Origin of the sequence: Pseudomonas sp. SORGH_AS_0211, assembly GCF_031453455.1 — a bacterium.
GTDB lineage: Bacteria > Pseudomonadota > Gammaproteobacteria > Pseudomonadales > Pseudomonadaceae > Chryseomonas > Chryseomonas aestiva.
This window is the reverse complement of the sequence record NZ_JAVIZV010000001.1, coordinates 2,108,238-2,164,590: the sequence shown is the minus strand read 5'-3', so window position 1 is coordinate 2,164,590 and position 56,353 is coordinate 2,108,238. Positions and strand designations below refer to the sequence as shown.

Genomic DNA, 56,353 nt, shown 5'->3' with positions numbered 1-56,353 from the left:
CACGGCCCAGCTCAGGGCCTGGGGGCCGATGCCATCCAGCAACAGCCCGCCGAGGATGCCGCCCCCAGCGATGGCGCTGTTCCAGGTCACCACGTTCATCGCCAGCGCTGCATCGGCACCTCTCCCCGCCGTATCCGCCAGGGCGGTCTGCAGCAGGGTGGCCGCGCCGCCAAAGGTCAGGCCCCAACCAAAGACACCCAGGTACTGCAGCAGCGCCGAGTCACGATTGAGCCCCAGCAGCAGCGCGATCACGGCGAAGCCGGCAAGACTCGCCAGCACGGCCCGCCGCAGGCTGTGATCGACGATCCGCCCGGTGATCCAGATCCCCGCCAGCGAGGCCACCCCGAAGGTCAGCAGCACCCGGTCGACCTGAGCGCCCAGGCCGGCCTGGGCAACGAAGGGCGCGATATAGGTGTAGAGCAGGTTGTGGGCCAGCATCCAGGTAAAGACCACGCCGAGGATGGCGCGAATGCCAGGCGTGGCGAACACCTCGCGCAGTGGCAGGCGCTGGCCCTCGGCTTGCCCAGGATAGTCGGGCACCTTGGCCAGGACCCAGACGATCAGGCCGAGGGTGAGGGCGGACATCCAGGCGAAGGCCAGCCGCCAGCCCAGCAGACCACCGAGCCAGGTCCCCAGGGGCACGCCCAGGGACAGGGCGACCGGTGTGCCGATCATGGCGATGGCCATCGCCCGTCCTTGCAGGCGCGGCACCACCATGCGCCGGGCATAGCCGGCCAGCAGACTCCAGGCCAGGCCGGCCGCGGCCCCGGCGGCGAAGCGGGCGATCAGCGTCAGCGCATAGCTGGAGGAGAGCGCGGTGAGGGTGTTGAACAGCAGAAAGCCCAGGATCGTCGCCAGCAGCACCCGGCGCCGCCGCCAGCGCGCCGTTGCCAAGGTGAGGGGGATGGCGGCGGTCAAAGAGCCGGCGGCATAGGCGGTCACCGTCTGCCCGGCCAGGGCAGGGGAGACCTGGAGTCCCTGGGCGATCTCGGGGAGCAGGCCGGCGGGCAGCGTCTCGGTCATGATGCAGATGAAGCCGGTCATGGCCAGCGCCAGCAGCGCGGCGACTGGCAGGCGTTCAGGATCGGGGGTCGCGGTCACGGGTAAACTCCTTAGATATGTATCGATCGGTATATATCTAAGCAGCAGCTGCTCTGGCTGGTCAATGAATTCTGTATCGTCTAGTATAAAAATCGAATCTGACGAGGAGTACGGCTGTGGCTCAGGTGGGGCGTCCCCGGTCCTTCGACCGGACTCAGGCAATCGATGACGCGCTGCTGCTGTTCTGGCGGTATGGCTATGAGGCGACGTCCCTGAGTCGGCTCAAGGCGGCAATCGGCGGTGGCATCACCGCGCCCAGCTTCTATGCGGCCTTCGGTTCGAAGGAGGCGCTGTTCAAGGAGGTGGTCGCCCGCTACATGGAGACCCATGGCCGGGTGAACGATCCGCTGTTCGACGAGACCCTGGCACCCCGGGAGGCAATCGCCTCGGCCCTGTCGCGCTCTGCGCGGATGCAATGCGATGAGCGCCTGCCCAAGGGCTGCCTGGTGGCGCTCGGCACCCTGGGCTCCTATGCGGAGGAGGACTCCAGCCTGTCGCTGCCCCTGCGCGAGGCCCGCGCCCGGATCCGCGCCGGGCTGCTGGCCTGCGTCAGGCGCGGTATCGTCGGCGGCGACCTCGCGCAAGGCACCGACGCTCAGGCCCTGGCGACGCTGTTCGAAGGCTTTCTGCTGGGCATCTCACCCATGGCGCGGGATGGGGTAGCGTTACCGGTCATCGAGGGCGCCATCGCAATGGCGATGACACTGTGGGACGGCCAGCGGCCCCCTGGTCGCGGCGTCGCCTGAGCCAGGTGTCTTGCGCCGTGATCGCACGGGCGTGTCGTCAGGGCGCCTGTCGTTTACCGGTGGCTGTGGCGGGGGAGGGGTCTGCCAGCGCGATGCGGTCGATGACGTCCTGATAGGGGACGAGATCGAGAAAGGCCTCGACCTGGGTCGCACGTTCCCCGGCCATCTTGAAGATCCAGACGTATTCGTTGCGATAGGGCGCGCCATCACGCGCCGTGGCCGTGCCCTTCCAGCGCACCACGACGTGGTCTTCGCTTGCCCAGATACCCTGGACCCGAGGCACGATGGGCGTGGCCAGGCGCTGCGCGAAGGGGCGTACGGCGCGCTGCAGAAAGTCCTCGCGGCCGTGGTAGGTGCCCGCCGCCTGCCCGCTGCCCTGGATGGTCCAGACCACGTCGGGCGAGAGCAGGTCGTCGAAGAGACTGCCGCGGCCCGCGCGCCAGTTCGCGAAGGCGTCTTCGACCAGGCGCTGGTGGCGTTCAGGGGTGGATTCAGCGGTTGCGACACCGTTCCAGGGACCACTCAGGACGGTGAGCGACAGCAGCACGCTGCCGGTAAGACGCTTGGCTGGATTCATGGCGGAATGCTCGCAGAGGACGGGATGAGGTGGGCGCCGGCGAACGGCACCCGCCTGGAATCCACCTTAGGCCGCTGGCGGCGTCCGCATAACCGGCGCGCGACTGGACACTCCGGTTAGCACGCCTTACCGCCAGAGGTCACGAGCCGGTTCCGGCCGCCAAATGACGCCGGGCGGTCAGCGTCCACACCGTCTCCGCTCAGCCCACCAGCGGCGGCGTCCGCGGCGGTACCTGGCGCTTGGAGCCGGTCGCCTCATAGGCGGCGGCCAGGCGGAGCAGGTGGGTGTCGTCATAGGCGCGACCGGCGAAGGTCAGACCCACCGGCATGCCGATGTCGGCCATCACGCCCATGGGCACGGTGACGGTCGGCACGCCCAGGTGGCGGATGGCGAGGTTGCCGTTGGCGACCCAGACGCCATTGCTCCAGGCGATGTCGGCCGAGGCGGGACTGATCTCGGCATCCGCCGGCGCCACGTCGGCCACGGTGGGAAAGAGCACGGCGTCCAGGCCCTGGGCCTCCAGCCAGTCTTCCAGGTCCAGCTTGCGCGTCCGTTCCAGGCCGCGCAGGCCGTCGGGGAGGCTGGTGATCTGCTCCAGGGTCTTGAGCCCCCGTTCGGCCATGCGCACGTATTCGGCCATGCCGGCGGCCAGGTCGCCTTCCCGATTGGGCAGGGTGCCGGGCTCGTGGGGAAAGATCAGCTCGCCTTCGACGTCCACCAGGCGATTGAGCCTGGGATCGTCGTTGTCGCGCAGAAAGGTGTCGAAGCCCCAGGCGGACAGGTCCCAGAGTTCGTCATGGAGAAACTCTTTGGAGACGATCCCGCGGTTGAACACCGTGGGCGCGCCGGGGCGGTCGCCTTCGCAATTGGAGACCAGCGGGAAGTCCACCTCGATCACGCTGGCACCGGCGGCTTCCAGCGCCGCGCGGGCCTGTTCCCAGAGGGCGATCACCGAGGCGCGGGTCTGGATGCGCTGACCGGTGGGTCCGCCGATGCCGGGATGCTCGCTGGTGCCGGCGTCCGGATCCTGGTTGATGAACATGCGCGGCACGCCCAGGCGCTTGCCGGCGAGGGCATTGGGGCCGGCGGCCAGGGCGGGATAGGACGCCGGGCGTACCGCCGAGGCCAGTGGCAGCGGCACCCAGGGTTGCAGGCGCCAGAGGTCGCCGGAGGTGTCGGGATCGTCCGCCACTACCACGTCGAGCACCTCCAGCAGATCAGCCATGGTGCGGGCATAGGGCACCACCACGTCCATGGTCGGTGTCAGCGGCCAGTTGCCGCGTACCGAGATGACCCCGCGCGAGGGGGTGTAGGCGCACAGGCCGTTGTTGGACGCAGGGCCGCGCCCGCTGGACCAGGTCTCCTCGGCCAGGCCGAAGGCGGCGAAACTGGCCGCGGTGGCGGTGCCGGCGCCATTGGAGGACCCGGAGGCGAAGGGCGCGGTCAGGTAGCCGGCGTTGTAGGGGCTTTCGGCGCGGCCATAGACGCCGCGCTGCATGCCGCCGTTGGCCATGGGCGGCATGTTGGTCTTGCCCAGGCAGATGGCACCGGCGGCGCGCAGCCGTTCGACGGTGAAGGCGTCGCGCTGGGCGACCAGGTCCTTGAAGGCCGGACTGCCGGAGGCGGCGGTGAGGCCCTTGACCAGGTAGCTGTCCTTGGCGGTGTAGGGGATGCCGTCCAGCGGTCCCAGGGTCTCGCCGCGGGCGCGGCGACGGTCGGACGCGGCGGCTTCGGCCAGGGCCTCGGGGTTGCGTACCACCACGGCGTTGAGCGCCGTGGCGCTGGCGGGCGGGTCGTAGGCGTCGATCCGGGCCAGGTAGGCCTCGACCAGTTGCACCGCAGTGGTCTGGCCGGTTTCGAGTGCGCGACGCAACTCGGCGATGGAGCGTTCGGTAACTTCGATCATGGTGGGTCGCCGTTGAGGATTCCGCGGTCCGGGAGCGGCGGTTGCCTGAGATCCCGGGAGAAAAAAAGCACCGGTGCAGTGTACACCCGAAGGCTGCCGGCTTCTGATTGCGTCCGCGCAGCGAAGCCTTGCCGGACTGCCCATGCAGGTTGGCCTGGCGACCTCTATCCTTGGCCTGAATTGAACCTGTTCGCCATGCCTGGCGGCGATCGGTAACCGGAGTCGAGCATGTTGAAACGCCTGAGCAACGAGCGCACGGTGCTGCGCTTTTCCATTGCCGTCACGGTGCTGCTGGCGGTCGTGGGTATCGCCTTCGGGGTGTTGTCCGGCTCCTACGCCATTGTCTTCGACGGCTTCTATTCGCTGACCGACGCCTTCATGAGCGGTGTGGCGCTGCTGGTGGCCATGCTGATCCACCGGCATGCGCAGGAACCGGAGGGCGATCGGCGGCTGGCCGAGCGCTTCAACATGGGTTTCTGGCACCTCGAACCCATGGTCCTGGCCCTCAATGGCAGCGTGCTGTGCATCGTGGCCTGTTATGCGCTGGTCAACTCGATCATCAGCCTGATGAGTGGCGGCAAGGCCCTGGCGTTCGGCATGGCGCTGCTCTATGCGCTGGTCGCGGCCCTGAGCTGCTTTGGTTTTGCCGCCCTCGTGCACCGGCTGAACCGCGACATCCAGTCGGACTTCCTCAGGCTCGACATCAAGAGCTGGATCATGTCGGGCAGCATCTCGGCTGCCCTGGTGGTGGCCTTCCTGGTCGGCGCCCTGGCCCAGGGCACGGCCTACGCCTGGATCACGCCCTACATCGATCCCCTGGTGCTGTCGATCATCTGCGTGCTGATCATTCCCATCCCGCTGAAGCTGGTCTGGCAGGCCTTCAGCGAGATCCTCATGGTGACCCCGCCGGCGCTCAAGCAGCAGGTCGATGAAGTCGCCCGGGGCATGGTCACGCGCTTCGGCTTTCTCGACTATCGCGCCTATGTGGCCAAGGTCGGACGGGCGCGGCAGATCGAGCTGTACTTCATCGTGCCGCTGGGGTGGCCGGCCAAGACCCTGGACGAATGGGACGCCCTCCGCGACCAGATCGGCGAGGCCATCGGCGGCGAGGGTCCGGACCGCTGGCTGACCATCGCCTTCACCACCGATCCGGCCTGGTCGCGCTAGCCACGCACTGCTAGCGCGCCGTGCACAGGCGTTCGACGTCCGCGGCCAATTGCTGGAGGATGACGCGGTCTTCGGCCTGGCCAAGGGCGGCCTCGGCCCGGGCCAATGCCAGGCGCGAATGCCGCAGGCACTCGCGCCTGATCCGCGCATCGCCCTGGACCGCCAGGCGCGCGAGGGATTTCTGCAAGCGCATGCCCACTTCCACCAGCGGCGCCGCATCGCGCCCCACCGGCAGGAAGAAGTCGTCGAACAGATCGTCCAGCGACAGGTCCGGTACCTCGATCCGCGGATAGCGCGGCTCGACCGGCTCGCGTCTTTCGGTGAGGGCGGTCAGCAGCCGTTGCGCGCGACCGAGGATGGCGATGGCGGTACCCGAATCGCTGCGCGAGGGCACCAGCGCCCCGGTGGCGATCTCGCCCAGCACCGTCAGGCCGAAGCGCGGATCCTGGTCGTGTATCCGGCGGGCATCCAGGGTGAAGGCGGTGCGCAGGCGCTCGTCCTTCTCCGGAGGCAGGCCCTCGACCCACAGCAACGGCTGCGCCGGATCGAGGAAGGCCCCGGGCAGGACGGCCAGGCGCAGGCGACCCTGGTCGCCGCAAAGGTCCGCCAGCAGCGGCATGTCCACCCGTTGCAGATAGCCGGTGCGGTCGGCCATGACCGGGCGGCCACGGGCGGGCTCATCGACGGGCGCCGCCGCCCCACCCAGGTAGGGATGGGTCAGCCAGCGCTGCAGGCTGTGTCTGGCGGCGTCTTCGATGCTGTCGCTGGTGGCGTCCAGTTGGCCCAGTCGCGACAGATGGTCGATCCAGCGCAGCAGGGTGAAGACGATCAGCAGGATCACCACCAGGGTCACGGCAAAGAGCACCACCCGGCCGTTGTCGCCGTAGAGGCCGGTGCTCAGGGCGATGATGCCGACCAGGCTGAACAGGAAGGAGCCGAGAAAGGTAGCCAGGGCGTTCTGGGTGGTGCTGTCTTCCAGCAGCAGCGGATAGGCACGGGGCGTCACGCTGCTGGCGGCGGCGTTGTAGGCCGTCACCATGGTGCTCAGGGAAAAGGTGGTCACCGCCAGCATGCTGCTGGCGATGATGGTGAGGATCTTGTCGACGGCATCGGCGCCGACCTTGGCCGGCAGCGTCGCCGGGATATGGTCGCGCAGGAGCAGGGCGAGGAGAGCGGTCGCCACCCCGGCGACCGAGAACAGCGTGGCGCGAAACCACAAACGTCGCTGGAATCCGCGTAGGACCCAGCCCAAGCGGGCCAGCACCGGCCCTCAGCCCATGGCCGGCGGGACAGGGGTGGCGCTCAGCTGGGCCAGGCGCTGGTCGGCCTGTTGCCTGAGCTTGTCGCGCATCTGCCGGGCGGCTTCGCGGGCATCGCCGGATTTCAGGCCGTTGCGATCGGCGTCCACCGTGGTGAGCACCGCGCCCAGGGCGCCATGCACCAGGCGGCCGCCAGCCAGGGTATCGCTGCGCAGCGGTTCGACGGTGAGCGGCGTGGCGATGACGGCGAGATCCAGGGCTTCCAGGCACAGTTGGGCGGTGGCGATGGGGATCTGCACGGCGTTGGCCGCGGCCAGGTTGAGCGCCTGCTGGCGGCGTTCGCCCTCCGCGGTGGCGCCGCTGGCCTGACGATCGGCTTCCAGGTAGTTGGCGAAGGCCTGGACGTCGGCATCGGCGCAGGTGCTCAGCGCTTCCTGCAGGCGCTCGCCCACGGCGATCAGGTCGGCATGGCGGGTCACCGGCTGGCGCTGCTGGCTGAGCTTCAGGCCCTTGAGGATCAGCGCGACACCCAGGCAGGCCGCCACGGTGGCCGCCGCGCCACTGCCCGGCGTGGGCAGGGTGGAGCCGGTACCGTCGCGGAACTGGGCGAGGGTCTGCTGCCAGAGAGTAGAGGTTTCGTTCATGCCAACCGCCTGCGAGCAAAAGGGAAGGGGATTCGGTCACGACCGACCGCAGTTTGGATCGTGGGAAACGGCTGAGGTTCGCACGCTAAGTGCAATAAGGGACAGGCTTTATTTCGATTTGCGTCGTACCTTGGGTGGCGTTTCGTTGAGGTAATCCTGAAACAATAGGTTACAGGTAGCCACCGGTGGATGCTGCCGCGCTCGCCTGGGTCGCCCACGACACACGGCTGATCTTCTGCTGTCTAGCCGCTATCCTGGCCAGCGTCCTGCTCCTTGGCGTCACCCGGCTGCCACCTTTCCTGTCCATCCTCATCGGTGTCTTCATCGCCGGCCTGGGTGCCGGTGGTGGCCGGGCTGGCCCCCAGGCCTCGTTGATCGCCTTGGCCATCGGCGCCGGCTCGGTGTTCCTCTGCCACGTCAATGACGCCGGCTTCTGGATGGTGCGCGAATACTTCGGCCTGGAGCTCAAGCAGACCCTCGTTTCCGTCACCGGCCTTGCAGGTACGCTATTGTTGTCGCTCTGGATCTGACGAACACCTGCCCATGGATAACGACTCCCCCTCGAACCGGCCGCGGCGCCGCGATCTATTTCTTGGCTTCTTCGGCCTGGGCATCACGGCCTTCGGTGGGGTGCTGCCACTGGCGCGACGCTACCTGGTGGAGAAGCGGCGCTGGCTGTCGGCGGAGGAGTTCACCGAATTGCTCGGCCTCTGCCAGTTCCTGCCGGGCGGCAACATCATCAATCTCTCAGTGGCGGTGGGCATGAGATTTGCCGGCTGGAGCGGCGCCCTGGCCGCTGCCGCCGGGCTGCTGGTGGGGCCGACCCTGGTGGTGGTCGGCCTGGGCGTGCTCTACGACCGCTACCATGACGATCCCCTGGTGGGTCGCGCCTTCGCCGGGCTCGCCGCGGCGGCGGCCGGGCTGCTGGTGGCCATGGCGGTCAAGCTCGTCCAGCCCCTGCGCGGGCGCTGGCTGGCCCTGGGCATCGCCTGCCTGGCCTTTCTGGCCCTGGCGCTGCTCAAGCTGCCACTGCTCTGGACCATGCTGGTGCTCACTCCCATCAGCGTGCTGCTCAGCTATCGGCAGGGCCTATGAGTACGACCCTGCTGGCGCTGGCGCTGATCTTCACCCAGCTGTCGCTGCTGGCCTTCGGCGGTGGCAACTCGGTGCTGCCGGAGATGCAGCGCCAGGTGGTGACCGTGCATGGCTGGATGAGCGCCGCCGACTTCGCCGCGCTGTTCGCCCTGGCCCAGGCCGCGCCCGGTCCCAATCTGATGATCGTACCGCTGATCGGCTGGCATGTGGCCGGCTGGCCAGGGCTGCTGGTGACCTCCCTGGCCAAGTTCGTGCCGTCCTCGCTGTTGACCCTGGGCGTGCTGCACCTCTGGCAGCGCTTCGCCGATCGCCCCTGGCGCCGTCACCTGCAGGCCGGCCTGGTGCCGGTCACCGTCGGCCTGGTGGCGGCCAGCGCCTGGCTGGTGGGCGCGAGCGTGGCCACCGCGCCGCTGTGGGTGCTGATCCTGGCGGCCGGCGCCCTGGGCTCGCTGTTCACGCGCTGGCACCCGCTGTGGCTGCTGGCCGGCGGAGCGCTGGTCGGGGTGCTGTTCGGACCCTGACCCGCCGGGGGGGCCGGCACTGTCGCGCGCGGGCGGCGTCGAAGCCAGAACTTCACGCGAGAGTACCCCTGTGATCACCCGTCCCCAGAATCCCTCGCTGCGCGAATTGCTGTTCACGGTGCGCGGCTCCATCGTCCAGGCGATCTGGCCCAAGCTGCTCTATGTGATGCTGCTGAGCCTGGCGGTGACCCTGAGCCATGGTTTCGTCCTGCGCTTCGACTTCGGCCTCACCACCACGCCCCTGACCCTCTGGGGCCTGACCCTGGCGATCTTCCTCGGCTTTCGCAACACCACCGCCTACCAGCGCTTCTGGGGGGCGCGCGGCCTGTGGGGCGAGCTGCTGATCGCCGGACGCAATCTGGCGCGCCAGGTCGAGACCCTGCTACCCGGGCTGAACGCGGCCGAGCGCCGCCAGTTGCTGACCCCGCTGCTGGCCTTCGGTTATGCGCTGCGTGACCACCTGCGCCGTGAGGCGCCGTCTGCCGATCTGCAACGGGTGCTGGCGGGAGAGGAGAGCCTGCTCGCCGCGCCTCACCGACCCAGTGCGCTGATCCGCCGGCTTGGCACGACGCTGGTTGCCCGGGCACGGCAGGAAGGGCTCGGCGATCCACTGATCGCCAACGTCGATAACCAGCTGGACCGGCTGACCGCGGTGCTCAGCGGCTGCGAGCGCATCCGCCAGACGCCCATTCCCTATCCGTACATCCTGATGCTGCACCGGGTGGTGCACGTCTATTGCTTCCTGCTGCCGTTCTGCCTGGTGGACAGCCTGGGCTGGTTCACGCCGCTGGCGGTGCTGGTGCTGGCTTACACCTTCTTCGGCCTGGACGCCCTGGGCGACCAGATCGCCGACCCTTTCGGCACCCAGCCCAACCACCTGCCGCTGGACGCCCTGAGTCGTGGCCTGGAGATCGCCGTGCTGGATCTGCTGGGCGAGCCTACGCCGGAGCCGATCCGCGCGGAGGCGGGGTTGCTGCGGTAAGGGCGATGGTTTTGGCGCGAGCCCATCGCGGCCGTGACGGCTATAGACGTAGGTTGGGTTGAGACGGCTCTATCGTCGAAGCCCAACGTCGCCGACCTCGGGCACCTGATGGGCTTCGCTGTGCTCAACCCAACCTGCGGCGGCCGGCAGGAGCGACCCATGGCGGCAATTCAAGCCACCTGGTCCTTGTGTACCCGCCGCGGCCGTCTTACCAACTCCCCCTGGCAATTCGGACAGCGCCGCTGCAACGGCCCCGCAGCGCACGCTGCGCAAAAGGTGCACTCATAGGAGCAGATCACCGCCTCCTCGCTCTCCATCGGCAAGGCCTTGGCACAGTGTTCGCACGAGGTCCGCATGTCCAGCATGGCTGTCTCTCCCTGATCAGGCGCCAAAGCGCGCCGCGTAGTCCTGGGGGCTGACCGCCAGGTGCTTGTGAAAGGTACGCCGGAGATTTTCCGGATGGCCGAAGCCGCACAGGCGCGAGACCGTGGCGATGGAGGCCTGGCCGTCCTGCAGGAGCACCCGCGCCGTCTCCAGGCGGACCTGCTCGACATAGCGGCCCGGGCCCATGCCGACCTCGCGGTTGAACAGGCGCGACAGGGTGCGCGGTGCCATATGGGCACGCTCGGCCAGGCGCTCTAGCCCCAGGTCTTCCCCCAGGTGACCGGGAATCCAGTCGAGCAGGGCGGCCAGCCGTGGCGTCCGTCCCGGATCGGGCGCCAGACAGGCGCTGAATTGCGCCTGGCCGCCGGGACGGCGCAGGAACATCACCAGCCGGCGCGCCACCGCCAGCGCCAGCGGACGTCCGAGATCGGCTTCCACCAGTGCCAGGGCCAGGTCGATGCCGGCGGTGACGCCAGCCGAGGTAAAGACATGGGGATCGCCATCGCGCCCCAGGGGGTCGTAGGTATGCAGGCGATCGCCCTGGACCTCGATGGCCGGAAAGGCCGCCAGTTCGTCGACATAGGCCCAGTGAGTGGTGGCGCGGCGACCGTTCAGCAGACCGGCGCTGGCCAGCAGCAGGGCACCGGAACACACCGAGCCGACCCGTCGCACCCGGGGTTCCAGATCGCGCAGCCAGGCCTGCAGGCCGGCATCCTGGCCTAGCGTCTCGATGCCTATGCCGCCGGGGATCAACAGGGTATCCACCTCGCCCACGTCGAGGTCGTACCAGCTCTGTTCGGCCTGGATACTGATACCGGCCGAAGTCCTGACCAGCCCCTCGGCGGCGCCCAGCAGGCGCAACTGATAGCAGGCGGGCAGGCCCTGGCGTTCCCGTTCCAGATTGGCCGAGGCGAATACCTGCAGCGGGCCGGTGACGTCCAGACTCATGACGTCGGGGTATAGCAGGGCAGCGATCAGCGGCATGGATGGCTCTCCGTAGCGATCTGCCGAGGATGCCCTGGCCACCAGTCTGGCGACAAGGTCAAAGACCCCACGGATCTCGCCATCCGGTGGCCGGTTGGATTTGGCGTGACCCGCGCCCGGCCGTATCATCGCCGCCCATGAACTACACCGATCCCAAGCAACTGGCGCCCCTGCTGGAAGCCATCCTGCTCGCCGCTGGCAGGCCCCTGACCCTGGAACGCCTGGCCGAACTCTTCGAAGAGTACGAACGCCCCGAGCCCGCGCATCTGCGGGCGGGGCTCGCCGTGCTCGGCGGGTCCTGCCGCAAGCGCGGCTTCGAACTCAAGGAAGTGGCCTCCGGCTATCGCCTGCAGGTGCGCGAAAAGTACGCACCCTGGGTCGGGCGACTTTGGGAGGAGCGTCCGCCGCGCTATTCCCGTGCCATGCTGGAGACCCTGGCGCTGATCGCCTATCGCCAGCCGATCACCCGCGGTGAGATCGAGGAGGTGCGCGGGGTGGCGGTCAACAGCCAGATCGTCAAGACGCTGCTGGAGCGCGACTGGATCCGCGTGGTCGGCTATCGCGACGTGCCCGGCCGCCCGGCAATGTTCGCCACCACCAGGACCTTTCTCGACTACTTCGACCTGCGCAGCCTCGACCAGCTGCCGCCCCTGGCCGAGGTGCGCCAGCTGGAACCCGAACCGGCCTCGGTGCTGGAGGACCCCGAGCTGAGCCTGGCGGCGCTGGAGGTAGGGGAGCCGACGGAAGAGGAGGGCACGCTGGTGATTCCGGAGCGCACCAGCTTCCGTACCCTGCTCACCGAGCTGGACGCCATGGAAACCGGCCTCAAGACCGATTTCGACGACCTGCGCCAGGCGGCGGACGAGGAGGATGAGGGTTGAGTCAGGCCTGTTGGGCTTCGCGCTGCTCAACTCAAGCTACCCGCGGAACCGCCCTTTCCAGCCGGAAGACGACCCCTCGCTCGATCAACCCCCTCTCCCTGTGGGAGAGGGCTTGGGTGAGGGCAGGGCTTACGGGGCATGCCCGAGCGGAAAAGGCTGCGCCGTTTTCCACGCTTCGGGTTCCTACGTTTCCACGCTCTCGTAGGTTGGCGCCGAGCGCAGCGAGGCCCGACAGGCCTGCGCAAAACTAAAAAAGCGCCCGAAGGCGCTTTTTCTGCACGACCTGAAGGCCTCAGGCAGGCGCGTTGACCAGCGCCTTGCAGGTATCGAGCATACGGTTGGAGAAGCCCCACTCGTTGTCGTACCAGGCCATGATCTTCACCAGCTTGCCGCTCACCTTGGTGTGGTTGGCGTCGAAGATCGACGACAGGCGGTTGTGGTTGAAGTCGATGGAGACCAGCGGCTTGTCGTTGTAGCCCAGTACCGGCGAGGCTTCCGCCGCAGCCTTCATGAAGGCGTTGATGGTCTTGGCGTCGGTTTCCTTGGCGGTCAGGATGGTCAAATCGACCAGCGACACGTTGATGGTCGGCACCCGCACCGCCATGCCGCTAAACTTGCCTTGCAGCTCCGGCAGAACCAGGCCCACGGCTTCGGCGGCACCGGTCTTGGTCGGGATCATCGACTGGGTGGCCGAACGCGCCCGGAAGGGGTCGGAGTGGTAGACGTCCGACAGGTTCTGGTCGTTGGTGTAGGCATGGATGGTGGTCATCAGACCGTTCTCGATACCCAGTTCGCGCTGCAGCACCTGGGCGACCGGCGCCAGGCAGTTGGTGGTGCAGGAGGCGTTGGAGATGATCTGGTGCGACTGGCGCAGGATGTTGTCGTTGACGCCATAGACGATGGTGGCGTCCACGTCCTTGCCCGGTGCCGAGATGATCACCTTGGAGGCGCCGGCTTCCAGGTGGGCAGCGGCCTTGTCGCGGCTGGTGAAGAGGCCGGTGCATTCGAACACCACGTCGACCTTCAGGTCCTTCCACGGCAGCTCGGCCGGGTTGCGGATGGCCGTCACGGCGATGCGGTCGCCATTGACCACCAGCTTGTCGCCCTCGACGGACACCTCGGCAGGGAAGCGGTCATGAACGCTGTCATACTGTAGGAGATGCGCATTGATGGCGGCGTCGCCGAGGTCGTTGATCGCGACGACCTCCAGGTCCTGGCGATAGCCCTCGGTATACAGCGCCCGCAGCACGTTGCGGCCGATGCGTCCAAAACCATTGATGGCAATACGAATACTCATTGAGAGAAACCTCGCGATAGCTGGGTTTTGTTGTAAAAAACATTACACATGACGCGTGCTAAGCGGAATAATAGCGCCAATTTGGCTGTGAATGTTTGAAATAACAACAAATTTAGCCCGGTGGAGAATCGAAACCATGCATCCTCGCGTCCTCGAAGTCACACAGCGGTTGGTGGAACGCAGTCGTCCGACCCGTGAGCGTTACCTCGCTATGATCCGGGCCGCCGCCAGCGACGGTCCGCAGCGCGGCAAGCTGCAATGCGCCAATTTCGCCCATGGCGTCGCCGGGTGTGGATCCTCGACGGATAAGCAGCGCCTCCGTTTGATGGACCAGGCCAACGTCGCCATCGTTTCCAGCTACAACGACATGTTGTCGGCTCACCAGCCCTATGAGCACTATCCGGAGCTGATCAAGCAGGCGCTGCGCGAGATCGGCTCCGTCGGTCAGTTCGCCGGTGGCGTGCCGGCCATGTGCGACGGCGTGACCCAGGGCGAGGCCGGCATGGAGCTCAGCCTGGCGAGTCGTGAAGTCATCGCCATGTCCACCGCCGTGGCCCTGTCGCACAACATGTTCGACGCCGCGCTGCTGCTGGGCATCTGCGACAAGATCATCCCCGGCCTGATGATCGGCGCGCTGCGCTTCGGCCATCTGCCGATGATCTTCGTCCCGGGCGGCCCCATGCCATCGGGCATCTCCAACAAGGAGAAGGCGCGCGTGCGCCAGGCCTTCGCCGAGGGCAAGGCGACTCGCGAAGAGTTGCTTGAATCCGAGATGAAGTCCTACCACAGCCCTGGCACCTGCACCTTCTATGGCACCGCCAACACCAATCAGGTGGTGATGGAGGTCATGGGCCTGCACCTGCCGGGTTCCTCCTTCGTCAATCCCTACACCCCGCTGCGTGACGAACTCACCCGCGAGGCCGCGCGCCAGGTGACCCGCATCACCCATCAGGGCGGTAACTTCATGCCGCTGGGCGAGATCGTCGACGAGAAGTCCATCGTCAACTCGGTGGTAGCCCTGAGCGCCACCGGTGGCTCGACCAACCACACCCTGCACATCCCGGCCATCGCCCAGGCCGCCGGTATCCAGCTGACCTGGGACGACATGGCCGAGATCTCTGCGGTCACCCCGACCCTGGCCCAGGTCTATCCCAACGGCAAGGCCGACGTGAACCACTTCCATGCCGCCGGCGGCGTCAACTTCATGGTGCACACCCTGCTCGAAGCCGGACTGCTGCACGAAGACGTCAACACCATCATGGGCCGTGGCCTGTCGCGCTATCTGCAGGAACCCTTCCTGGTGGACGGCAAGCTGGAGTGGCGCACCGGCCGGGCCGAAAGCCTGGACGAGGACATCCTGCGTCCGGCCAGCCGGCCGTTCAACGAGGAGGGCGGCCTGCGCGTCATGCAGGGCAACCTCGGGCGTGGCGTGATGAAGGTGTCGGCGGTGGCGCCCAAGCACCAGGTGGTGGAGGCCCAGGCGCGGGTCTTCCATGACCAGAGCGAAATGGCGGCTGCCTTCAAGGCCGGTGAGCTGGAACGCGACTTCGTCGCGGTGGTACGTTTCCAGGGGCCCAAGGCCCTGGGCATGCCCGAGTTGCACAAGCTCACCCCCTACCTCGGCGTGCTGCAGGATCGCGGCTTCAAGGTGGCGCTGGTCACCGACGGCCGCATGTCCGGTGCCTCGGGCAAGGTCCCGGCGGCGATCCACGTCTGCCCGGAAGCCATCGATGGCGGTCCGCTGGCCAAGGTCTGTGACGGCGATCTCATCCGCGTCGATGGGCGTACCGGAGAGCTGAAGATTCTGGTCCCGGCGGACGAATGGATGGCCCGCGAGGCGGTCGAAGCGCCCCAGGGCACCGGGGTAGGCTGTGGTCGTGAGTTGTTCGCCTTCATGCGCGGCGCCATGAGCACGGCTGAATCGGGTGCCAGTGCATTCACTTCCAGCCTGGAGGCGCTGAAATGAGTTTGGCTTTGGTTGGCGACATCGGGGGCACCAATGCCCGCTTCGCCCTGTGGCGCGACGGTCGCCTGGAGGCCATCGAGGTCTTCGCCTGTGCGGATTACGCCTGTCCGGAAGACGCCGTGCGCAAGTACCTGGCGCAGAGCGGCGTGGCGCTGGATGACATCACCGCCGTGTGCCTCGCCTGTGCGGGCCCGGTGGGCGAGGGTGACTTCCGCTTCACCAACAATCACTGGGTGATCAAGCGCGAGCAGTTCTGCCGCGAGCTGGGCCTGACCCATCTGCTGCTGATCAACGACTTCACCTCCATGGCCTGGGCGATCGCCCGCCTGGATCCGGCGGACTCCGTCCAGGTGCGCGATGGCATCGCCTTGCCGACCCGCCCGCGCCTGGTGATCGGGCCGGGCACCGGCCTGGGTCTCGCCAGCCTGGTACCGAGTGGCAAGGATCGCTGGATCGTGCTGCCGAGCGAGGGCGGTCACGTCGACCTGCCGATCAACACCCAGCGCGAATTCGATATCTGGAAGATCCTCAAGCGCCAGTTCGGCAATCACGTCTCCGCGGAGCGCGTGGTGTCCGGCAGCGGCCTGGTCAACCTCTATCACGCCAGTTGCGAACTGGACGGCCGGACCGCCGCCCTGCACAGCGCGGCGGACATCTGCGAGCTGGCGCTCAAGGGTGACCCCTATGCCGACGCCGTGCTGGAGCAGTTCTTCATCTGGCTGGCGCGGGTCGCCGGCAACGCGGCCCTGACCCTGGGCGCCCTGGGTGGCGTCTACATCGCCGGCGGCATCCTGCCGCGCTTCGTCGAGCGCTTCCAGAGCGGGGCCTTCGCCCATGCCTTCGCCGACAAGGGCAAGACCAGCAGCGCCTACCTCAAGGACATCCCGGCCTGGCTGGTGACCGCCGAGTATCCGGGCCTGTTCGGTGCCGGCGTCGCCCTGGACCAGACCATCGCCGAGGCGCGTCAGGTCTGATCCGCTGGGGCCGGGCGACTACTCAAGGTCGCCCGGCCCCGGTATGCTGCCGGCACTACCGGTAGCTGGCCCCTGGCCAGAACAACAAGAGCGAACATCGCCATGTCCACCCTGGGCAAATCCCTCCTGGTCGTCGACGACGACGGGGAAATCCGTGAGCTGCTCGACGCCTACCTCACCCGTGCCGGCTATCTGGTGCGCGCCGTCGGCGATGGCCGCGAATTGCGCCGGGCGCTGGGCGACTTCGTCCCCGATCTGCTGATCCTCGACGTCATGCTCCCCGGCGAAGACGGCTTCGCCCTCTGCCGCTGGATGCGCGAGCAGTCCAGTTGCCGCCAGGTCCCCATCATCATGCTCACCGCCAGTTCCGACGAGGCGGATCGGGTCATCGGCCTGGAACTGGGCGCCGACGACTACCTAGGCAAGCCCTTCAGCCCGCGCGAACTGCTGGCGCGCATCAAGGCGCTGCTGCGCCGTGCCGGCTTCGGCGAGACGCGCCCGGCGGCCACCGGTCTGCTGACCTTCGACGACTGGCGCCTGGATCCGGTCAGTCACCGGCTGTTCCATCGCGATGGCGAGGAAGTGATCCTCTCCGGCGCCGATTTCACCCTGCTCAAGCTGTTTCTCGACCATCCCCAGCAGATCCTCGATCGCGACACCATCGCCAATGCCACCCGCGGCCGCGAGGTGCTGCCGCTGGAGCGCATCGTCGACATGGCGGTCAGTCGCCTGCGTCAACGGCTGAGAGACACCGGCAAGTCGCCGCGGCTGATCCGCACCGTGCGCGGTTCCGGCTACCTGCTCGCCGCCGAGGTCTGCGGACTGGTCGCCGATGCGGTGTAGCGGTCCGCTCGTGCGGCTGGTGCCACGCTCCCTGCTGGCGCGGATGCTGCTGCTGACCCTGCTGGCGGTGCTCCTGGCCCAGGGCGCCTCGGCGCTGTTCTGGTCGGCGTCCCTGCGCAGCGACCGCAACCAGGGCCTGCAGACCGCCGCCCGCAGCCTGGGCTATTCCATCGCCGCCAGCGTGCGCTATTTCAGCCTGCTGCCGCCGGCCTATCGGCCACTGGTGCTGGAGCAGTTGCGCAACATGGGCGGCACGCGCTTCTTCGTCTCACTCAACGAAAAACCGCTGACGATGCAGGCGCTGCCGGACACCCCCGGCCGCCGGGCGGTGCTCCAGGGGGTCGAGGCGGTGCTGCGCGAGCGCCTGGGCGCGGCCATGCCCATGTATGTGGAATTCATCGGTCCCCAGCAGCTGCGGCTGTTCAACGGCGCCGTGGCGCTCGACGAACTGCCGCGCTCCTGGGCGCACTATGCCCTGAGTCTGGAGCCGCTGGAGCCGCCGGTGCTGGTGACCCAGATCCGCATCGGCGAAGGGGAGTGGGTGTACCTGGCCACGCTGATGCCAGCGCCTTACTACAGCCTGGACGAGTCCTGGCTGCCCTTGCAGCAGCTGCTGTTCATGGTCTTCAGCAGCGCCTTCCTGCTGCTGTTCATCGGCCTGCTGATCCGCTGGCAGAGTCGTCCGCTCAAACGGCTGTCGCGTGCCGCGCGGGAGCTTTCGCTGGAGGTCCATACGCCGCCGGTGCGCGAGGAGGGCGCCCAGGAGATCCGCGAGGTCACCCGCGCCTTCAATGCCATGCGCGAACGCATCGCCCGCTACCTGGACGAGCGCGCCCAGCTGTTCAGCGCCATCTCCCACGATCTGCGTACCCCCATCACCCGGCTGCGCCTGCGCGCCGAGCTGGTGGACGACGAGGTGATGCAGGCCAAGCTGGTGCGCGATCTCGACGAGCTGGATCTGCTGGTCAAGGGTGCCCTGCAGTGCGTCAAGGACACCGACATCCACGAGAACCTGGAACCGGTCGACCTGCAGGCACTGCTGGAACAGCTGGTGGAGCCCTTCACCCAGGAGCAGCCCCCGCGGGTGCGCCTCACCGGAGAAGCCCGGGGTACCCTGCTGGGCAAGCCACTGGCGCTCAAGCGCTGCATCGGCAATCTGCTGGACAACGCCCTCAAGTATGGCTATCGCGCCCACCTGCAGGTGGAAGACGACGGCCATGCCTTCGTCCTGCACGTCGACGACGAAGGGCCGGGGGTGCCGGAGCAGGAACTGGAGCAGGTGTTCCAGCCCCATGTCCGCCTGGCCACCGACCGCCATGGCTACGGCCTGGGCCTGGGCATCGCCCGCAACCTGGCTCACGCCCATGGTGGCGAAGTGGAGCTGCGCAATCGCCGCGAGGGCGGTCTGCGGGTCACCCTGACCCTGCCGCGCAGCTAGGCGTCTGGCTTCCGCTATGTCACCAGTCCGTGACAAAACTCCTTCCCTTCGTTACCCACGGCCGCAGTCGTCTGACTAGACTTGGCCCAGCTCCAATAAAAAAACAACAAGGAACGACCCTCTCATGAATGCGTTGAATCGTCTCGCTCTCGCCGTTTCCCTTTCCTGCGCCGCGCTCGCCGCCCCCCTGACCGCCCATGCCGGTGAGGTCGAGGTGCTGCACTGGTGGACCTCCGGTGGCGAGGCTCGCGCCGTCGATGTCCTCAAGCAACTGATGCAGAAGCAGGGCGATACCTGGAAGGACTTCGCCGTGGCCGGTGGCGCCGGCGAGGCCGCCATGACCGTGCTCAAGACCCGCGCCGTCTCCGGCAATCCGCCATCCGCCGCCCAGCTGAAAGGCCCCGACATCCAGGAATGGGCCAGCATGGGCTTCCTGGCTGACATCAGCGACATCGCCAAGCAGGGCAACTGGGACACCATCCTGCCCAAGCGCGTGGCCCAGACCATGCAGCACGATGGCGAGTACGTCGCCGTGCCGGCCGGCATCCACCGCATCAACTGGCTGTGGATCAACCCCGCCGTCTTCAAGAAGGCCGGCGCCAAGGTCCCCACCACCCTGGACGAATTCTTCGAGGCCGCCGACAAGCTCAAGGCCGCCGGCGTCGTGCCCCTGGCCCATGGTGGCCAGAACTGGCAGGACGGCACCATCTTCGAATCCCTGGTCATGGCTATCATGGGTCCGGAAGGCTACGACAAGGTCTTCGTGCAGACCGATGCCGACACCATCCGCAGCGACAAGATGGTCGAGGTGTTCAAGACCTTCAAGCGCATCAAGGGCTATGTCGATCCCAATGCCGCCGGTCGCGACTGGAACCTGGCCACCGCCATGGTCATCGAGGGCAAGGCGGGCATGCAGATCATGGGCGACTGGGCCAAGGCCGAATTCACCGCCGCCGGCAAGAAGCCGGGCGTCGACTACGAGTGCGTGGTGATGCCGGGCACCCAGGGCGACTTCATCTACAACATCGACTCCCTGGCCATGTTCAAGATCAAGAACAAGGACAACCAGAAGGCCCAGGACGACCTGGTGCGCACCGTCATCGACAAGCCCTTCCAGGAGGTATTCAACCTCAACAAGGGCTCCATCCCGGTGCGTAACGACATCGACCTGGCCAAGTTCGACAGCTGCGCCCAGCAGTCCGCCAAGGACTTCCAGGCGGCCAATGCCGATGGCAAGGCCGAGCCGAGCATGGCGCACAGCATGGCCAACACCAGCTATGTGCAGGGTGCGATCTTCGACGTGGTGACCAACTTCTTCAACGACGCCAACGCCGATCCGAAGAAGGCCACCGAGCAACTGGTCGCTGCCATCCAGGCCGCCAAGTAAGGTCAATCGCGACCATGGCGGTCCGCCGCTGCGGCCGCTCCTGCAGACGCCTGATCGAGCTGTAGGAGCGGCCCATGGCCGCGATCATCCAGCTACCTGACGCCAAGATAATACCACCCCTTGGGAGCGCCCCATGGCTCTTACCGAAACCCTTCCCGTCGCGACCGTCAGTCGACGCCCGGACCGGCTGCAGCGCCTGCTGCCCAAGCTGGTGCTGGCGCCCACGGCCATCGCCATGGTTGTCTGCCTCTATGGCTACATGCTCTGGACGGCGGTGATCTCCTTTACCAACTCGCGCTTCCTGCCCAGCTACAACTTCGCCGGCTTCGCCCAGTACGCGCGACTCATGGAAAACGATCGCTGGCTGGTGGCCTGCAAGAACCTGGCGATCTTCGGTGGCCTGTTCATCCTGTTGAGCCTGGCCATCGGAGTCTTCTTCGCCATCCTGCTGGACCAGCGCATCCGCCGCGAAGGCTTCATCCGCACCATCTACCTCTATCCCATGGCGCTGTCGATGATCGTCACCGGCACCGCCTGGAAATGGCTGCTCAACCCCGGCATGGGGCTGGACAAGCTGTTGCGCGACTGGGGCTGGGAAGGCTTTCGCTTCGACTGGCTGGTGGATCCCGACCGGGTCATCTACTGCCTGCTGATCGCCGCCCTCTGGCAGGCCTCGGGCTTCGTCATGGCCATGTTCCTCGCCGGTCTGCGCGGCGTGGATTCCTCCATTCTGAGAGCCGCCCAGGTCGACGGGGCAGGGCTGCCGACCATCTACCTGCGCATCGTCCTGCCCAGCCTGCGGCCGGTGTTCTTCAGCGCGGTGATGATCCTCGCCCACATCGCCATCAAGAGCTTCGACCTAGTCATGGCCATGACCGCGGGCGGTCCCGGCTACGCCTCGGACCTGCCGGCGGTGTTCATGTACCAGCACACCTTCACCCGCGGCCAGATGGGCCTGGGTTCGGCCAGTGCGGTGCTGATGCTCGGCGCGGTGCTGGCGGTGCTGGTGCCCTACCTCTACTCGGAATTGCGGAGCAAGCGAAATGGCTAAGGCTCTGAACGTCAATCGCGTGGCCATCCACGCTACCCTGATCATCGCCTGCGCGGTCTATCTGGTGCCGCTGCTGGTGATGCTGCTGACCAGCTTCAAGACCCCGGACGACGTCCGCACCGGCAACCTGCTGAGCCTGCCCCTGGACTGGACGATCATCGGCTGGCTCAAGGCCTGGGACGTGGTGCACAGCTACTTCTGGAACTCCTTCATGATCACCGTCCCGGCGGTGCTCATCTCCACCTTCATCGGCGCGCTCAACGGCTACGCCCTGTCGAAGTGGCAGTTCCGCGGTTCGAATCTGCTGTTCAGCCTGCTGCTGTTCGGCTGCTTCATTCCCTTCCAGGTGATCCTGCTGCCGATGTCCTTCACCCTCGGCCAGCTGGGCCTGGCCAACACCACCGCCGGCCTAGTGCTGGTGCACGTGATCTACGGCCTGGCCTTCACCACGCTGTTCTTCCGCAACTACTACGTGGGCATCCCCGATGCCCTGATCAAGGCGGCGCGGTTGGACGGGGCGGGCTTCTTCACCATCTTCTTCAAGATCCTGCTGCCGCTGTCCACGCCGATCGTGATGGTCAGCCTGATCTGGCAGTTCACCCAGGTATGGAACGACTTCCTGTTCGGCGTGGTGTTCGCCAGCGGCTCGTCGCAGCCCATCACCGTGGCCCTGAACAACCTGGTCAACACCAGCACCGGCGCGAAGGAATACAACGTCGACATGGCCGCCGCCATGATCGCCGCGCTGCCGACGCTGCTGGTCTACATCTTCGCTGGCAAGTATTTCGTCCGGGGCCTGACCTCGGGCGTGGTCAAAGGATAAGGAAGGCCACCATGGCAGCTCTCGAACTCAAAAGCGTACGCAAGACCTACGGCAACGCCGCCCAGGAAGCCCTCAAGGGCATCGACATCCGCATCGACGCGGGTCAGTTCCTCATCCTGGTGGGCCCCTCCGGCTGTGGCAAATCCACCCTGATGAACGCCATCGCTGGCCTGGAAGACATCAGCAGCGGCGCCATCTGCCTGGACGGCGAGGACGTCACCCAGGTCGAGCCCAAGGACCGGGACATCGCCATGGTGTTCCAGTCCTACGCCCTGTATCCGACCATGACCGTGCGCGAGAACATCGCCTTCGGCCTGAAGATCCGCAAGACGCCCAGGGAGCAGATCGACGCCGAGGTGGCGCGGGTCAGCAAGCTGCTGCAGATCGAGCACCTGCTCGAGCGCAAGCCGGCGCAGCTCTCCGGTGGCCAGCAGCAGCGGGTGGCCATGGGTCGCGCCCTGGCGCGCCGGCCCAAGCTCTATCTGTTCGACGAGCCGCTGTCCAACCTCGACGCCAAGCTGCGGGTGGAGATGCGCACCGAGATCAAGCTGATGCACCAGCGCCTGCAGACCACCACCGTCTACGTTACCCACGACCAGATCGAAGCCATGACCCTGGGCGATCGGGTCGCGGTGATGAAGGATGGCGAGGTGCAGCAGTTCGGTACTCCGGAGGAGATCTACAACGATCCGGCCAATCTCTTCGTCGCCAGCTTCATCGGCTCGCCGCCGATGAACTTCGTGCCGGTGCGTCTGGAAGCGCGCGAGGGCAGGGTGGTCGCCCGCGTCACCGGCGATACCGGCGACAGCCAGGTGGATTTGCCCGATCTGGATCCGGCGCTCGCGGGCCGAGAGGCTATCCTTGGGGTGCGTCCGGAGCAGATCCAGTCGGCGCATCCGGCGGACAACGCGGTGCCAGGCATCCTGACGCGGGTCCAGGTGGTCGAGCCGACCGGTCCCGACACCCTGCTGTATGCCGAATGGAACGGCACCAAGGTCTGCTGCCGGGTCGCTCCGGGCGAAGCGCCGCGGGCCGGCGACCAGGTGCTGTGGCGGATCGATTCGCGACGGGCGGTGCTGTTCGATCCTGCGAGCGGTCGCCGACTTTCTTGAACGTAGCTCATGGCTGAAACGTTACAGCAATGGTAAGGTCCGCCCGCCGCCGCGCCTGACGTCGGGTCGCGGCCCTACCAGAGGCCAGGAGTGCATCTCCGGCCGCCGTGACAGACAGGAGAACAACAATGGCACTACCCCGCGTCGTGGTCTTTGGCGAAGCCCTCACCGACATCGTCCAGGGTAATCCTGGCGAATGGCGGGGTTATCCGGGCGGTGCTCCCTGGAACGTGGCGCGTGGCCTGGCACGGCTGGGCGTGGCAAGCGCCTTCGGCGGCGCCATCAGCCAGGACGGTCTGGGTGACGAGATCGCCTGGCAGTCGGAAACCGCCGGCCTCGATACCCGCTTCCTGCAGCGCGTCGCCGCCGATCCGCTGGTGGCCATCGTGCCGTCGAGCCGTCCGCCGCGCTATTTCTTCGCCGGCGAAGCCGATCTCCAGTTCGACCCGGCGCTGCTGCCCGAAGGCTGGCTGGAGGCCGCCGAGGTCTGCCATTTCAGCTGCATCAGCCTGGCTCGTTATCCGCTGGCCGACACCCTGCTGGACCTGGCCCGCCAGGCCAAGGCCGCTGGCAAGCGCCTGAGCTACGATCCCAACTGGCGCAACCTGATGGACGATCGCTATCGCCAGCAGACCTTCCCTGAGCTGGTGCGCCTGGCCGACGACATCAAGCTGTCCGACGAAGACATCCGCCAGATCTATCCGGGCCTGGACGAGCGCGCCGCGCTGGACGAATTGCGCGCCCTCAATCCCCATGCCCGCATCCTCTTCACCCGCGGCGAGCACGGCCTGGTGCTCTATACGCCGGAAGGCGAGTGGCAACAGGCCGCCATCGCCGTGGACGTGGCCGACACCGTGGGTGCCGGTGACGCCTGCATGGCCGGCTGGCTGGCCGCCGGCCTGCTGGGCCTGACCGATCTGCAGCAGCGCCTGAGATTCGCCGCGGCCAGTGCCTCGGTGTCCTGCCGCCATGCCGGCGCCTATGCGCCGACCCGTGCCGATGTCGAAGCCCTGCTGCAGGTGAGTCCCCACTAGAGCGCTTTCCCACAACAACAATAGACGCCAAGGAAACCCGATGGACTTCCCCGATTTTCGTCGTCGCGACACCCTGCTGGAGCACGTCCGCCACACCCTGGCGTTCTACCATCCCCGCTGTGTCGATCCGCAGGGCGGCTTCTATCATTTCTTCAAGGACGACGGCACGGTCTACGATCGCCAGACCCGCCACCTGGTCTCCAGCACCCGCTTCGTCTTCGATTTCGCCATGGCCTACCGTCACTATGGCGATCCGGCCTTTCTGGAAGCGACCCGCCATGGCCTGAGATACCTGCGCGAGCGGCATCGCCAGGCCAACGGTGGCTATGCCTGGCTGCTCGACGGCGACAAAGTGGTGGATGGCACCAATCACTGCTATGGCTTGGCCTTCGTGGTGCTGGCCTACGCCCACGGCCTGCAGGCGGGCATCCAGGAAGCGCGCAACTGGCTGAGCGAAGCCTGGGAATCCCTGGAGACCCATTTCTGGCGTGAAGCCGATGGCCTCTATGTCGACGAGATCAGCGCCGACTGGCAGACCGTGGCGCCGTATCGCGGCCAGAACGCCAACATGCACGCCTGCGAAGCCTTGCTGGCCGCCTTCGAAGCCAGCGGCGAGGTGCGCTACCTGGATCGCGCCGAGACCCTGGCGCGCAACATGACCCAGCGTCAGGCGGCGCTGACCCAGGGGCAGGGCGGGGTGGCCGACGAGGTCCCCGGTGGCCTGGTCTGGGAGCACTACCACAGCGACTGGTCCATCGACTGGGACTACAACCGCGACGATCCGGCCAACCTGTTCCGGCCCTGGGGTTTCCAGCCGGGGCACCAGATCGAATGGGCCAAGCTGCTGCTGATCCTCGAGCGCCATCGCCCCCAGCCCTGGTTGCTGCCGCGGGCCCAGGCGCTGTTCGATGTCTCCTGGCGCCTGAGCTGGGATGGCGAGCACGGCGGTCTCTACTACGGCTTCGCCCCGGATGGCTCACCCTGCGATCCGGACAAGTACTTCTGGGTGCAGGCCGAGGCCCTGGCCGCCGCCGCGTTGCTCGCGGAGCGCAGTGGCAACGCCCGCTACTGGGAACACTATGAGGCGCTCTGGCGCTACAGCTGGACGCATTTCATCGATCACGAGCACGGTGCGTGGTGGCGCCTGCTCGACCGTCGGAACCACAAGTACTCCGACGACAAGAGTCCGGCCGGCAAGGTCGACTACCACACCATGGGTGCCTGTTACGAAGTCCTCAACGTCCTGCCGTAAGTATTAGAGACGCGGGTTTCGGGCCCTGGGTGTCATCACTTCAATAAAAAGGGATCTCAGTAATGAACAAGCAAAACCACAAGAATCGTCCGGGGCGCGCACTGCCCCTCGTGTCGCTGCTGGCCCTGGCGGTCGCCGCGGGTGCCCAGGCGGCGCCCCAGGCCAACCCGGGTGGCAACTTCAGTGGCGTCAACAACACCGAGGCCGCCTTCGAGCCGCTGGGCAACACCATGACCGGTGACTGGGGTGGCGTGCGCAAGGACCTGCGCGACAAGGGCTGGGACATCAAGCTCGAATACGTCGGCGAAGGCGCGACCAACCTGCGTGGCGGCTACGACGACGATCGCACCGGGCGCTGGAGCTCCCAGTACATGTTCGGCCTCTGGGGCGACATGAACAAGATTGCCGGCTGGGAAAACTCGGTGTTCAAGCTGGCCATCACCTCCCGTGACGGCCGCAACCTGACCGACGACCGCATCACCGATCCGCGCGTCGGCGGCTACTCCTCGGTGCAGGAAGTCTATGGCCGTGGCCAGACCTGGCGTCTGACCCAACTGTGGCTGTCCAAGGGCTTCTTTGATGGCCGTCTGGACATCAAGGCCGGTCGCTTCGGCGAAGGCGAGGACTTCAACTCCTTCGAGTGCGACTTCCAGAACCTGGCGTTCTGCGGTTCCCAGGTCGGTAACTGGGAAGGCGTCTGGTACAACTGGCCGGTCAGCCAGTGGGCCCTGCGCGTCAAGTACAGCCTGACCCCCGAGCTGTTCGTCCAGGTCGGTGCCTACGAGCAGAATCCGTCGCTGCTGGAAACCGGCAACGGCTTCAAGCTCAACGGCAGCGGTACCAAGGGTGCGGTCCTGCCGGTGGAAATGGTCTGGTCGCCCAAGGTCAACGGCCTGCCGGGCGAATACCGCGTCGGCTACTACTACAGCACCGCCGATGCCAACGACGTCTACGAAGACGTCAACGGCAACTCCGCCGCCCTCACCGGGCTGGATTACAAGGAGCACTCCAGCAAGCACGGCTACTGGGTCGTGGCGCGTCAACAGATCACCGCGCACAACGATGATCCGAGCCGCGGCCTGTCGGTGTTCGCCAACTTCACCGCCCATGCCAAGGACGTCAACAAGGTCAGCAACTACGTCCAGGCCGGCCTGGTGTACAAGGGCCCCTTCGATGGCCGTCCCAAGGACGACATCGGCTTCGGCGTCGCGCGCATCAGCACCAACAGCGACTTCCGCGACAACCAGCGCGCCCTCAACCAGGCCGCCGGTGCCACCGACTACGATGATCCGGCCTACACGCCCCTGCAGCACAACGAGTACGACGCCGAGCTCTACTACGGCGTGCACGTGACCAACTGGCTGACCGTGCGCCCCAACCTCCAGTACATCAAGAGTCCGGGTGGCGTGCGTGAAGTTGACAATGCCGTGGTGGGCGGCCTGAAGGTTCAAGCGGTTTTCTAAATCGCCCCCATAGCCCGCCATCCTGCCGGATGGCGCTGGACAGGGCCCTGCAGTGGTTATACTGCAGGGCCTTTTTCATTTCCGAGGTTGCCGTGGGTAAGGTCGAAAGTCCCTGCATCAGCCAGTGCAAGATCAAGGACGAAGTCTGCCAGGGATGTGGCCGCAAACGCTCAGAGATCAAGGGCTGGAAGGAGCTGAAGGACCGCGAGCGCAAGGAAGTCATCGACAAGTCGAAGAAGCGCCTGAAAAAGCTCAAGAAGGGATAGGGCTGCCGTCGAACATCGTTATCGCGGCCATGGCCGCGATAACGATGTCGGAAACGCCTGCCTAATCAACAGGCATACCCCGAACCCGCTACTCCCGCTCCACCTCATCCAGCAATCCCATGAACGCCTGCGCCGCATTCGAATGGGTGCGCTCGGTATGCAGGATGTACCCCAGGCGCCGCTCCAACTGAATCCCCGGCAGCGGCAGCCGGCGTACCTGATCGTCCAGCAGGGTCCGCGGCAGCACGCTCCAGGCCAGGCCGATGGACACCAGCATCTTGATGGTCTCCAGGTAGTTGGTGCTCATGGCGATATTGGGTATCAGCCCCTGGGCATCGAACAATCCATGCACGATCAGCCGGGTAAAGGTATTGCCGCCGGGAAACACCGCCGGATGCCGCGCCACATCGGCCAGGGTGACCTCCGCCTGGTTCGCCAGCGGATGTTCGGGCGCCGCCACGAAATCCAGCGGATCGCTCCACACCGGCACCGCCTTGATCGGCGCCGCGGTCTGGGGCGCCAGGGTGATGATGGCCAGCTCCACCCGCCCATGCAGGATTTCGTCGTAGGCGGCTTCCGAATCGAGAAAGCGGATATCCAGGGCGACGTCGGGATAGTCCCGGGTGAAGCGCCTGAGGATCGGCGGCAACCGGTGCAGGCCGATGTGGTGACTGGTCGCCAGCGTCAGCCGGCCACCGATGGCACCATTGAGATTGGTCAGCGCCCGCCGGGTGTCATCGATCACGTCTAGAATCTGATAGGCGCGGGGGAGCAGGGCGCGTCCCGCCTCGGTCAGGCTGACCTCGCGCCCGATGCGATCGAACAGTCGCAGCCCCAGCTGCAGCTCCAGGGCCGCGATGCGCTTGCTCACCGCCGGCTGGGTCAGGTGCAGGCGCTCGCCAGCGTCGGAGAAGCCGCCGGTTTCGGCCACCGCGACAAAGGCGTTCAGATTGGCGAGGTCCAAGACGTCGAATTCCTGTTTGTTATGCGCTTCATGAAAAAGATGAATTTGTTTCATGCGAGCCTAGCGCGGTATCTTTGACCCCACAAGCACCAAGGGCATGCAAAGGCCCGTGCCGTTCCACGCCTGATGAGGAATCCACCCATGGCTGGCAAGACGCTCTACGACAAACTCTGGGATATGCATCTGGTCAAGCAGCGCGACGACGGTTCCGCGCTGCTCTACATCGACCGCCACATCATCCACGAAGTGACCTCGCCCCAGGCCTTCGAAGGCCTGCGTCTGGCCGGCCGCAAGCCCTGGCGTCTGGACGCCAACTTGGCAACGCCCGATCACAACGTGCCGACCACCCCCGATCGCAAGGAAGGCCTCGATTCCATCAAGGACGAGATCTCGCGCATCCAGGTCCGCACCCTGGACGAGAACTGCGACGACTTCGGCGTCACCCAGTTCAAGATGAACGACGTCCGCCAGGGCATCGTCCACGTGATCGGCCCGGAGCAGGGCGCCGTGCTGCCCGGCATGACCGTGGTCTGCGGTGACTCCCACACCTCCACCAACGGCGCCTTCGGTGCCCTGGCCCATGGCATCGGCACCTCCGAGGTCGAGCACGTGCTCGCCACCCAGTGCCTGGTGGCCAAGAAGATGAAGAACATGTTGGTGAAGGTGAAGGGTGAGTTGCCCTTCGGCGTCACCGCCAAGGACATCGTCCTCGCGGTGATCGGCAAGATCGGCACCGCCGGCGGTAACGGCCATGCCATCGAATTCGCCGGCAGCGCCATCCGCGCCCTGTCCATGGAAGGCCGCATGACCATCTGCAACATGTCCATCGAAGCCGGTGCCCGGGTCGGCATGGTGGCGGTGGACCAGACCACCATCGACTACGTCGAGGGTCGTCCCTTCGCGCCCACCGGTGCCGTCTGGGAGGCCGCGGTTGCCCAGTGGCGCGGCCTGGTGTCCGATGCCGACGCCCAATTCGACACCGTGGTCGAACTCGACGCCACCCAGCTCAAGCCGCAGGTCAGCTGGGGCACCTCGCCGGAGATGGTCCTGGCCGTCGACCAGCAGGTGCCGGACCCGGCTCGCGAAGCCGATCCGGTCAAGCGCGGCTCCATCGAGCGCGCCCTGAAGTACATGGGCCTGAAGGCCAACCAGCCGATCACCGACATCGTGCTGGACCGCGTCTTCATCGGCTCCTGCACCAACTCCCGCATCGAGGACCTGCGCGCCGCCGCCGCCGTGGCCAAGGGCCGCAAGGTCGCCGCCACCCTCAAGCAGGCACTGGTGGTGCCGGGCTCCGGCCTGGTCAAGGCGCAAGCCGAGCGCGAAGGCCTGGACAAGGTGTTCATCGAAGCCGGTTTCGAATGGCGTGAGCCGGGCTGCTCCATGTGCCTGGCGATGAACGCCGACCGCCTGGAGAGTGGCGAGCATTGCGCCTCCACCTCCAACCGCAACTTCGAGGGCCGCCAGGGTGCCGGTGGCCGTACCCACCTGGTGAGCCCGGCGATGGCCGCCGCTGCCGCCATCGCCGGTCGTTTCGTCGACGTCCGCGACTTCGCCAACGCCTGAGGAGCCTGACCATGCAAGCCTTTACCCAGCACACCGGTTTGGTCGCACCCCTGGATCGCGCCAACGTCGACACCGACCAGATCATTCCCAAGCAATTCCTCAAGTCGATCAAGCGCACCGGCTTCGGCCCGAACCTGTTCGACGAATGGCGCTACCTGGACGTCGGCCAGCCTGGCCAGGACAACAGCAAGCGTCCGCTGAACCCCGAGTTCGTGCTCAACCAGCCGCGCTACCAGGGCGCCAGCATCCTCCTGGCGCGCGAGAACTTCGGCTGCGGTTCCAGCCGCGAACACGCGCCCTGGGCCCTGGATGGCTACGGCTTCCGCTCGGTGATCGCGCCGAGCTTCGCCGACATCTTCTTCAACAACAGCTTCAAGAACGGTCTGTTGCCGATCATCCTCAGCGATGCGGACGTCGACGAGCTGTTCCGCCAGGTCGAAGCCGCCGAGGGCTACCAGCTGGTGGTCGATCTCGAGAGCCAGACCGTGCGCCGTCCCGATGGCGTGGCGCTGTCCTTCGAGATCGATGCCTTCCGCAAGCACTGCCTGCTCAACGGCCTGGACGACATCGGCCTGACCCTGCAGGATGCCGACGCCATCGGGAGTTTCGAAGCCCGCTATCGCCAGAGCAGTCCCTGGATGTTCCCCAGCGCCTGAACCCAGTCGCCGGCCCGCGAGGCCGGCGCTCTTTCCGGAGGCTCCATGAGCGGTGACCACGAGCAACACGTACAGCAGCAATTCGGCGCCACCGCCGAGGCCTATCTGACCAGCGCCGTCCATGCCCAGGGCGCCGAGCTCGCCGAACTGCGCGACGCCGTGGCCCAGCGGGAAGGCGCCAAGGTGCTGGATCTCGGTTGCGGTGGCGGTCACGTCAGCTACAACGTGGCGCCGGTGGCCGGGCAGGTGATCGCCCTGGATCTGGCCGAGGAAATGCTCTCGGTGGTCAAGCGCAGCGCGGCCGAGCAGGGCCTGGACAACATCAGCGTCCAGCCCGGCATGGCCGAGCACCTGCCCTTCGGTGATGCCAGCTTCGACTTCGTCTTCAGCCGCTATTCGGCGCACCACTGGCGCGACATCGGCGCGGCCCTGCGCGAAGTGCGCCGGGTGCTGCGCCATGGCGGCGAGATGGCCATCATCGACGTGATCTCGCCGGCCAATCCGCGTCTGGATACCTATCTGCAGACGGTGGAGATCCTGCGCGACATCAGCCACGTGCGTGACTATTCCTTCGCCGAGTGGCATCGCCTGCTGGACATGGCGCGTCTGGGCGTGACCCGCTGCCGCCGCCAGCGCCTGCGCCTGGACTTCGCCAGCTGGACCGCGCGCATGCGTACCCCCGAGCCCCAGTGCCAGGCCATCCGCAGCCTGCAGAGCAAGATCGGCCAGGAAGTGCGGCAGTATTTCGAAATCGACCGCGACGGCTCCTTCACCGTCGACGTCATGGTTCTCTGGGCCCAGCCCATCTGATTTGAGACAGGAAAAGACAATGAGCAAGCAGATCTTCATCCTGCCGGGCGACGGCATCGGTCCGGAAATCATGGCCGAGGCGGTCAAGGTGCTGGAAGCGGTCAACCGCGACCATGACCTCGGCTTCGAACTGGTCCATGACGACCTGGGTGGCGCCGCCATCGACCGCTATGGCGTGCCCCTGGCCGATGAGACCCTGGAGCGTGCCCGTGCCGCCGACGCCGTGCTGCTGGGCGCCGTGGGTGGTCCCAAGTGGGACAGGCTCGAGCGCGACATCCGTCCCGAGCGCGGTCTGCTGAAGATCCGTTCCGCCCTGGGGCTGTTCGGCAACCTGCGTCCGGCCATCCTCTATCCGCAACTGGCCGAGGCCTCGACCCTCAAGCCGGAAGTGGTCTCCGGCCTAGACATCCTCATCGTCCGCGAACTGACCGGCGGCATCTACTTCGGCTCGCCGCGCGAGACCCGGGTGCTGGAGAACGGCGAGCGCCTGGCCTTCGATACCCTGCCGTACAGCGAAGGCGAGATCCGTCGCATCGCTCGCGTCGGCTTCGACATGGCCCGTCTGCGTGGCCGCAAGCTGTGCTCGGTGGACAAGGCCAACGTCCTCGAGTCCAGCCGCCTGTGGCGCGAGGTGGTGGAGGAGGTGGCCAAGGACTATCCGGACATCGAACTCAGCCACATGTACGTCGACAACGCCGCCATGCAGCTGGTCCGCGCACCCAAGCAGTTCGATGTCATCGTCACCGACAACATGTTCGGCGACATCCTCTCCGACGAAGCTTCGATGCTGACCGGTTCCATCGGCATGCTGCCCTCGGCGTCCCTGGATGCCCACAACAAGGGCATGTACGAACCCTGCCACGGCTCGGCACCCGACATCGCCGGCCAGGGCGTGGCCAATCCCCTCGCGACCATCCTCTCGGTGGCCATGATGCTCAGGTACACCTTTGGCGCTGCCGCGGCGGCCGAGGCCATCGAGGCGGCGGTGGGCCAGGTGCTGGACCGGGGCCTGCGGACCGGCGACATCTGGTCGGAAGGCAAGCAGCGGGTCGGTACCCGCGAGATGGGCGAAGCAGTGGTCGCCGCCCTCGCAAGGCGTTAATCTGATCGGCCGCCGGGGGAGGCGGCCGTCCTCAAGACAATAAAGGTGCAGTAGCGATGAAACGTGTAGGTCTGATCGGTTGGCGTGGCATGGTGGGCTCCGTGCTCATGCAGCGCATGCTCGAAGAACGGGATTTCGACTTGATCGAGCCCGTTTTCTTCACCACCTCCAACGTTGGCGGCGAAGGCCCGGCCATCGGCAAGGGCGTGGCGCCGCTCAAGGATGCCTACAGCATCGACGAGCTCAAGACCCTCGACGTCATCCTCACCTGCCAGGGCGGCGACTACACCAGCGAGGTGTTCCCCAAGCTGCGCCAGGCCGGCTGGAAAGGCTACTGGATCGACGCGGCCTCCAGCCTGCGCATGCAGGATGACGCCGTCATCGTGCTGGACCCGGTCAATCGCCGCGTCATCGACCAGGCCCTGGCCGATGGCCGCAAGGACTTCATCGGCGGCAACTGCACCGTCAGCCTGATGCTGATGGCCCTGGGCGGGCTGTTCGAAGCCGGCCTGGTGGACTGGATGAGCGCCATGACCTACCAGGCCGCCTCCGGCGCCGGTGCCCAGAACATGCGCGAGCTGATCCGCCAGATGGGTGCGACCCACGCCGCCGTGGCCGACAGCCTGGCCGATCCCGCCAGCGCCATCCTCGACATCGACCGCCAGGTCGCCGAGACCCTGCGCAGCGAAGCCTTCCCCACCGAGCAGTTCGGCGTCCCCCTGGCCGGCAGCCTGATCCCCTGGATCGACAAGGAACTGCCCAACGGCCAGAGCCGCGAGGAGTGGAAGGCCCAGGCCGAGACCAACAAGATCCTCGGTCGCTTCAAGAATCCCATCCCGGTGGATGGCATCTGCGTGCGCATCGGCGCCATGCGCTGCCACAGCCAGGCGCTGACCATCAAGCTGAACAAGGACGTGCCGCTGTCCGACATCCACGGTCTGATCAGCCAGCACAATCCCTGGGTCAAGCTGGTGCCGAACAACCGCGAGGTCAGCATGCGCGACCTGACCCCGGCTGCCGTCACCGGCACCCTGAGCGTACCGGTCGGCCGGCTGCGCAAGCTGAACATGGGTTCCCAGTACCTGGGCGCCTTCACCGTGGGCGACCAGCTGCTGTGGGGCGCCGCGGAGCCGCTGCGCCGCATGCTGCGGATCCTGCTGGAGCAGTGAGCCGACGGCTAAACGTTTGCCTATAGAGGAGGGCCGCCAGTAAAGTGCGGCCCTCTTTCGTTGCGGACCGTCCTATCATGACTGCCAGAGATATCGCCCTCGTCGGTGCCACCAGTGCCTACGGCGAAGCCATTCGCGAACTCCTCGACGAACGCGACGTGCCCCTCGGGCGCCTGCACCTGCTCGCCAGCGGTGAGTCGGCGGGGCAGAATCTGCCCTTCCGAGGCAGCAATCTGCGCGTCACCGGCCTCGACAGCTTCGATTTCGCCCAGGTCGGCATCGTCATCCTGGCCGCGCCGGCCGCCGTGGTCGAGACCCTGCGGCCGCAACTGGTCGCTGCCGGTTGCGCCGTGCTCGATCTCAGCGGCGCCTCGGCCGCGCTGTCGGTGCTGCCACGCATCAATGGCGACTGCCTCGACCAGCTCCCGGCCGCCGCCTGGCTCGGTGTTCCCCTGGCAGCCGCCCAGGCGGCCGCCAGCGTGGCAGCCGTGCTCGCTCGCTTGAATACACTCCATGATGCTTCCCTGACGGCGTGCCTGGCCGCCTCCGGCGCCGGCCGTGGTGGCGTCGAGGAATTGGCGCGGCAGGCCACTGAATTGCTCAACGGTCGACCGGTCGAGGCGCGGCTGTTCGAAGGACAGCTGGCCTTCAATCTGCTCGGTCGCACCGGCGCAGCGACAGCGGATGGCTATACTGCCCAGGAACATCGTTTGCTGGACGAATGTCAGCAGGTGCTGGGAGCGCGCTTGCCGGTGCTGGACGTCACTGCCGTGCAGGCGCCAGTGTTCTTTGGCGACAGCCTGGCGCTCAGCCTGAGGGCCCAGGCGCCCTGGCAGCTGGAGCAGGTGCGGGAGGCCCTGGGTGACGAGCCGGGCCTGGCGCTCGACGAAGAACTCGATTGCCCGTCTGCCGTGGGTGATGCCCTGGGCCGGGAAGAGGTGCTGGTGGGACGGGTGAGGCTGCATCCGCGGGATGCCCGACGGCTGGAATGCTGGCTGGTGGCGGACAATGTCAGATTATCGGCACTGACGGCCGTTCAGCTGGCCGAATTGTTGCTTAAACAGTCGGCCTAAAAGATACTTCGTGAAATGCTTCGCTCTTTTGGCTTGAGCAAAAGGGCAGTGGACGTGGCACGCAGCGATGGACACAGGCGCCCGCACGGTGGCGCGATCGACAGCTTCTAAAAAGGGACGGTCATGGTTCGAGTTCAGAAACTGGTGCGGGCAATTGCAGCGGCGAGCGCCTTGATGTCTGGCGCGGCCCAGGCCCTCAGCCTGGGGGAGATCCACCTCAATTCGGCCCTCAATCAGCCCTTCGATGCCACCATCGATCTGTCGGACCTGCGTGACCTCGGTACCGCCGAGTTGCGCCCCAATCTGGCGTCCGTCGAGGATTTCGGCAAGGCCGGTGTCGACCGTGCCTTCTTTCTCAACGATCTCAAGTTCACCCCGGAGGTGCGCAACGGGCGCACCGTCATCCGCGTGACCTCGGCGCGTCCGGTGCGCGAGCCCTATCTCAACTTCCTGCTGGAAGTGAACTGGCCGAGTGGCCGGATCCTGCGCGAGTACACCGTGCTGCTGGATCCGCCGCTCTATACCCCGCAGGCTGCGGCAGCGCCGTTCGCGCCCCAGGTGCCGGCCACGCCGCGAGCGCGCGCCAACACGCCGAGCGCACCGCGTCCGGCCACGCCGCCTGCCGCGCCAGCACCGAGCGCGACCCAGACACCGGGCACCTACACCACCGAGCGGCGCGATACCCTCTGGGAAGTGGCGGCGCGCAATCGCCCGGCCGCCAGCGTCACCGTCGACCAGACCATGCTGGCGATCCAGGATCTGAATCCCGACGCCTTCATTGATCGCAACATCAACCTGATGAAGAGCGGCCAGGTGCTGCGCCTGCCCGATCAGGCCCAGGCCGGAACGCGTCCCCAGCGCGAGGCGGTGGCCGAGATCGCCCGCCAGACCCGTGCCTGGAAGCAGGGTGGCACCGACGCACCCGCCGGTACGCCGCGCCGGCAGGTGGACGCCTCCGCCCAGTCGAGCGGCAACGAGGCGCCGGCACCCGCCGCACCCAAGGACAATCTCAAGCTACTCTCCGGTCAGCCTGCCGGCCGCGCGGGCGAATCCGCCGGTGGCAAGGGTGGTGATCAGTCCCTGGCCGATCGCCTGGCGGTGACCCAGGAAAGCCTGGACACCACCCGCCGCGAGAACGAAGAACTCAAGAGTCGTCTGGGCGATCTGCAATCGCAGCTCGACAAGCTGCAGAAGATCATGCAGCTCAAGGACGCCCAGCTGGCGCGGATGCAGGCCAACATGGCCAATCCTCAGGCCGCGGGTCAGCCGGCCCAGCCGCCGGCGACGCCCGAAGCGGCGGCTCCGGTGACGCCTGCGCCGGCCGAGAACACCCCCGCGCCTACGCCCCAGGAAGCGACCGCCGCCGCGCCGGTCCCGCCGGTCGACGCCTCTGCACCCACCACCCCGTCGCCGGCCAGTGAAGCGGGTACCGGCTCGGCGCCGCCCGCGGCCAGCGAGCCCAAGGTCATCCCGGTCACGCCGAGCACCCCGGCGACCGAGCCGACCGAGGCCACCAACAGTTTCCTCGACGAGATCCTCAGCAATCCCCTCTGGCTCGGCATCATCGGCGGCAGCGCCCTGCTGGCGCTGCTGGTCCTGCTGATGATCAACTCGCGCCGCAATGCGGTGAAGGAGGCCGAGCGTGAGCGCGACGCCGAAGCCGCGCGCACCGATACCGTGTTCGACGCCGATCCCGAGCTCGGCGATCACCACGCCCTCGCCGGGCTGGAACTGAACCAGGGCGGTCAGGATGCGGCGCGTGACGCCGACGCCCAGGACGATGCCCTGGGTCAGGCCGACATCTACATGGCCTATGGCCGCTTCAGCCAGGCGGCCGAGGTGCTCAAGAAGGCCAGCGACCAGGAGCCCCATCGCGCCGATCTGCGCCTCAAGCTCATGGAAGTCTATGCCGAGATGGGCGACAAGGACGGCTTCCAGCGTGAAGAGCGCGAACTCAAGGAGATCGGCGGCGCCCAGCCGGCGGTGGAGCACCTGAAGTCGCGCTATCCGGCCATGGCCACCGTCGCGGTCGCCTCGGCTGCGGTCGGGGCCGCCGCGCTGGCCGCCGCCCACGAACTGAGCGAGGAGCAATCCCGCAACCAGGGCTTCACGGCTACCGAGGACAGCCAGGACTTCGACCTGTCCCTGGATGACTTCGGCACCGAGGACACCCAGGGCCATCAGCCTGCCGGTCCGGCGGAGGAGCCCTTGTTCGGCGAAGCCTTCGCCGATGCCCAGGCCAAGGCTGCCGACCCGCGCGACGATTTCGACTTCGATCTCAATTTCGATGCCGAACCTGCTGCCACGCCTGCGCCGACTCCGGCTGGCAAGGACGATGACTTCGCCCTGGACTTCAGCGAATTCGAGCGGCAGGGCGACCTGGCGCACGACGAGCCGGTCGCGGGTTCCAGTGCGGCTTCGGCCTTCGACGAGCCACTGGATGCGCCCACGCCGCCGGCGGCCGACACCGAGCTGCCCGCGAGTTTCGATCTGTCCGACTTCGACGACGAGCAACCGGCGCCCAAGCGCGAAAGCGACGAGGAATTCGCCGCCCGCCTGCAGGAGGCCTCGCGCCAGTTCGATGCGGAGACCACCAGTGGCACGGCGGGTGGCGACGGTCTGGACGACTTCGACTTCCTGTCCGGCGAAGATGAAACCGCCACCAAGCTGGATCTGGCGCGCGCCTACATCGACATGGGCGATCCGGAAGGTGCCCGGGACATCCTCGACGAAGTGATTGCCGAGGGGAATGCCGGGCAGCAGCAGGAAGCCCGGGAGATCATCGCCCAGCTCAGCTGACCGCGGCCGGACTTGGCAGAGGAGGGGAGGCGCTATAAGCTGCCTCCCCTTTTTTTTGCCTGGCCGTCGTCTTGGATTTTCTAGACCCCACGATCATCGTTCCACCGCAGCGCATCGCCCTGGGCGTCGAGTACAAGGGCGCCCGCTATCGCGGCTGGCAGCGCCAGCAGCCGGGTGTGCGCTCCGTGCAGGAGACCCTGGAAGACGCCCTGTCCGAGGTTGCCGCGGCGCCCATCGCGCTGCATTGCGCCGGGCGTACCGATTGCGGGGTGCACGCCACCGGCCAGGTGGTGCATTTCGAGTCACCCGTCGCACGGCCGCTCAAGGCCTGGGTGATGGGCACCAATGCCAATCTGCCGTCGGATATCAGCGTGACCTGGGTCAAGCCGGTCAGCAACGAATTCCATGCCCGCTTCAGCGCCATGGCGCGGCGCTACCGCTATGTGATCTACAACGATCCCATCCGACCCGCGCACCTGGCGGAGGAGGTCACCTGGAATCACCGTCCGCTGCGGATCGAGCCGATGCGCGAGGCGGCCCAGGTGCTGCTCGGTACCCATGATTTCACCTCCTTCCGGGCCAAGGCCTGCCAGGCGAAGTCGGCGATCAAGACCATCCATCATCTGCGTCTCTGGCAGAGCGGACGGCTGATCGTCCTCGACATCCGCGCCAACGCCTTCCTGCACCACATGGTGCGCAACATCGCCGGGGTGCTGATGGCGGTGGGCTGTGGCGAGCGGCCGGTGGAGTGGGTGAGCGAAGTCCTCGCCGCGCGAGAGCGACGGCTGGGGGGCGTCACCGCCCATCCCTATGGCCTCTACCTGGTGGACGCCGAGTATCCCGAGAGCACACCTGTGCCGAAGCGGCCGCTGGGTCCGCTGTTCCTGGGGCATATCCCCGAGCTGGATGACCCCCAAGGCTGACGCTGCGCGGGTGGTCTGCTAACATCCATCGATTTGGAACGAGGTCATTCCGGTTTGGCTAACGTTCGAGTGAAGATCTGCGGGATCACCCGGGTCGAGGATGCACGGGCCGCGGCGGCTGCCGGCGCCGATGCCATCGGCCTGGTGTTCTATGCGCGCAGCCCGCGGGCGGTCAGCGCTGCCCAGGCCCGCCAGATCGTGGCGGCCCTGCCACCCTTCGTGACCAGTGTCGGGCTGTTCGTCGACGCCTCGCCCTGCGAGATCGAGGAGACACTCGACGCCGTGCCCCTGGATCTCCTGCAATTCCATGGCGACGAGTCGCCGGCGCAGTGCGCCCGTTACCGCCGTCCCTATATCAAGGCCCTGCGCATGCGCGAGGACATCGACCTCGCCGCCATCGCGCGGGACTATGCCGGCGCCCGCGGGCTGTTGCTCGACACCTATGTGGCCGGCGTGCCCGGGGGCACCGGTCAGGCCTTCGACTGGACCCGGGTGCCGCGGGATCTGTCGCTGCCACTGATCGTGGCGGGTGGACTCGAGGCGGATAACGTGGCCACGGCCATCGCCGCGTCCCGGCCCTATGGGGTGGACGTGAGTGGCGGCGTGGAGCAGGCCAAGGGCATCAAGGATGCCGCCGAGATCGCCCGTTTCGTGGCGGCCGTGCGGGGTGCGCCGATCGCCTGATGTGACCCTCGTCGGGTGGTTGCCGTCCACACCTGCGACATATTCAAGCAGACCCGCCCTGGGTGGGTCTGACGTCCGGCTCCCCGGGGGCCGGCATGCGACAAGAGGGTAGTGGCCCGGGATACAGCGGGCGCTGCCGAACCTATTACAGATGCTCAAGGAAGGCGTGGCCCAGGCCACGCTGGGAGCCCATGCAAGTGGAGAGAGATGCATGAGCAATTGGCTGGTCGACAAACTGATTCCTTCCATCATGCGGTCCGAGGTGAAGCGCAGTTCGGTGCCGGAAGGTCTTTGGCACAAGTGTCCGGCCTGCGAAGCGGTCCTCTACCGTCCGGAGCTGGAAAAGAATCTGGACGTGTGCCTCAAGTGCGGTCACCACATGCGCATCAACGCGCGGCGCCGCCTGGACATCTTCCTCGACGCCGAGGGTCGTGAAGAGCTGGGTACCGAGCTGGAGCCGGTGGATCGCCTGAAATTCCGCGACAGCAAGAAATACAAGGACCGTTTCACCGCGGCGCAAAAGGAAACCGGCGAAAAGGACGCGCTGATCTCCATGCGCGGCACCCTCAAGGGCATGCCGGTGGCGGTCTGCGCCTTCGAATTCTCCTTCATGGGCGGCTCCATGGGTGCCGTGGTCGGCGAGCGTTTCGTCCGCGCGGCCAACGTGGCCCTGGAAGAGCGCTGCCCGCTGGTCTGCTTCTCCGCCTCGGGCGGTGCGCGGATGCAGGAAGCCCTGATCTCCCTGATGCAGATGGCCAAGACCTCCGCGGTGCTGGCGCGTCTGCGTGAAGAGGGCATCCCCTTCATCTCGGTGCTGACCGATCCGGTCTATGGTGGGGTCTCCGCCAGTCTGGCGATGCTGGGCGACGTCATCGTCGCCGAGCCCAAGGCGCTGATCGGCTTCGCCGGTCCGCGCGTGATCGAACAGACCGTGCGCGAAAAGCTGCCGGAAGGCTTCCAGCGCAGCGAGTTCCTGCTGGATCACGGCGCCGTCGACCTCATCGTCTCGCGCAAGGAATTGCGTGATCGCCTGGCGCGTCTGCTGGCGACCTTCCAGCACCAGCCGGTCCCGGCGGCCTGATGGCTTCGCGCAGCCTCGCGCAATGGTTGGCCTATCTCGAGCAGCTGCATCCGTCGGCGATCGACATGGGCCTGGACCGGGTGCGCGAGGTCGCGCAGCGGCTGGGCCTGACCCGGCCGGCGCCGCGGGTGGTGACCGTGACCGGCACCAACGGCAAGGGCTCCACCTGCGCCTTTCTCGCCAGCCTGCTGCGCGCCAGCGGGCAGCGGGTGGGCGTCTATGCCTCGCCGCACCTGGTGCGCTACAACGAGCGCGTCGACGTGGACGGCACCCTCGCCAGCGATAGCGATCTCTGCACCGCCTTCGCCGCGGTGGAAGCCGCCCGTGGCGAGATCAGCCTGACCTATTTCGAAGTGGGTACCCTGGCCGCCTTCTGGCTGTTCGAGCGTGCCCGGCTGGATGTCGCCGTCCTTGAGGTCGGTCTGGGCGGACGCCTGGATGCGGTCAACCTGATCGATGCCGATCTGGCGCTGGTCACCAGCATCGGCCTGGATCATGCCGAATGGCTGGGCGATACCCGCGACAGCGTCGCCGTGGAAAAGGCCGGAATCTTCCGCGCCGGCAAGCCGGCCCTCTGTGGCGATCTGGAGCCACCCGCGCCGCTGACCGACGCCGCCGAGCGCCTGGGCGCGCCCTTGCTGCTGCGCGGCGAAGCCTTCGATCTGCGCATCGAGAGTGCCGGCTGGTTCTGGCGTGGGCGTGATGCCCAGGGCAACGACCTGGCGCTGCCGGGCCTGCCGCTGCTCGATCTGCCCATGGAAAATGCCGCCCTGGCCTTGCAGGCCTACGCGTTACTCGAACAACCCTGGCTGCCGCAGCAGATCGCGGCGGCGCTCCAGGCCACGCGTATGACCGGCCGGCTCGATCGCCGTCAGGTCGAGCGGGCAGGGCAGAGGCGCAGCGTCCTGCTGGACGTGGCCCATAATCCCCATGCCGCCGAATACCTGGCCCGCCGCCTGGCGATGAAACCGGTCGCCGGCGTACGGCGCGCGGTGTTCGGCGTCCTGGCCGACAAGGACCTGGACGGCATCCTGGCGCCCCTGGAAAGCCTGTTCGCCAGCTGGGCAGTGGCGAGCCTGCCGACCCCGCGCAGTCGCGAAGGTGCCGAGGTGGCCGCTCTCCTGGCGGCGCGCGGTGCGCGCGCCGAGGCCCATGCCTCGCTGCTGGCCGCCTTCGAGGCGCAACTGGCCGCCAGTGCGGCTGACGACGAGGTGGTGGTGTTCGGCTCCTTCTACAGTGTCGCCGAGGTCCTCGCGCAGCTCTCTTCCCCATCCGAATCCGCGGAGGCATAACCCATGCTCAAGCAAAGAGTCATCGGTGCGCTGGTGCTGCTGGCGCTGATCATCATCTTCGTCCCCATGCTCTTCAATCGCCAGGACGATGCCCGCAAGGTGGCGGTCGAGGCGCCGGCCCAGCCGGCCGCACCCACGATGCCCAGTACCGAGGTGCAGCCGGTGCAGACACCCGAGGCGCCGCCGGTGGTAGTGGTGCCGGACGAGCCGGCCAAGCCCCTCGGCAAACCTCAGACGCCGATCGCCGGCACCTCCGGCCAGGCGCCGACGCAGAATGCGCCGGTGAGCCCCGCGCCGGCGCCATCCCAGCCTGCCGCGCCGGTCGCCAAGGCGCCTGCCGCCAGCGCACCGGTCGCCAGCGCTCCGGCGGCACCTGCGGCTGCCCCGGCACCCGCGGCCAAGCCGGATTCGCGCCTGGGCGCAGCCAATCTGCCCAACAGCTGGTCGGTCCAGCTCGCCAGCCTGTCGTCCCGCCCCAGCGCCGATGCGCTCCAGGCCAAGCTGCGCAGCCAGGGCTACAACGCCTATATACGGACCGCCGACGGCATGAATCGCGTCTTCGTCGGGCCGGTGATAGAGCGCAGCGAGGCGGATCGCCTGCGCGACCAGCTCAACAAGCAGAATGGCGTCAAGGGCTTCGTCGTCCGCTTTCAGCCGGAGCGCGGTTAACCCGGTCACAAGGCTCTGCTAGAATGCAGGGCCTTTTTGTAAGTGGACCTTGCCGTGGGCTTCACCTGGGTGGACTGGGCGATCGTCGCCGTTGTCATTGTTTCCTGCCTGATCAGTCTCAGGCGCGGCTTCGTCAAGGAAGCGTTGTCATTGGCCACCTGGATCGTGGCTGGTGGCGTGGCCTGGGTCTTCGGCGGGGCACTGTCCAATTACCTGGTCGACTATATTCAGGTGCCGTCCGGGCGGGTGATCGCCGCCTGTGTCATTCTCTTCGTGCTGACACTGCTCGTCGGCGCCCTGGTGAGCTTCTTGCTTGGCGAATTGATCCGCGTCACCGGATTGTCGGGCACTGATCGCTTTCTCGGCATGGCCTTTGGCGCCGCCCGTGGTGCGTTGCTGATCACCGTGGCGGTAGGGCTGCTGAGCCTGGGGCCGGTCCAGCAGGACGGCTGGTGGCAGCAGTCTGTGCTGGTTCCACATTTTCTCCTGGTGGCCGATTGGTCGAAGAATCTGCTGCTGGGCTTTGCCGGCCAATGGCTGGGCGCGACGCCCATGCCCAGTCTGCAACTGCTGCCACAGCTGGGGCCCAAGGCTCCTTGAACGGTTTTCCAGGCCTCGCACTGCCGGGGTCATCCTGCGATGGTTCGCCGTCGCATCACTTGAAACAGTGGGGTCGCGTCGCATGTGTGGCATCGTAGGTATCGTGGGCAAGACTAACGTCAACCAGTCGTTGTACGACGCGCTCACCGTCCTTCAACATCGCGGTCAGGATGCCGCCGGTATCGTCACCAGCCTGGACGGTAAACTCTTCCTGCGCAAAGACAACGGCCTGGTCCGCGACGTCTTCCAGCAGCGTCACATGCAGCACCTGGTCGGCCGCATGGGCATCGGCCATGTGCGCTACCCCACGGCCGGCAGCTCCAGCTCCGCCGAGGCGCAGCCGTTCTATGTCAACTCGCCCTATGGCATCACCCTCGCGCACAACGGCAACCTGACCAACGTCGAGCAGCTGTCCCGCGAGATCTACGAATCCGATCTGCGTCACGTCAACACCAACTCGGATTCCGAGGTGCTGCTCAACGTCTTCGCCCACGAGCTGGCGGTGCGCAACAAGCTGCAGCCGACCGAGGACGATGTCTTCGCCGCCGTCTCCGAAGTCCATGAGCGCTGCCGGGGTGGCTATGCCGTGGTGGCCATGGTGACGGGTTACGGCATCGTCGGCTTCCGCGATCCCAATGCCATCCGTCCCATCGTCTTCGGCCAGCGTCACACCGAATACGGCGTGGAATACATGATCGCCTCCGAGAGCGTCGCCCTCGACGTGCTCGGCTTCACCCTGATCCGTGACCTGGAGCCGGGCGAGGCGGTGTACATCACCGAAGACGGACGGCTCTACACCCGCCAGTGCGCGCAGAATCCGCACTACGCGCCCTGCATCTTCGAGCACGTCTACCTGGCCCGTCCGGATTCCATCATCGACGGCATCTCGGTCTACAAGGCCCGCCTGCGCATGGGCGAGAAGCTCGCCGAGAAGATCCAGCGCGAGCGGCCCGAGCACGACATCGACGTGGTCATCCCGATTCCGGATACCAGCCGCACCGCGGCGCTGGAGCTGGCCAACCACCTGGGCGTCAAGTTCCGCGAGGGCTTCGTCAAGAATCGCTACATCGGCCGGACCTTCATCATGCCCGGCCAGGCCGCGCGCAAGAAGTCGGTACGCCAGAAGCTCAACGCCATCGAACTGGAATTCCGCGGCAAGAACGTGATGCTGGTGGACGACTCCATCGTCCGCGGCACCACCTGCAAGCAGATCATCCAGATGGCGCGCGAAGCCGGCGCCAAGAAGGTCTATTTCTGCTCGGCGGCGCCGGCGGTGCGCTTCCCCAACGTCTACGGCATCGACATGCCCAGCGTGCACGAGCTGATCGCCCACGGCCGCACCACCGAGGAAGTCGGCGAGCTGATCGGCGCCGATTGGCTGATCTACCAGGACCTGCAGGACCTGCAGGAAGCCGTGCGCACCCGCAAGGCGCCCAAGGTCGAGCAGTTCGACTGCGCGGTGTTCGATGGCGAGTACATCACCGGCGACGTCGATGCTGCCTATCTGAATCGGATCGAGCAGGCGCGCAACGACGCGGCCAAGGTCAAGCACAAGGCGGTCAGCGCCATCATCGATCTGTACAACGACTAAGGAGCTGCACATGAGCCAAGACTGGGATGCCGGACGCCTGGACAGTGATCTCGAGGGCGCGGCCTTCGAGACCTTGGCGGTGCGGGCAGGGCAGCAGCGCTCGCCGGAAGGCGAGCATGGCGAGGCTCTGTTCCTGACCAGCAGCTACGTGTTCCGGACCGCCGCGGATGCCGCGGCGCGCTTCGCCGGCGAGGTGCCGGGCAACGTCTATTCACGCTACACCAACCCCACGGTGCGGACCTTCGAGACCCGCATCGCGGCCCTCGAAGGGGCCGAGCAGGCGGTGGCCACCGCCTCGGGCATGTCGGCCATCCTGGCCATGGTCATGAGTCTGTGCAGCGCCGGCGACCACGTGCTGGTCTCGCGCAGCGTGTTCGGCTCGACCATCAGCCTGTTCGAGAAGTACTTCAAACGCTTCGGCATCGAGGTGGACTACCCGCCGCTGGCCGATCTGGACGCCTGGCAGGCGGCCTGCAAGTCCAATACCCGGCTGTTCTTCGTCGAGTCGCCGTCCAATCCCCTGGCCGAGCTGGTGGACATCGCCGCCCTGGCCGAGATCGCCCATGCCCGGGGCGCGCTGCTGGCGGTCGACAACTGCTTCTGCACCCCGGCGCTGCAGAAGCCGCTGGCGCTGGGTGCCGATATCGTCATCCATTCGGCGACCAAGTACATCGATGGCCAGGGCCGGGGCATGGGCGGCGTGGTCGCCGGCCGTGCCGAGCAGATGAAGGAAGTGGTGGGTTTCCTGCGTACCGCCGGTCCGACCCTGAGTCCCTTCAATGCCTGGCTATTCCTCAAGGGCCTGGAGACGCTGAAGATCCGCATGCAGGCGCACAGCCAGACTGCGCTGGAGCTCGCGCGCTGGCTGGAAAGCCAGCCCGGCGTCGAGCGGGTCCACTACGCCGGCCTGGAAAGCCATCCGCAACATGGGCTGGCGTGCCGCCAGCAGAGCGCCTTCGGTGCCGTGGTGAGCTTCGAGGTCGCCGGTGGGCGTGACGCCGCCTGGCGCTTCATCGATGCCACCCGGATGATCTCCATCACCACCAACCTGGGTGACACCAAGACCACCATCGCCCACCCGGCGACGACCTCGCACGGGCGGCTGTCGCCGGCCGAGCGCGCCAACGCCGGGATCCGCGACAGCCTGATCCGTATCGCCGTGGGTCTCGAAGACCTGGGCGATCTGCGTCAGGACCTGGCCCGCGGACTGGCGGCCCTATGAGTCTGACGTTCGCACCGGTGGAACTGCGCGTCGCCCTGGTCACCGGCGCGGCGCGTGGAATCGGCCTCGGCATCGCGGCCTGGCTGGTGGCCGAGGGCTGGCGGGTAGTGGTGGCCGACATCGAGCAGGAGCGCGGCGCCAAGGTAGCCGCCGCCCTTGGTGACCGCGCCTGGTTCGTCGCCCTGGACGTGGCTGACGAGACTCAGGTGGAGTCCGCCGTCGCCCAGGTGATCGGCCAGTTCGGGCGGCTGGATGCCCTGGTCAACAATGCCGGTCTCGCCACTGCCCAGGGCCAGCCGCTGGAAAGCCTGGCACTGGCCGAATGGCGCAGGGTGCTCGGGGTGAATCTGGACGGTCCCATGCTGCTGGCCAAGCATTGCGCACCCTATCTGCGCGAGCAGCAGGGCGCCATCGTCAACATCGCCTCGACCCGTGCCCAGCAGTCCGAGCCCCATGGCGAGGCCTATGCCGCAAGCAAGGGCGGGCTGCTGGCCCTGACCCACGCCCTGGCCATCAGCCTGGGTCCGGAAGTGCGGGTGAATGCGCTTTCTCCGGGCTGGATCGATGCGCGCGATGCCCATGTGCGCGAGGCCGAGCCGCTGTCCGCCGCTGACCATGAGCAGCATCCGGTCGGGCGGGTAGGGACGGTGGAAGACGTGGCGGCCTGCGTGGCCTGGCTGCTGAGCGGCAACGCCGGTTTCATCAGTGGCGAGGCGATCACCCTTGACGGCGGCATGACCCGCAAGATGATCTACCGGGAATAGCGCCTCGTAGAAAATAAAATTAGAAAATTCCTTGACGGATCAAGGGGCTACGAGGAGAATGCGCGTCACCCGAAGGGGATGGCTGATTAGCTCAGCTGGGAGAGCACCTGCATCACACGCAGGGGGTCGGCGGTTCGATCCCGTCATCAGCCACCAAACTCTTCGGGAAGTGTTCCGCAAGGTTCACGCAATGCGCGGCGGTAGTTCAGTCGGTTAGAATACCGGCCTGTCACGCCGGGGGTCGCGGGTTCGAGTCCCGTCCGCCGCGCCACATAAGTTGTTCCGGGTCCTCTGAACTGCCCGAACGACGCAAGAGAAGCTGCCCTAGGGCAGCTTTTTTTGTGCCTGAAGATCAGGCCTGTCGATCGTTCGCGTGCTGGCGTCCTGTTCCCGGATCGATCGGCGGCTCCGTTCAGATCACGAATTCCGCCACCACCTGCCGGAGACCGGCCGCCAGGCGCGACACCTCGTTGCTGGCGCTGGAGGTCTGGCTGGCGCCTGCGGCGGTCTGGTCGGACAGGTCCTTGATGCTGATCAGGCCACGGTCGATGTCCTTGGCCACCAGGGCCTGTTGTTCGGCGGCCGTGGCGATCAGCGCCGTGCGCTCGTCGATGCCGCCCATGGCGCCGGCGATGGCCCGCAGGGCCCCGTTGGCTTCCCGGGCGACGGAAAGGGATAGCTCGGCGGTCTGGCTGCTCTGCCGCATGGCCTTTACCGCATCCGTCGAATCGTGCTGGATGGTGCCGATCATGGCTTCGATTTCCCGCGTCGACTGCTGGGTACGATGGGCCAGGGCGCGGACTTCATCCGCGACCACGGCGAAGCCGCGGCCCTGATCACCGGCGCGTGCTGCCTCGATGGCGGCGTTGAGCGCCAGCAGATTGGTCTGCTCGGCAATGGCGCGGATGACGTCGACGACGTTGCTGATTTCCTGGGCGCGACCCGACAGCGTCTGGATCTGGCCGCTGCTCTGGTCGACCTGGGTGGCCAGGCGTTCGATGGCCGTCAGGGTCGCGGCCACGTGCTCCAGGCCGGCCCGGGTGAGGGCGCTGCCCCGTTGCGAGGCGCCGGCACTTTCCTCGGCGTGGCGGGCCACCTCGTCCACCGCGGCGCTCATCTCCGTCACCGCGGTGGCGACCTGGCCGATCTCGTCGTGCTGCCTGAGCAGGCCGCGGTTGCCGTCGTCGATCACTGCGGTCATCTCCTCGGCGGCGGCGGCGAGTTGACTGGAGCTGTCCGCCAGATGGGCCACGGTGGCGCGCAGGTTGGCCTGCATGCCGGCCAGGGCGGTCAGCAGGCCGGCGGCCTCGTCGCTGCCCGCCACCTGGATGTCTTCGGCAAGGTCCTTGTTGGCGATCCGCTGGGCGATGCGCAGGGCTTCGCCGATGGGCACGGTGATGCTGCGCGTCAGCAGGATGGCCAGGGTGACGGTGGCCAGCAGGGTGGCGAGGATCAGGCCGACGACCCAGGCCAGGCCGTGCTCGTAGATCCGGCCCGCCGCGATGCCCGAAGCGACCGCACCGCGGTCGTTCAGCGCGGCCAGGCTTTCGATCTGCGCTTGCACCTGGTCGGCGGCGCTCCGCATGTCGCCGTTGGCGAGAGCCGCGGCGCCCGACAGGTCACCGCCGCGATAGAGGGTCGCGAAATGGTCCAGCAGACCCAGGTAGCCCGCGGCACCGTCCTGCACGGCCAGGTAGAGCTGCTGCTCCGCATCGCTGGATACCAGCGGCGCATAGTCCTTTACCACGGTGGCGAAGCGGCTGCGCAGATCGACCAGCGCGCTGGCCATTTCCGACCTGCGCGCTGAATCCTGCATACCCAGGCTTCTCAGGCTTTCGAGACGCAATCGAAGCAGTGCCGCGGTCATCTGCCCGGCCTGGCGGACGCTGGGCATCCAGTCCGTTTCCACCTCGATTTCCGACTGCCTGAGCTGCCGCATCTGGCTCAGGGCGATGACCCCGAGCGCGATGACGATTGCTACGATAATAGAGAAGGCCAAGGCCGACCGGCGACCCACCTTGAGTGTGCGCATCATCATGACAGTCACCATGAGGGAGGCCCGGCAGGACACCGGGCTGGATGTGTGATGTGCGTCACACGCTATAGCGGGTGGCTTAGCGGCGGCTTAAGGCCGAGGCGTCCAGCGGGCCATTGGTCTGCCTATGGCTGTGCACCCTGAACTGGGGCCTCGTGGGCCGGAGCACCCATCTGCGCCGAGATGCGCGCCGTGGTGGCGAGCATCTGCTCCACGTATTCGGCCTTGAGGTCTTCACGGAAGCGGAAGCAGGGAAAGGACACGCTCAAGCCGGCCACGACCTGGCCGAAGCGATCGCGGATCGGTGCCGCGAGGCACCTCATGTTGGCCTCGAATTCCTCGTGGTCTTCGGCGAAACCCAGCTCGCGGACCCGCGCCAGCTCCGCCAGATAGGCGGCCAGGCTGTCGAGGGTGTTGGGCGTGCGGCGGACAAAGGTCTCCTGGGCGAGGATCTGCCGTACCTCGGCTTCCGCTCGCCAGGCCATCAGCACCTTGCCGATCCCGGTGCAGTACAGCGGCGCCCTCCGACCGATGCGCGAATACATGCGCAGGGTGTAGCGCGAGTCGAGCTTGTGCACATAGACGATGGCGCCCTCGTCGAAGATGCCGAGGTGGACGGTCTCGCCAGTGAGGTCGTTGAGCAGGCGCATGCCCGGTTCGGCTTCGCGGACCAACTCCAGCTGGGGCAGGGCGCGAGCACCCAGTTCGAACAGCTTGACACTCAGGCGGTAGCGGTCCTCGGCATCCTGGACCACATAGCCCAGCGCCTTGAGCGTCTGCAGGAAGCGGTGGACGGTGCTCTTCGACAGGTCCAGTTGCTGCGCCAGTTCCGAGACACCGCAGTCGTCCTCGCGCTCGCCGAGGGCTTCGAGCACCGCCAGGGTACGCCCGACGGCGCTGACCATGTCATTGCCGAGATTTTGATTCTTTTCCATGGAACCGCCGGTCGCCTGATTGCCTGAACACTGTTCCATTCTGATTGACGGATGCAGGAAAGGCCAGCAACACTGTCTTCCAGCGAATGGAACAACGTTCCAAAGCTTTTCGCGCGTAAGGGTCTCTTTCCACCGCTGACGGTCGTCAGGGGTGCGAACAAAAACAACAACGGAACCTGCGACGATGAAATCCATGACCAAAGTCCCGGGCGCCCTGGCGCCTGCCGCTCGTACCCCTGGCTGGTTGCCCCGTGCCCACCCGGTGTCCTGGCAGATGCTGGGCATCACCACCCTGGCAATGCTGATGATCTCGGTGGATCGCCAGCTGCTGCCGACCGTGTTGCCGGCGATCATGCAGGAATTCGGACTGGACGCCGCCCAGGGCGGCTGGCTCAGTTCGCTGAGTTTCGTCGGCACCCTGATCGGCGCCCTGGTGGTGGGGGTGCTGGCCGACAGCGTCGGTACCGGCCACCGGCGTGCCTGGAGCTGGGTGGGGGCCTGCGCCCTGACCATAGGCTCGGCCTTCGCCACCGTCTATGCGCGTTCGCTGGGCGCCCTGCAGGTGCTGAGATTCACCATGGGCCTGGGCACCGGCGCCATGGAGCCGGTCAACATCGCCGTGGCCAGCGAATTCTGGCAAAAGGAAAATCGCGGCTTCGCCTTGGGCGTCCATCACACCGGCATGCCCCTGGGGCAATTCGTCGGCCCGGTCCTGATGGGGCTGATCCTGGCCACTGGCGACTGGCGCGCCACCTTTCTCTGGATCCCGCTGATCGGCCTGCCGATCATCCTGCTGCAGCTGTACCTGGGGCGCCGGCGCAACGAGGAGCAGGTCTATGCCTGGATCCGCGAGGAGGGGCTGACCGTTCCGGTCGACACCGCGGCGCCCGTCTCGCGCAATCCGCTGACCAACCTGCGCCAGGCCTTCGCCGAGCGCAACGTGCGCCTCTGCCTGGTGATGAATTTCCTGTTTCTCTGGACCGAAATGGGCGTGGCCACCTTTCTGACCTACCAGCTCACCAGCCAGCTGGGGCTGAGCCTGGCCGAGGCCGCGGTGATCTCGGGCGCCTCGGGGCTGGTGGGCTGGGCGGGACAGATCTTCTGGGGGACCCTGAGCGACCACCGGGGTCGCAAGTTCGCCCTGGGGATCCTGACCATCGGCTTCTCGATTTGCGTCGCCCTGTGCATGTTCATCGACAGCCGCGCCATGGCCTGGACCCTGCTGCTGGCCTGGGGCCTGTTCCGCAATTCGCCCTATGTGGTGCTCTATTCGCTGGCGGTGGATTCCTCACCGCGCGCGGCGGGCAGCGGCCTGGGGCTGCTCATCGGCGTGGGGCTGGGCCTGGCGGGCTTTCTGGTAGGGCCGGTGGCCGGTTACGTGATCGAGCACTTCGGCTGGCACTGGAGCTACGCCATGCTCGCCCTGAGCTGCCTGCTGGCGCTGATACCGCTGCGCTTCGTGGAGGAGACCCGCCATGGCGCCGCCTGAGTGCCTGTTCGACCATTGCGATGAGTTGGGCGAAGGCCCGGTCTGGGATGCCCGGGAGGAGCGGCTGCTGTGGGTGGATATCCTCGCCGGACGGCTGCTGCGTGCGGCGCCGCACCCGGCGGCTCCGGTCGAGGCACTGGGCTTCGGACGGCCGCTGGGCTGCGCCGTCCCCCACGTCGACGGCTCCACCTGGCTGGCCCTGAGCGACGGTGTCTGGCGCCTGGCCGCCGGTGCCTCCCAGCCGACGCCGGTCGCGCGGCCGCCCCAGGCGGTCCATGGATCGCAGCACCGCTTCAATGACGGCAAGTGCGATGCGCTCGGTCGTTTCTGGCTGGGTACCACCCTGCTCGACGAGGCACCCGGCGGCGGCCGGCTGTATCGCCTGGACCTGGATGGCCAGCTGCAGCCGATGCTCGACGGCATCACCGTGTCCAACGGCCTGGGCTGGAGCCCGGACAACCGGACCTTCTACTACATAGATTCGCCCACCCGCCGGGTGCAGGCCTTCGATTTCGATCTCGCCAGCGGCGCGCTCGGCCGCGGGCGTACCCTCATCGACTTCGGCGAGCAGCCTGGCGTGCCCGATGGCCTGGCCGTGGATAGCGAGGGGGCGCTGTGGATCGCCCACTGGGACGGCTACCGCCTGAGTCGCTGGAGCACCGAGGGCGAATTGCTCGCCTGGGTGGAGCTGCCAGTGGCGCGGGTGACCTCCTGTGCCTTCTACGGCGAGCGCCTGGAGCAGCTGCTCATCACCACCGCCCGGGTGGGCCTCGACGATTCCGCCCGCCAGGCGCAACCCCTGGCCGGGCGCACCTTTCGCCTCGATCCCGGCGTGACCGGCCTGGCGGTGTCCGCCTGCCGCGTGCGGGTTCCGGCACACCTTCAGGAGTCTGCATGACGCTACCCCTCGTTTCGTCCCCGCTGACCCGCATCGGCCTCATCGGCGAATGCATGGTCGAGTTGCGCAGTCAGGGGGATGGCCAGCTGGGCCAGGCCTTTAGCGGCGATACCCTCAATGCCGCCGTCTATCTGCGGCGGCTGCTCGGGGATGACCCGGTGCAGGTCGATTACCTCACCGCGGTGGGCGACGACAGCCTGAGCCAGGCCATGCGCGCCCGCTGGCGCGAGGAGGGGTTGAGTGACGCGCGGGTGCGGGTGCTGCCCGGGCGTCTGCCGGGACTCTATCTGATCCAGACCGATGCCGCCGGCGAGCGGCGCTTTCTCTATTGGCGCGGAGAGGCGGCGGCGCGGGAGTGTTTCGACGGCGCCGAGGCCCAGCCGCTGCTGGCGGCCCTGGCCGAGTACCAGGTGCTCTATCTCAGTGGCATCAGCCTCGCGGTGCTGACCGACACCGGTCGCGAGCGGCTGCTGGAGGCGCTGCGCCAGGCGCGCGCCGCCGGCACCCGCATCGTCTTCGACAACAACTACCGGCCGCGGCTGTGGCCGAACCTGCAGGCGGCACGCACGGCCTATCACCGGCTGTTGCACCTCACCGATGTGGCGCTGGTGACCTGGGAAGACGACGCCGCGCTGTTCGGCTTCGCCGACGAGGCGGCGCTGTTCGCCCAGTACGCCGAATGGGGCGTGGCCGAGGTGGCGCTCAAGCGCGGTGCGCGCAGCTGCCTGCTGCAGCATCGCCAGGGGCGCCAGGAGGTGGCCGGCGAAGCCGTGGCCCGGGTGGTGGACACCACCGCCGCCGGGGATTCCTTCAGCGCCGCCTACCTGGCCTGCCGCCTCCAGGGCGGGGCCCCAGAGGCGGCCGCCGCCTGGGGTCATCGCCTGGCGGCTACGGTCATCCAGCATCCCGGGGCGCTCATTCCGCGCGCGGTCATGCCGGCGCTGCCGCCCCTGATTCCCGCTCTCACTGCCCAGGCCTGAAGCCATGAAGATCACCGAAGCCCGCGTCATCGTCACCTGTCCCGGTCGTAACCTGGTCACCCTCAAGATCGTCACCGACGAAGGGCTTTATGGCCTCGGCGACGCCACCCTCAATGGCCGCGAGCTGGCGGTGGTGGCCTATCTGGAAGAGCACGTGCTGCCAGCGCTGATCGGTCGCGATGCCCATCGCATCGAAGATATCTGGCAATACCTTTACCGGGGCGCCTACTGGCGCCGCGGACCGGTCACCATGACCGCCATCGCCGCGGTGGACGTGGCGCTCTGGGACCTCAAGGCCAAGGCCGCTGGTATGCCGCTGTACCAGTTGCTCGGCGGCAAGAGTCGCGAGCGGGTGATGGTCTATGGCCACGCCACCGGCAAGGACATCGAGAGCTGCCTGGACGAGGTTGCCCGCCATGTGGAGCAGGGCTATCGCGCGGTGCGAGTGCAGTGCGGGGTGCCGGGCATTCCCACCACCTATGGCGTGGCCAAGCGCGAAGGCGAGCGCTACGAGCCGGCCGACAGCGATCTGCCGGCCGAGCACGTCTGGGACACCGCCAAGTACCTCAATCACGTACCCAAGCTGTTCGCCGCGGTGCGCGAGCGCTTCGGCGACGACCTGCACCTGCTGCACGACGTGCACCACCGGCTGACGCCCATCGAGGCGGGGCGGCTGGGCAAGAGGGTCGAGGAATACAACCTGTTCTGGCTGGAGGACTGCACCCCGGCGGAAAATCAGGAGGCCTTCCGCCTGATCCGCCAGCACACCACCACGCCGCTGGCGGTGGGCGAGGTGTTCAACTCCATCCACGACTGCCGCGAGCTGATCCAGGCGCAGTTGATCGACTATATCCGCGCCACCCTGGTGCATGCCGGGGGCATCACCCACATGAGGCGCATCGCCGACCTGGCGGCGCTCTACCAGGTGCGCACCGGCTTCCATGGCGCCACCGACCTGTCGCCGGTGTGCATGGGCGCGGCGCTGCACTTCGACACCTGGGTGCCCAACTTCGGCATCCAGGAGCACATGCCCCACGAGGCGCGCATCGAGGAGGTCTTTCCCCATGCCTATCGCTTCGCGGACGGCCATTTCACCCCGGGCGAGGTGCCCGGCCACGGCGTGGACATCGATGAAGACCTCGCCGCCCGTTATCCGTACCAACGCGCCAGCCTGCCGGTGAACCGGCTGGTGGATGGCACCCTGTGGCACTGGTGAGCGAGGAATCCCGGATGAAAGCCTTTCAGGTCAGAGCACCCCACGAATTCAGCATCGAAGAGGTCGCGGTACCCACGCTGGCACCCGGCGAGGTCCGCGTCGGGGTGGCCTATGCCGGCATCTGCGGCTCGGACATGCACATCATCCATGGGCAGAACGCCTTCGTGCGCTTTCCCCGCGTCACCGGCCACGAATTCGCCGGCGTGGTGCGCGAGCTGGGCGCGGGCGTGAGCGGCCTGGCGGTGGGCGATCCGGTCTGCGTCGATCCGGTGATCGCCTGCGGCAGCTGCTATCCGTGCCGCATCGGTCGGCCCAATGTCTGCAGTCGCCTGCAGGTGCTGGGAGTACACCGCGATGGCGGCTTCAGCGAAGAGGTCTGCGTGCCCGCGGCCAATGCCCATCGCCTGCCGCCCGGTTTGCCGCTGGCCCAGGCCGCGCTGGTCGAGCCCTACAGCATCGCCCTCAATGTGCTGGAGCGGATGCAGTTTCTGCCCGGGGATTCCCTGCTCATCTACGGCGCCGGCGTGATCGGCCTGACCCTGGTGCAGATGGCCCGGGCGCTGGGCATCGCCGATATCACGGTGACCGATGTGCTGGACGATCGCCTGGCCACCGCCCGGACCCTGGGCGCGACCCGCACCCTCAATGGCCGCGAGACCAACGTCGAGGCGGCCATACGCGAGGCCACCGGCGGCGAGGGCGTGCCGCTGATCGTCGACGCCGCCTGCCATCCGGCCCTGCTGCCGGAGATCGTTCGGCTGGCGTCGCCGGCCGGGCGCATCGGCCTGCTGGGCTTCAGCGCCACGCCCAGCGAGCTGGTGCAGCTGGAGATCATCAAGAAGGAGCTGACCCTGGTGGGTTCGCGGCTCAACAACGGCCGCTTTCCGCGGGTCATCGAGCTGCTGGCGGCGGGCAAGCTGGATGCCGCGGCGCTGATCAGCCACCAGGTGGCCAGCCAGGAGATGCCGGGTGCCATCGAGCTGATCGAAAGGCACCCCGAGCAGACACGCAAGGTGCTGGTGCAGTGGGGTGGCAACGCCTGACAACGCGCGCTCCGCAAGGGGCGTCGCTTCGATGCCTTACCGAATAAAGACAATGAGCGGGAGGTAACAAATGGCTGGACAAGGTCGTGGACTGGTACTCGTCATGCTGTTCCTGGCGGGGGTCGTCAACTATCTGGATCGCTCGGCGCTGTCGGTGGCAGCGCCCCTGATCCAGAAGGACTTCGGGCTGGGCGCCGGGGAGATGGGGCTGCTGTTCAGCGCCTTCTTCGTCGGCTATGCGGCGTTCAACTTCATTGGCGGCTGGGCCGCCGACCGCTATGGCGCCAAGACCACGCTGCTGCTGGCCATGGTGCTCTGGTCGGCGTTCAGCGGCCTGACGGTGCTGGCCTCGGGCTTCGCCGCGCTGATCGTGATCCGGGTGCTGTTCGGCATGGCGGAGGGGCCCCTGAGCGTCTCCACCAGCAAGATGGTCAACAACTGGTACGCGCCCCACAACCGGGGCCGCACCCTGGGCCTGTCGATGTCGGGCACGCCCCTGGGCGGCGCCATCTCCGGCCCCATCGTCGGGGTGATCGCGGTGACCTACGGCTGGAAGGTGTCCTTCGTCGTCATCATGCTGATCGGCTTCGTCTGGGCAGTGGTCTGGTACCTCTGGATCAAGGACAAGCCCACCGGCCAGCTGGCCGCCGACATCGCCGCCGAGGAGCGCGCCGTGGCCGTGGTGGATACCGAGGTGCGACCGCTCAAGTACTACCTGCGTCAGCCGACGGTGCTGTTCACCGCCCTGGCGTTCTTCGCCTACAACTACACCCTGTTCTTCTTCCTGACCTGGTTCCCCAGCTACCTGATCCAGGCCTACGGCCTCAACGTGAAGGACATGAGCATCGCCACGGTGATCCCCTGGGTGCTCGGCTTCATCGGTCTGGCGGTGGGCGGCTATCTGTCCGACTGGGTGTTCCGCAAGACCGGTCGCCTGATGTTCTCGCGCAAGGTGGTGCTGGTGACCTGCCTGCTGGCCTGCGCCCTGTGCATCGCCGTGGCCGGCCTGGTCAGCACCCTCTATGCCGCGGTGGCGCTGGTGGCGCTCTCAGTGTTCTTCCTCTATCTGACCGGCGCCATCTACTGGGCGATCATCCAGGACACGGTGCCGGCGGCACGGGTGGGCGGGGTGAGCGGTTTCATGCACTTCCTGGCCAACACCTCGGGCATCATCGGCCCGGCGGTGACCGGCTATCTGGTGCAGTTCACCGGCGCCTTTACCAGTGCCTTCCTGCTCGCCGGCGCCCTGACCGTGATCGGTTCGCTGTGCGTGGCGCGCTTCGTCAAGCCGCTGGCCGAGCGGCCAGCGGAGGCACCCGCCACGCTGGCTACCGGAGGCGTCCGATGAACGATTTCGAACGCATTCCCTCGCGCTATCCGGCGCCGGCCATCGGCATCGTCCACCTGGGGCTGGGCGCCTTCCATCGCGCCCACCAGGCGGTCTACCTGGAGCGCAACCTGGCCCGCCACGGCGGCGGCGCCTGGGGCCTGTGCAGCGCCAACCTGAGATCGGGGCGGGCGCTGGTGGAGACCCTGAACGCCCAGCAGGGCCGCTATCACGTGGCCGAATACCGCAACCGGCGCGAAGGGGTGCTGCGCGAGATCGGTGCCCTGCGCGAGGTGCTCTACGCCGGCGACG

General features: G+C 67.0%; 52 protein-coding genes, 2 tRNA genes and 2 pseudogenes (2 of these 56 only partly in view). 44 read left to right on the top strand and 12 right to left on the bottom strand.

Annotated features, from left to right (window positions below; genetic code table 11):
- Positions 1-1,044, bottom strand: the 5' portion of a protein-coding gene (locus QE393_RS10105) for an MFS transporter (protein WP_310045624.1). It extends 102 nt beyond the left edge of the window; the window shows 1,044 of its 1,146 coding nt (coding positions 1-1,044); the start codon lies at positions 1,042-1,044; the stop codon falls past the left edge of the window.
- 173 nt (positions 1,045-1,217) lie between these two features.
- On the opposite strand from QE393_RS10105, the gene QE393_RS10100 reads away from it, so the two are divergent.
- On the top strand, positions 1,218-1,847 hold the full coding sequence (locus QE393_RS10100) for a TetR/AcrR family transcriptional regulator (protein ID WP_273806191.1): 630 nt from the start codon (positions 1,218-1,220) through the stop codon (positions 1,845-1,847).
- 37 nt (positions 1,848-1,884) lie between these two features.
- On the opposite strand, the gene QE393_RS10095 is transcribed toward QE393_RS10100, so the two are convergent.
- Positions 1,885-2,424 (bottom strand): nuclear transport factor 2 family protein, encoded by a 540-nt coding sequence (locus tag QE393_RS10095; protein ID WP_310043266.1) that lies wholly within the window; start codon positions 2,422-2,424, stop codon positions 1,885-1,887.
- Positions 2,425-2,623: 199 nt separating this feature from the next.
- Positions 2,624-4,330 (bottom strand): amidase, encoded by a 1,707-nt coding sequence (locus tag QE393_RS10090; RefSeq protein ID WP_273806193.1) that lies wholly within the window; start codon positions 4,328-4,330, stop codon positions 2,624-2,626.
- Between the two features lie 228 nt (positions 4,331-4,558).
- On the opposite strand from QE393_RS10090, the gene QE393_RS10085 reads away from it, so the two are divergent.
- Positions 4,559-5,497, top strand: coding sequence for a cation diffusion facilitator family transporter (locus QE393_RS10085; RefSeq protein WP_273806194.1), 939 nt, complete (start codon positions 4,559-4,561; stop codon positions 5,495-5,497).
- A gap of 10 nt (positions 5,498-5,507) precedes the next feature.
- On the opposite strand, the gene QE393_RS10080 is transcribed toward QE393_RS10085, so the two are convergent.
- Both QE393_RS10080 and QE393_RS10075 read right to left on the bottom strand, forming a co-directional pair.
- Entirely contained in the window at positions 5,508-6,761 is a 1,254-nt protein-coding gene (locus tag QE393_RS10080; RefSeq protein ID WP_405046242.1) for a DUF2254 domain-containing protein, read from the bottom strand.
- Between the two features lie 6 nt (positions 6,762-6,767).
- Positions 6,768-7,400, bottom strand: a complete 633-nt coding sequence (locus tag QE393_RS10075; protein WP_133860885.1) for a cyclodeaminase/cyclohydrolase family protein — start codon at positions 7,398-7,400, stop codon at positions 6,768-6,770.
- Between the two features lie 347 nt (positions 7,401-7,747).
- On the opposite strand from QE393_RS10075, the pseudogene QE393_RS10070 reads away from it, so the two are divergent.
- The 4 genes and pseudogenes from QE393_RS10070 to QE393_RS10055 form a co-directional block, all read left to right on the top strand.
- Positions 7,748-7,930 (top strand): annotated as a pseudogene (locus tag QE393_RS10070) (gluconate transporter); the annotation flags it as partial.
- 13 nt (positions 7,931-7,943) lie between these two features.
- A complete protein-coding gene (locus QE393_RS10065) occupies positions 7,944-8,495 on the top strand; it encodes a chromate transporter (protein ID WP_273806196.1) in 552 nt (183 codons plus the stop codon).
- Entirely contained in the window at positions 8,492-9,016 is a 525-nt protein-coding gene (locus QE393_RS10060) for a chromate transporter (RefSeq protein ID WP_273806197.1), read from the top strand. The genes QE393_RS10065 and QE393_RS10060 overlap by 4 nt, the downstream gene beginning before the upstream one ends.
- A 70-nt stretch (positions 9,017-9,086) precedes the next feature.
- The gene (locus QE393_RS10055) at positions 9,087-9,998 is read left to right on the top strand and encodes a bestrophin family ion channel (RefSeq protein ID WP_310043260.1); all 912 of its coding nucleotides are present in this window, start codon (positions 9,087-9,089) and stop codon (positions 9,996-9,998) included.
- Positions 9,999-10,168: 170 nt separating this feature from the next.
- On the opposite strand, the gene QE393_RS10050 is transcribed toward QE393_RS10055, so the two are convergent.
- Positions 10,169-10,354 carry a DUF1272 domain-containing protein gene (locus QE393_RS10050; RefSeq protein WP_273806328.1) on the bottom strand — a complete coding sequence of 62 codons (186 nt, stop codon included), beginning with the start codon at positions 10,352-10,354 and terminating at the stop codon, positions 10,169-10,171.
- Positions 10,355-10,379: 25 nt separating this feature from the next.
- Entirely contained in the window at positions 10,380-11,366 is a 987-nt protein-coding gene (locus tag QE393_RS10045; protein WP_310043259.1) for a DJ-1/PfpI family protein, read from the bottom strand.
- Between the two features lie 137 nt (positions 11,367-11,503).
- On the opposite strand from QE393_RS10045, the gene scpB reads away from it, so the two are divergent.
- On the top strand, positions 11,504-12,247 hold the full coding sequence (gene scpB / locus QE393_RS10040) for an SMC-Scp complex subunit ScpB (RefSeq protein WP_273806200.1): 744 nt from the start codon (positions 11,504-11,506) through the stop codon (positions 12,245-12,247).
- A 292-nt stretch (positions 12,248-12,539) separates the two neighbouring features.
- On the opposite strand, the gene gap is transcribed toward scpB, so the two are convergent.
- Entirely contained in the window at positions 12,540-13,544 is a 1,005-nt protein-coding gene (gene gap / locus QE393_RS10035) for a type I glyceraldehyde-3-phosphate dehydrogenase (protein WP_017641313.1), read from the bottom strand.
- Positions 13,545-13,680: 136 nt separating this feature from the next.
- Here gap and edd point away from each other — a divergent pair, with 136 nt between their 5' ends.
- The 12 genes from edd to QE393_RS09975 all read left to right on the top strand — a co-directional run bounded on the left by edd (position 13,681) and on the right by QE393_RS09975 (position 27,153).
- A complete protein-coding gene (gene edd / locus QE393_RS10030) occupies positions 13,681-15,510 on the top strand; it encodes a phosphogluconate dehydratase (protein ID WP_310043256.1) in 1,830 nt (609 codons plus the stop codon).
- Positions 15,507-16,484 carry a glucokinase gene (locus tag QE393_RS10025; RefSeq protein ID WP_133860875.1) on the top strand — a complete coding sequence of 326 codons (978 nt, stop codon included), beginning with the start codon at positions 15,507-15,509 and terminating at the stop codon, positions 16,482-16,484. Before edd ends, QE393_RS10025 begins: the two co-directional genes overlap by 4 nt.
- A gap of 102 nt (positions 16,485-16,586) precedes the next feature.
- Positions 16,587-17,327 carry a response regulator gene (locus QE393_RS10020; protein ID WP_273806202.1) on the top strand — a complete coding sequence of 247 codons (741 nt, stop codon included), beginning with the start codon at positions 16,587-16,589 and terminating at the stop codon, positions 17,325-17,327.
- Positions 17,317-18,765: an ATP-binding protein gene (locus QE393_RS10015; protein WP_273806203.1), complete on the top strand. Its 1,449-nt coding sequence runs from the start codon at positions 17,317-17,319 to the stop codon at positions 18,763-18,765. The genes QE393_RS10020 and QE393_RS10015 overlap by 11 nt, the downstream gene beginning before the upstream one ends.
- A gap of 124 nt (positions 18,766-18,889) precedes the next feature.
- On the top strand, positions 18,890-20,152 hold the full coding sequence (locus QE393_RS10010; RefSeq protein ID WP_273806204.1) for an ABC transporter substrate-binding protein: 1,263 nt from the start codon (positions 18,890-18,892) through the stop codon (positions 20,150-20,152).
- Positions 20,153-20,285: 133 nt separating this feature from the next.
- Positions 20,286-21,203, top strand: a complete 918-nt coding sequence (locus tag QE393_RS10005; RefSeq protein ID WP_058792075.1) for a carbohydrate ABC transporter permease — start codon at positions 20,286-20,288, stop codon at positions 21,201-21,203.
- Positions 21,196-22,026 (top strand): carbohydrate ABC transporter permease, encoded by an 831-nt coding sequence (locus QE393_RS10000; protein ID WP_007158674.1) that lies wholly within the window; start codon positions 21,196-21,198, stop codon positions 22,024-22,026. Before QE393_RS10005 ends, QE393_RS10000 begins: the two co-directional genes overlap by 8 nt.
- 11 nt (positions 22,027-22,037) lie before the next feature.
- Entirely contained in the window at positions 22,038-23,138 is a 1,101-nt protein-coding gene (locus tag QE393_RS09995; RefSeq protein WP_273806205.1) for an ABC transporter ATP-binding protein, read from the top strand.
- Between the two features lie 128 nt (positions 23,139-23,266).
- Positions 23,267-24,172 carry a carbohydrate kinase gene (locus QE393_RS09990; protein ID WP_310043250.1) on the top strand — a complete coding sequence of 302 codons (906 nt, stop codon included), beginning with the start codon at positions 23,267-23,269 and terminating at the stop codon, positions 24,170-24,172.
- Positions 24,173-24,212: 40 nt separating this feature from the next.
- Positions 24,213-25,424: an AGE family epimerase/isomerase gene (locus QE393_RS09985; RefSeq protein ID WP_273806207.1), complete on the top strand. Its 1,212-nt coding sequence runs from the start codon at positions 24,213-24,215 to the stop codon at positions 25,422-25,424.
- A gap of 62 nt (positions 25,425-25,486) precedes the next feature.
- Positions 25,487-26,887, top strand: a complete 1,401-nt coding sequence (locus QE393_RS09980; RefSeq protein ID WP_273806208.1) for a carbohydrate porin — start codon at positions 25,487-25,489, stop codon at positions 26,885-26,887.
- A gap of 92 nt (positions 26,888-26,979) precedes the next feature.
- Entirely contained in the window at positions 26,980-27,153 is a 174-nt protein-coding gene (locus QE393_RS09975) for a DUF1289 domain-containing protein (protein ID WP_183629732.1), read from the top strand.
- Between the two features lie 88 nt (positions 27,154-27,241).
- On the opposite strand, the gene QE393_RS09970 is transcribed toward QE393_RS09975, so the two are convergent.
- The gene (locus QE393_RS09970; RefSeq protein WP_273806209.1) at positions 27,242-28,117 is read right to left on the bottom strand and encodes a LysR family transcriptional regulator; all 876 of its coding nucleotides are present in this window, start codon (positions 28,115-28,117) and stop codon (positions 27,242-27,244) included.
- A gap of 141 nt (positions 28,118-28,258) precedes the next feature.
- On the opposite strand from QE393_RS09970, the gene leuC reads away from it, so the two are divergent.
- The 18 genes from leuC (at position 28,259) to QE393_RS09880 (ending at position 46,389) form a co-directional block, all read left to right on the top strand.
- Positions 28,259-29,683, top strand: coding sequence for a 3-isopropylmalate dehydratase large subunit (gene leuC, locus QE393_RS09965; protein ID WP_310043248.1), 1,425 nt, complete (start codon positions 28,259-28,261; stop codon positions 29,681-29,683).
- Positions 29,684-29,694: 11 nt separating this feature from the next.
- The gene (leuD, locus tag QE393_RS09960; protein ID WP_310043247.1) at positions 29,695-30,339 is read left to right on the top strand and encodes a 3-isopropylmalate dehydratase small subunit; all 645 of its coding nucleotides are present in this window, start codon (positions 29,695-29,697) and stop codon (positions 30,337-30,339) included.
- Between the two features lie 45 nt (positions 30,340-30,384).
- A complete protein-coding gene (locus QE393_RS09955) occupies positions 30,385-31,149 on the top strand; it encodes a methyltransferase domain-containing protein (protein WP_310043245.1) in 765 nt (254 codons plus the stop codon).
- Between the two features lie 19 nt (positions 31,150-31,168).
- Positions 31,169-32,251 carry a 3-isopropylmalate dehydrogenase gene (gene leuB / locus QE393_RS09950; RefSeq protein ID WP_310043244.1) on the top strand — a complete coding sequence of 361 codons (1,083 nt, stop codon included), beginning with the start codon at positions 31,169-31,171 and terminating at the stop codon, positions 32,249-32,251.
- Positions 32,252-32,307: 56 nt separating this feature from the next.
- Positions 32,308-33,420, top strand: coding sequence for an aspartate-semialdehyde dehydrogenase (asd, locus tag QE393_RS09945; RefSeq protein ID WP_133860861.1), 1,113 nt, complete (start codon positions 32,308-32,310; stop codon positions 33,418-33,420).
- A 77-nt stretch (positions 33,421-33,497) separates the two neighbouring features.
- On the top strand, positions 33,498-34,493 hold the full coding sequence (locus QE393_RS09940) for an aspartate-semialdehyde dehydrogenase (RefSeq protein ID WP_310043243.1): 996 nt from the start codon (positions 33,498-33,500) through the stop codon (positions 34,491-34,493).
- Between the two features lie 174 nt (positions 34,494-34,667).
- Complete coding sequence (locus QE393_RS09935) at positions 34,668-37,292, top strand: FimV/HubP family polar landmark protein (protein ID WP_405046241.1); 2,625 nt, start codon at positions 34,668-34,670, stop codon at positions 37,290-37,292.
- Between the two features lie 71 nt (positions 37,293-37,363).
- Positions 37,364-38,215 (top strand): tRNA pseudouridine(38-40) synthase TruA, encoded by an 852-nt coding sequence (truA, locus tag QE393_RS09930; RefSeq protein WP_017641294.1) that lies wholly within the window; start codon positions 37,364-37,366, stop codon positions 38,213-38,215.
- 54 nt (positions 38,216-38,269) lie between these two features.
- Entirely contained in the window at positions 38,270-38,899 is a 630-nt protein-coding gene (locus QE393_RS09925; protein WP_310043239.1) for a phosphoribosylanthranilate isomerase, read from the top strand.
- Positions 38,900-39,110: 211 nt separating this feature from the next.
- Positions 39,111-39,980: an acetyl-CoA carboxylase, carboxyltransferase subunit beta gene (gene accD, locus QE393_RS09920; protein WP_183629741.1), complete on the top strand. Its 870-nt coding sequence runs from the start codon at positions 39,111-39,113 to the stop codon at positions 39,978-39,980.
- Complete coding sequence (gene folC / locus QE393_RS09915) at positions 39,980-41,272, top strand: bifunctional tetrahydrofolate synthase/dihydrofolate synthase (RefSeq protein ID WP_310043237.1); 1,293 nt, start codon at positions 39,980-39,982, stop codon at positions 41,270-41,272. Before accD ends, folC begins: the two co-directional genes overlap by 1 nt.
- A 3-nt stretch (positions 41,273-41,275) precedes the next feature.
- A complete protein-coding gene (locus tag QE393_RS09910) occupies positions 41,276-41,941 on the top strand; it encodes an SPOR domain-containing protein (protein ID WP_310043236.1) in 666 nt (221 codons plus the stop codon).
- Between the two features lie 54 nt (positions 41,942-41,995).
- Positions 41,996-42,541, top strand: a complete 546-nt coding sequence (locus QE393_RS09905) for a CvpA family protein (protein WP_017641289.1) — start codon at positions 41,996-41,998, stop codon at positions 42,539-42,541.
- Between the two features lie 82 nt (positions 42,542-42,623).
- Entirely contained in the window at positions 42,624-44,132 is a 1,509-nt protein-coding gene (purF, locus tag QE393_RS09900; RefSeq protein ID WP_308706741.1) for an amidophosphoribosyltransferase, read from the top strand.
- Positions 44,133-44,142: 10 nt separating this feature from the next.
- Positions 44,143-45,354: an O-succinylhomoserine sulfhydrylase gene (locus QE393_RS09895; protein WP_273806219.1), complete on the top strand. Its 1,212-nt coding sequence runs from the start codon at positions 44,143-44,145 to the stop codon at positions 45,352-45,354.
- Positions 45,351-46,118 carry an SDR family oxidoreductase gene (locus tag QE393_RS09890; protein WP_273806220.1) on the top strand — a complete coding sequence of 256 codons (768 nt, stop codon included), beginning with the start codon at positions 45,351-45,353 and terminating at the stop codon, positions 46,116-46,118. Before QE393_RS09895 ends, QE393_RS09890 begins: the two co-directional genes overlap by 4 nt.
- A gap of 80 nt (positions 46,119-46,198) precedes the next feature.
- A tRNA-Val gene (locus QE393_RS09885) sits at positions 46,199-46,274 on the top strand.
- A gap of 38 nt (positions 46,275-46,312) precedes the next feature.
- A tRNA-Asp gene (locus QE393_RS09880) sits at positions 46,313-46,389 on the top strand.
- Positions 46,390-46,530: 141 nt separating this feature from the next.
- Here QE393_RS09880 and QE393_RS22540 read toward each other — a convergent pair.
- The 3 genes and pseudogenes from QE393_RS22540 to kdgR form a co-directional block, all read right to left on the bottom strand.
- Positions 46,531-47,319 (bottom strand): methyl-accepting chemotaxis protein, encoded by a 789-nt coding sequence (locus QE393_RS22540; protein ID WP_405046294.1) that lies wholly within the window; start codon positions 47,317-47,319, stop codon positions 46,531-46,533.
- Positions 47,320-47,385: 66 nt separating this feature from the next.
- Positions 47,386-48,150 (bottom strand): annotated as a pseudogene (locus QE393_RS22535) (MCP four helix bundle domain-containing protein); the annotation flags it as partial.
- A 128-nt stretch (positions 48,151-48,278) separates the two neighbouring features.
- Positions 48,279-49,088, bottom strand: coding sequence for a DNA-binding transcriptional regulator KdgR (gene kdgR, locus QE393_RS09870; RefSeq protein WP_273806222.1), 810 nt, complete (start codon positions 49,086-49,088; stop codon positions 48,279-48,281).
- Between the two features lie 193 nt (positions 49,089-49,281).
- Between kdgR and QE393_RS09865 the strand changes: the two genes are divergently transcribed.
- The 7 genes from QE393_RS09865 to QE393_RS09835 form a co-directional block, all read left to right on the top strand.
- Positions 49,282-50,577: an MFS transporter gene (locus QE393_RS09865; protein WP_273806223.1), complete on the top strand. Its 1,296-nt coding sequence runs from the start codon at positions 49,282-49,284 to the stop codon at positions 50,575-50,577.
- On the top strand, positions 50,564-51,475 hold the full coding sequence (locus tag QE393_RS09860) for an SMP-30/gluconolactonase/LRE family protein (RefSeq protein ID WP_273806224.1): 912 nt from the start codon (positions 50,564-50,566) through the stop codon (positions 51,473-51,475). The genes QE393_RS09865 and QE393_RS09860 overlap by 14 nt, the downstream gene beginning before the upstream one ends.
- Entirely contained in the window at positions 51,472-52,455 is a 984-nt protein-coding gene (locus tag QE393_RS09855) for a sugar kinase (protein ID WP_273806225.1), read from the top strand. Before QE393_RS09860 ends, QE393_RS09855 begins: the two co-directional genes overlap by 4 nt.
- 4 nt (positions 52,456-52,459) lie before the next feature.
- Complete coding sequence (gene manD, locus QE393_RS09850) at positions 52,460-53,671, top strand: D-mannonate dehydratase ManD (RefSeq protein WP_273806226.1); 1,212 nt, start codon at positions 52,460-52,462, stop codon at positions 53,669-53,671.
- Positions 53,672-53,685: 14 nt separating this feature from the next.
- The gene (locus QE393_RS09845; RefSeq protein WP_133860845.1) at positions 53,686-54,714 is read left to right on the top strand and encodes a Zn-dependent oxidoreductase; all 1,029 of its coding nucleotides are present in this window, start codon (positions 53,686-53,688) and stop codon (positions 54,712-54,714) included.
- 70 nt (positions 54,715-54,784) lie between these two features.
- Positions 54,785-56,062 carry an MFS transporter gene (locus QE393_RS09840; protein WP_273806227.1) on the top strand — a complete coding sequence of 426 codons (1,278 nt, stop codon included), beginning with the start codon at positions 54,785-54,787 and terminating at the stop codon, positions 56,060-56,062.
- On the top strand, positions 56,059-56,353 hold the beginning of the coding sequence (locus QE393_RS09835) for a mannitol dehydrogenase family protein (RefSeq protein ID WP_273806228.1). Its footprint extends 1,139 nt past the window's final position; the window shows 295 of its 1,434 coding nt (coding positions 1-295); its start codon is at positions 56,059-56,061; its stop codon lies off the right edge, out of view. Before QE393_RS09840 ends, QE393_RS09835 begins: the two co-directional genes overlap by 4 nt.

What these genes read in the sequence shown, in the direction of transcription:
- QE393_RS10000 (WP_007158674.1), top strand. Translation starts at nt 21,196, where the DNA reads ATGGCTAAGGCTCTGAACGTCAATCGCGTGGCCATCCACGCTACCCTG.
- QE393_RS09910 (WP_310043236.1), top strand. Translation starts at nt 41,276, where the DNA reads ATGCTCAAGCAAAGAGTCATCGGTGCGCTGGTGCTGCTGGCGCTGATC.
- QE393_RS10020 (WP_273806202.1), top strand. Translation starts at nt 16,587, where the DNA reads ATGTCCACCCTGGGCAAATCCCTCCTGGTCGTCGACGACGACGGGGAA.
- QE393_RS09840 (WP_273806227.1), top strand. Translation starts at nt 54,785, where the DNA reads ATGGCTGGACAAGGTCGTGGACTGGTACTCGTCATGCTGTTCCTGGCG.
- QE393_RS09940 (WP_310043243.1), top strand. Translation starts at nt 33,498, where the DNA reads ATGACTGCCAGAGATATCGCCCTCGTCGGTGCCACCAGTGCCTACGGC.
- QE393_RS10085 (WP_273806194.1), top strand. Translation starts at nt 4,559, where the DNA reads ATGTTGAAACGCCTGAGCAACGAGCGCACGGTGCTGCGCTTTTCCATT.
- QE393_RS09895 (WP_273806219.1), top strand. Translation starts at nt 44,143, where the DNA reads ATGAGCCAAGACTGGGATGCCGGACGCCTGGACAGTGATCTCGAGGGC.
- QE393_RS10065 (WP_273806196.1), top strand. Translation starts at nt 7,944, where the DNA reads ATGGATAACGACTCCCCCTCGAACCGGCCGCGGCGCCGCGATCTATTT.
- QE393_RS10025 (WP_133860875.1), top strand. Translation starts at nt 15,507, where the DNA reads ATGAGTTTGGCTTTGGTTGGCGACATCGGGGGCACCAATGCCCGCTTC.
- QE393_RS10050 (WP_273806328.1), bottom strand. Translation starts at nt 10,354, where the DNA reads ATGCGGACCTCGTGCGAACACTGTGCCAAGGCCTTGCCGATGGAGAGC.
- scpB (WP_273806200.1), top strand. Translation starts at nt 11,504, where the DNA reads ATGAACTACACCGATCCCAAGCAACTGGCGCCCCTGCTGGAAGCCATC.
- QE393_RS09955 (WP_310043245.1), top strand. Translation starts at nt 30,385, where the DNA reads ATGAGCGGTGACCACGAGCAACACGTACAGCAGCAATTCGGCGCCACC.
- QE393_RS09980 (WP_273806208.1), top strand. Translation starts at nt 25,487, where the DNA reads ATGAACAAGCAAAACCACAAGAATCGTCCGGGGCGCGCACTGCCCCTC.
- kdgR (WP_273806222.1), bottom strand. Translation starts at nt 49,088, where the DNA reads ATGGAAAAGAATCAAAATCTCGGCAATGACATGGTCAGCGCCGTCGGG.
- leuB (WP_310043244.1), top strand. Translation starts at nt 31,169, where the DNA reads ATGAGCAAGCAGATCTTCATCCTGCCGGGCGACGGCATCGGTCCGGAA.
- QE393_RS10010 (WP_273806204.1), top strand. Translation starts at nt 18,890, where the DNA reads ATGAATGCGTTGAATCGTCTCGCTCTCGCCGTTTCCCTTTCCTGCGCC.
- purF (WP_308706741.1), top strand. Translation starts at nt 42,624, where the DNA reads ATGTGTGGCATCGTAGGTATCGTGGGCAAGACTAACGTCAACCAGTCG.
- QE393_RS10060 (WP_273806197.1), top strand. Translation starts at nt 8,492, where the DNA reads ATGAGTACGACCCTGCTGGCGCTGGCGCTGATCTTCACCCAGCTGTCG.
- QE393_RS09985 (WP_273806207.1), top strand. Translation starts at nt 24,213, where the DNA reads ATGGACTTCCCCGATTTTCGTCGTCGCGACACCCTGCTGGAGCACGTC.
- manD (WP_273806226.1), top strand. Translation starts at nt 52,460, where the DNA reads ATGAAGATCACCGAAGCCCGCGTCATCGTCACCTGTCCCGGTCGTAAC.
- QE393_RS09855 (WP_273806225.1), top strand. Translation starts at nt 51,472, where the DNA reads ATGACGCTACCCCTCGTTTCGTCCCCGCTGACCCGCATCGGCCTCATC.
- QE393_RS10045 (WP_310043259.1), bottom strand. Translation starts at nt 11,366, where the DNA reads ATGCCGCTGATCGCTGCCCTGCTATACCCCGACGTCATGAGTCTGGAC.
- accD (WP_183629741.1), top strand. Translation starts at nt 39,111, where the DNA reads ATGAGCAATTGGCTGGTCGACAAACTGATTCCTTCCATCATGCGGTCC.
- edd (WP_310043256.1), top strand. Translation starts at nt 13,681, where the DNA reads ATGCATCCTCGCGTCCTCGAAGTCACACAGCGGTTGGTGGAACGCAGT.
- QE393_RS09995 (WP_273806205.1), top strand. Translation starts at nt 22,038, where the DNA reads ATGGCAGCTCTCGAACTCAAAAGCGTACGCAAGACCTACGGCAACGCC.
- leuC (WP_310043248.1), top strand. Translation starts at nt 28,259, where the DNA reads ATGGCTGGCAAGACGCTCTACGACAAACTCTGGGATATGCATCTGGTC.
- QE393_RS10005 (WP_058792075.1), top strand. Translation starts at nt 20,286, where the DNA reads ATGGCTCTTACCGAAACCCTTCCCGTCGCGACCGTCAGTCGACGCCCG.
- QE393_RS10015 (WP_273806203.1), top strand. Translation starts at nt 17,317, where the DNA reads ATGCGGTGTAGCGGTCCGCTCGTGCGGCTGGTGCCACGCTCCCTGCTG.
- QE393_RS09865 (WP_273806223.1), top strand. Translation starts at nt 49,282, where the DNA reads ATGACCAAAGTCCCGGGCGCCCTGGCGCCTGCCGCTCGTACCCCTGGC.
- QE393_RS10075 (WP_133860885.1), bottom strand. Translation starts at nt 7,400, where the DNA reads ATGAACGAAACCTCTACTCTCTGGCAGCAGACCCTCGCCCAGTTCCGC.
- QE393_RS09890 (WP_273806220.1), top strand. Translation starts at nt 45,351, where the DNA reads ATGAGTCTGACGTTCGCACCGGTGGAACTGCGCGTCGCCCTGGTCACC.
- gap (WP_017641313.1), bottom strand. Translation starts at nt 13,544, where the DNA reads ATGAGTATTCGTATTGCCATCAATGGTTTTGGACGCATCGGCCGCAAC.
- QE393_RS10095 (WP_310043266.1), bottom strand. Translation starts at nt 2,424, where the DNA reads ATGAATCCAGCCAAGCGTCTTACCGGCAGCGTGCTGCTGTCGCTCACC.
- QE393_RS09990 (WP_310043250.1), top strand. Translation starts at nt 23,267, where the DNA reads ATGGCACTACCCCGCGTCGTGGTCTTTGGCGAAGCCCTCACCGACATC.
- folC (WP_310043237.1), top strand. Translation starts at nt 39,980, where the DNA reads ATGGCTTCGCGCAGCCTCGCGCAATGGTTGGCCTATCTCGAGCAGCTG.
- QE393_RS22540 (WP_405046294.1), bottom strand. Translation starts at nt 47,319, where the DNA reads ATGACCGCAGTGATCGACGACGGCAACCGCGGCCTGCTCAGGCAGCAC.
- QE393_RS10090 (WP_273806193.1), bottom strand. Translation starts at nt 4,330, where the DNA reads ATGATCGAAGTTACCGAACGCTCCATCGCCGAGTTGCGTCGCGCACTC.
- leuD (WP_310043247.1), top strand. Translation starts at nt 29,695, where the DNA reads ATGCAAGCCTTTACCCAGCACACCGGTTTGGTCGCACCCCTGGATCGC.
- QE393_RS09860 (WP_273806224.1), top strand. Translation starts at nt 50,564, where the DNA reads ATGGCGCCGCCTGAGTGCCTGTTCGACCATTGCGATGAGTTGGGCGAA.
- asd (WP_133860861.1), top strand. Translation starts at nt 32,308, where the DNA reads ATGAAACGTGTAGGTCTGATCGGTTGGCGTGGCATGGTGGGCTCCGTG.
- QE393_RS09935 (WP_405046241.1), top strand. Translation starts at nt 34,668, where the DNA reads ATGTCTGGCGCGGCCCAGGCCCTCAGCCTGGGGGAGATCCACCTCAAT.
- QE393_RS09845 (WP_133860845.1), top strand. Translation starts at nt 53,686, where the DNA reads ATGAAAGCCTTTCAGGTCAGAGCACCCCACGAATTCAGCATCGAAGAG.